Below are 48,321 nucleotides of genomic sequence, written 5' to 3' on the forward strand. Positions count from 1 at the left end.
GGGCTTGACGTCGCGGTCCACGAACTCCAGCCGTGGGGTGCGCAGGTAGACCCGGTCGCCTTCTTCCAGCCCGTGGTTGGCCACAGTCAGCGTGCCATTGCCGATGTCCGAGCCCTTGAACGTCGAGAAACGGGCGGTGTCATCGACGTTGGGTTTGGCGGCCTGCCGGGTCATCCCGATCTCGTTCTTCGCGACCGAGCCGCCGAAGGCCAGGGCGCCGGCCCCACCCTTGGGGTCGAGCGCCACCGAGACCGCGACCGAGAAGCCCCCGCTTTCGGCGTAAAGCGCGGACATGTCGTCGGCCCGGACCGTGACATCGCCATCGACGGCATGAAGCGCCGCCTCGCCAGCCGGGATGCCGGAATGGCTGCCCTGCACCTGCGCCACGGTCGATACGTCCATCAGGTTGCGCGAATCCGACCCCGCCCCCGAGGCCGCGAGCGAGAAGCCGCCCGCCACCGCGACCGAGCCTGCGATACCCAGCCCGTAGGTGCGCATCTTCTGAACCTTCACCAGGCTCCAATCCCCCTCGAAGCCCGCGCCCAGGTCGATCGGTTCGGCCGAACGAAACAGGTCGGCACGAAGGGTGGTCCGCGCCGCGTCGGAGGCTTCGTCGGCCAGCAGGGTGGTCCTGGCCAACCGGATCACGAAATCGCGTTCCTTGACCTCCTCGGACCGAAGCCCCTCCTGGTCCTCCGGCAGCAGGATCTCGGAAATGGTATAGGCTTGGGTGAAGCCGCTCTCGTTGAGGAAGATGCGGTCCCCGGCCTGGAGCGCCCGCCGCCCGCCGGCCCCGGTCTGCAACAACCTCAGGGCGGCCGAAAGCTCGGCGTTGGTGTCCGTGCGGATCCGCAGCGTGTTGGTGTCGCGCTCGATCATGACGACCGCCTCGTCGTCGGACATCGCGTCGGACTGCTGGAAGGTCTGGCCGCCCCCCCCGGGGTCGCTGCGCAGAAGGTAGAAGCTGTCGCTGGAGATCAGATCGACGACGTAGAGCTGATCCTCCTTCAGCCCGGCGACCCCGTCGGTCTCGCCGGTGCTCGTGCGCCGCAGCTGGACCCGGTCGCCGTCGGCGAAGCCGTGATCGGTGATCGTGATGATGTCGGTCCCGGCGTCGACCTGGTCCGAGGTCAGGGTCTTCGTTGCCAGGTCGAGGCCCCTGGTCAGCGCCTCGACGGTCACGTCGTTCTTCGCCTCGATCTGCGACGAGAGCACGTCGGCATGCACCGTCCCGTCCATGTCGTTGGTCGAGAACGCGGCACCGAGGGACCCCGCCCCGGCGTTGCCTTTGACGGAGACGGACAATGCCACTGCGGTGCCGCCGGCGTCGGAATCGAGCGCACTTTCATCGAGCGCCCGCACGGTTGCATTCCCGGTGCGGCTTTCGATCAGGGCATCTTCGACGGTCGCGACGGTTTCCTGGTTCAACTCGTTGATCGAGACCACGACAGACGCCGCCAGCGCGATGCTGAGGCCGCTGCCGGAGAAGGCGCCCGACCCCGCCCCGCCGAGGGCCATGGCGTCCATCCGGATGCCCGGCTTCTGGTTGTCCGGCCCGGTCCCGGATTGCTCGGCCGGCGGCACCCCGCCCGAGATCGCCTCGACCGTGACATCGCCCGACGCGGTCACGTCCACCGACCGGATCGTGGCGAGCGCCGCGCTGGTCAGCCGGTTCTCGGCCCGCCCGGCGCCGAAGCTGCCGGCGCCGGTGACACCGCCGCCGCCCAGGCCCGCCGCGATCGCCACCGCCACGCCGCCCGCATCCGCAAGCCATTCGGACCGGTCAATGGCCCGGACGATGACGTCGCCGCCGGCCACCGCCGTCTCGGCCGTGTTTTCGGAGGTGATCCCGGCCGAGACATGGGTGGCGCCGTAGTTGACGGCGCTCGCCCCTGCCCCTGCCAGGGCGATCGTGGCCGAACCGCTGCCAAAGCCCGCCGCCACGCTACCCGCCCCGCCGATGGAGACGGATTCGAACTCGGTGATCGCTGTCGCCCTGACCGTGACAGCCTCGCCCGCATCGACCGAGCTGTTCCGGATGTAGGCCTCGGTCAGGTAATTCGCGGGGTCGTCACCCTCGATCTCTCCCAGCCCGATGCGGTTGTCTGCGATTGACAGACCGACCGAGCCGGCCACGGCGGCGTCCTTGCCGACCGCAAGGGACAGGGCCACGCCGCCGGCATCGGCCCGCGTCGAGGTCCGGTCCGTGGCCTCGACGGTGACCGACCCGCCGGCGTTGACGCCGACGGTCGCGACAGGGGTCCCCACGTCGTACTTGCGCGGGGCGTCGGCGATATAGGCCCGCGTGCGCAGATCGACCCGGTTCACCGCCACGGAGCCGGCAAGTGCCAGCGATCCGGTCAGCCCGCTCCCGGTAGAGACGCCGGCGGACAGCGCCCCCGAGAAGGCGACCGTGTCGATCTTGGCGCGGGGGCCGTTGCCGCTCTGGTCCGCGATGCCGGGATCCACAATGCCGTAGGCGAGGAAATCGCCCTCGGCCAGAAGCGGCGGCGCCTCCAGCACATGCGCCTCGACAGTGATGTCGCGACCGGCCTTGATCGAAACCCCGTCGGTATGAGCCGAGAGGCCGACGTCGAAATCCGTGCGGGCGACACCGACGCCGGCCCCCAGGGCGCCCGTGCTGGAACTGCTCGACCACGCCACCGCGAGCGCCAGCCCCCCGGCGTCGGCGTCCGACACCGACGCCTCGATCGCGGTCAGCCGGATGTCGCCATTGCTTCCCCCGGCCTCCAGCACGGTGCCCGTGGTCGAGGTTGCCTTGGCCGAGACGTCGCTTTCGACCGTGTTGAAGGTGAAGGCGCCGGCCCCGCTGAGGCCGATGGCCGGCCCGTTCGAGGACACCGCGCCGGAGGCGGCGATGCCGACGGCGACCCCGGCGATGGTCAGCGCCTGCACGGCCTCGACGCTGATGCCTTTGCTGGCCTTCACCGAGACATCGTCGATAAACGCGCTGACCTCGTTGAGGTCGTCGAAGACCCCGGCCTCGTTGATCGCGACCGAAACCCCTGCGGCGAGCCCCACCGTCAGCTTGTCGCCGCTGGCGAGCGACAATCCGATGGCCGCAGCCGCGGAGACCATGCGGGTGGTGTCGATCGCCCGCACGCTCAGCGCGCCGGAGGTCTCGAACACCGGATCGCCCAAGGCGTTGCCCCGCTCGATCCCGGCCCGGACATTAGTGCGCAGGATGTTGCCGGCGCCGGACCCGGCGACCGAAAAGGCCCCCGCCCTCTCTGAGCCGACCGCAGCCGAGACCGCGATTCCGACGCCGACAGCCAGGACATAGCCATCGACCACGGCATGGACCCGCGCCGTCCCGTCGCCGGCGCCGCCTTCCGACGTCACCGTGCTGGCCCGGACCTTCGCCTCGACCTCGCGGCGGACTTCGTTGCGGCCGAGGCCGACGCCCACGGCGACCGCCACGGTGTTGGGTCCGTTGGCCTTGGAAAACTGCCGGCGATGCCAAAGCCGAGGGCGCCGATCGTGCCCGGGCTGTCCTGGGCGACCACATCGACATCCCCGGCCGTCACCGGCGCACGGTCCAGCCGCGCCTCGACACCGCGGTCGATGGTGTTGAAAGCCAGCCCGCCCGCCGCCGCGATCGCATAGCCGGAGCCGGCCCCGCCGGCAGAAGTTACCCCCGCGCCGGCCCCGGCCACGGCCACGGCCCAGTAATCAGCGGTGCCGTCCCGCTCCAGCTTGGCGGCCTCGCGCGCCAGCACCGCGTCGCCGCTGGAGGCCGCGACCACACGGGCGTCGATCTTGACCACCCCGGAAGCGGCCACCAGCTCGGTGCCCTCGACATAGGCGGCGACGCGGTGCCCGCGCAGCGCGTCAACGCCCGAGGTCGTGTCGTCCCGATCGCCGAAAAGGCCGACCAGGTTGACCGACAGGGAGAGGCCCACCGACACCGACAGGCGGGTGCCGGCTTGCGAGTTGGATCCACCCGACGCGACGGCCAGAGAGATGCCGCCCCCCGCCGCGTAGGCCGAGGAATGGTCGTAGGCCAGCACGTTGATGTCGCCGACCGTGGCGGTGACGCTGTCGGCATTCTCGATGAACGACAGCACCTGCGCGTTGATCTGGTTGTAGGCCAGCGCCCCCGCGATCCCCACCGTCTTGGCCGTGCCCTTGGCGACACTGGTGCCCAGCGAGCCCGAGATCAGCCGGCTGTCGAACACGCTGACCACGTCGAGCGCCCCGACCGTCATCGGCACGTCGCGCACGTATGCGCGCACGTTGTCGGCCAGGCTGTTCACCGCCAGCGCGGCGGCGATGGAGATCTGGAACTTGTCCTCCTGACCATCCGTCGTATCGTTGATCCCTGGAACAACCGGGGTCGCGCCGGCGACCGCGATCGCGCTGACATCGCCGAGGCTGGCCGCGATCACCGAGACGTCGCCGGTCGTCCGGAAAGCGGGGGGGGCCCCGGCGACCGGATCCGCATAGATCCGGCTGCCGATCCGGGCTTCCGCGTCGCGCTCCACGAAATTGGTGACCAGGGTCCCGGCGATCCCGATCTTCTGCGTCGTCGCGAAGGACCCGCCGACGTTGACGACGGTCTTGTCGTCGACGGCCCGAATCACCGCTGTCCCGGTCCCCTCGACCGTGACGCCGTCGCCGATGACGACATCCGCGCCACGGTCCACCGTGGCATTTGTCGTGTTCCTGACGGAATAGATGTTGACCACCCCGTTCAAGGCCACCGATTTCGCGGACCCGCCCGACCCGCTGAGCAGGATGTCGCGGCCGGTGTTGAGCGCGTCGACCTCCAGCGCCTCGGCCCGGACGATGGCGCCCGAGGCGATGACCGCCCGGGCGGCGCTTTCGATGTCGGTGACGAAGACGGCGATGCCCGCCGCGTTCTCGGTATCCTCGCCGCCGACACCCAGAAGCGAGGCGGAATCGGCCGCGTTCTTCAGCGTGAAACTGCCCTTGTTGATCGGCGACCAGCTGTTGAACGTCTTGCCGCTGCCGGTCACCCCGCCGATCGGGTCGGGCACCGAGAAATTGCCGCCCAGGGTGATCATGTCGTTGATCGCCGTGGCCTTGACCGTCACCCGGCGGTTCGGGTCCGCCGGCGGCGCCTTGACCTTGAGGTTGCCGTCGGCGTCGCGCTGTTCCGCGCCCGTCCCATCCAGCAGCGGCACCACGTTGATGCGGGCGTCGCCGGTCAGCAGGGCGTCGGCCGAATGCCGCATCACCATGATGCCGGCCGACACCGCGATGGCCAGCTTCTCCTGACCCTGCGCCGTCGCCTGCGACCAGGCGTCGATCAGGTTGTTGTCGAGGCCGAGGTTGTCGTCGAGGTAGGTGAAGATCTGCGCGATGCCCGACTTGGCCGCATCGCCGGCGGCCACGGCTTCGGGATCCGGCATCAGCTTCCAGTAGCGGGCGTCGTCATAATCGGCGTCGCGGCTGTCGAACACCTTGTTCTCGGGGCCTGTGTATTCATACCAGCGGCCGCGCTTTTCCACTTCGCTGAATCGCTCCGAGATCCTGACCGTCTCGCCCGCCGAGAAGGCGCGGACGTAGTCGACCGGCTCCCAGCGCTCGGTATCGGTGAAATCCTCCTCGCTGAGGTCGACGTCGTTCTTGTCCGCGTCGACCGCGAAATAGGGCAGCTTGAACGCATAGGCCTGGCCGACCTCGCCGCCCGAGCTGTGGCCGGGGGCAACCTCGGCGATGAACCCGGCATCGAGCTGGCCCACCGGATCGCCGTCGCTGAGGTATCCGTGCGAACTCAGGGTCGGCGAGGTCGAGACGGCTCCGCGGAAATTGCGCCCGTACAGGCCCAGGTCGTCGATGTCGTTGAAGGCCGTCGCCTCGACGGCGACATCGCCCCCGGCCTCGACATCCGCGGCATTGATCAGGGCATCAACGTCGTTGTTCTGCGACCCGACATAGACCGCGACGGATATGCCCGTCTCGATCGTCGCACTGTTCGGATTCAGGACCTTTCCCGACAAGGTCCGCGGCGCGAAGGTCTTCAGTTTCTTGCCGCTCTTTGCGACATCGTCGTCCTCCACGTTGTTGGCATCGGCCCCGGCGCCCGCGGTCACGTCCGGCCGTGAATTCGCGCTCGCCGTGACGCGCACGTCCCCTTCCGCGTCGACCACACTGCGCGCAGTTCCGTTGTAGTCCTCCGCGAAACCGATGCGCGCATCTACCCGGTTGCTGTCGATCTCGAGCGAAAGCGAGGCCGCCACCTGTAGTTTCGAACCGTTGGAGTCGGCTTTCGACTGGCGGGCCTGATCGGCCTTGGAGACATTTCCCGAGTTCTTCTTGTTGAGGGCGTAGGTCTTGATCGCGTTGACCAAACCTGCGTTGCTGCCGGTCACGAACGAGACGGCAGAGCCCCGGGCATCCGCCTCGAATTCACCGGTGGAGTTCGTCCCGACGCGGGCATCCGCCGTCGTGCCGTTGTCGATCCCGGGGATCGCGAAGAAGTTCTTCTTGGCGATCGGCTGGCGCTCCTGCTTGGCGGTCACCAGAACGTCGCCGCCCGCCGTCACGTCGCCGTCGAGCCAGGCACTGGTCTCGCCATCCTCGATATTGATGGCAATGGAGACGCCGACCTCTCCGTCTTCGCCCGTCGTGGAGCGGGCAAGGGTGCGGGCCTGGTCGATGGTGATCGCCTGGAGCGATACGGTGCCCCCGGCATTGACGACGGTCCCGGCGCCGAGGATCGTGGAATTGGTCGAATCCGTCACGCTCAGGCCCACCGCGAAGGCCCGGCGTTCGAAGAAATCGCCGCCGCCATTCGCCTTCAGGACCTGCTCGATCCTGTTGCCCACGGTTTTCGGATCCGCGAAGCTCTTGGGGGCCGCGTCGATGTAGACGTCGAGGATGTTCTTGATGTCGGAACGGATCGCGACATCGCCGGCCGTGGTGATGTCGACATTGCCGGTATGCACCTTCGCGGTCGTCACCGCGGCGCCGACCTTGAGACCGAAGCCGAAGGCGAAGGGCGAGGTCGCGGCCTTTGCCTCGGCCGTGGCGGACACGTCCAGATTCCGCGCGTCGATGATCAGCCGGCCGTTCGGGGTGTCGCCTTCGGGGTTGCCCTCGGCGTTGAGGAACACCTGCGCCGAGGATTTCGCGACGGAGACGCCGATATTGACCGAGATGTTCTCGAAAAACCGCGCCAACCCTCCCCAGCCAGGCTGCTTGCCCGTCTCGTAGAACAGCGAGCTCGCCTCTGCCTGGATGTCGACGTTGCCGCCGGTGATCTCGGCGTCGCCGATGGTGACGTTGGCGACGTTGTAGTCGACGTTGATGAAGCCCAGCGCACTGAAGTCCGCCACCGCGTCGGCCGCGCGGATGGTGATGTCGCCCCGCAGGTCCGGATCCGCGCCCGTTCCGACGGAGCTGATGACCGTGCCGTCGGCGATGTTGATGCGGCGGACATTGTAGGCGGAGATTTCGTTCTCGGCGATGATCGAGATGTTCACCGGCACGTCCCCGTCGCCGATGATGTCAAAGCCCTTGCTGTCGAAATCCAGCACCTTGAGCTCAAGATCGGTGCCGTTGGCGCGCAGATCGCCGGACAGGGCGAAGATCCCTCCGCCATCGCTGTCGCTATACATCCGCTGATTGATCCGCACCCTGTCGAGCGGAGCCGCGCCTGTCGATGTCGGGGCCGCCGGGGCCGAGCCGGCGGCGGCGGCCTCCGTCACCAGCGTGAAGTATTCATCGGGATTGGCGATGGTGGAGCCGGTCACCAGGATCTCGACGACATCCCGCGACGCCGGGTCGCCGTCCCAGGCGGTGTTGTCGATCTCGACCGTTCTGAGGACGACGGTCTCGTTTCCGGCCGCGACGAGGCCCCGGGGGTCGATGACATAGGTGTCCTTTCCCAGGCCGCCGGTCAGGGTGTCGGCCCCTCCGGCGGTCTCGACCGTGACCGGCAGGCTGATCGAGGACCAGCCGATCCGGTCGGCCTCGGGCGTCCCGTATATGGTCATGGTCTCGACGCCCGCGATCTCGTCGATCCCAAGGGACGACCCCGACAGCAGGGCCGCTGTCATGCGGTGGCCGGTGGCGGTCTCGGTGACCGAGAACTGGACCCCCTCCGGGCTGTCGGCAAAGCTCTCCTCCAGCCGGTCGATCCCGCCGCCGCCGTCGATGGAATCCGACCCCGCCCCGCCAATCAGCACGTCCGCCCCGCCCGCGGCCCGCAGCGTGTCGTCGCCCGCGCCGCCCTCCAGCCGAACCGAGGGCGCATAGAGCGTGTTGCCGACGATGGTATCGCCCGTCGCGGCGACCAGCAGGCCCAGGTCCTCGGCCGCGCGCACCCCGTCCACCGGCACGACCTCGAATGTGCGGCCCGCGACCGGCGTGCTGGTGTCGGTCAGCACGATGCCGCCCGCCTCCGACAGCTCGGCCGAGACCTTGGGGCTGACGCTGTCCAGCACCTCGACGATGTCGGCGACGGTCGTCCGGGCCGTGATCGCGCCGAGGTCGACGCTGACGACGCTGCCATCGCGCAGGTGCAGCCGGAAATCCGTGGCTGTATCCACCAGCGGCAGGCCGGTCAGCACAGAGCCGACCGCAAGGATGCCGTCAACGCCAAGCCCCCTCGCCAGGACGGCGTTGGGGCTGAGCACCCGCAAGGTGCCGGAGTCCGCGTCCGGCGCGGTATCCGTCCAGCGCAGCGCGGTGCCGTCGGGGGTGAAATCAACGGTGATCCGGTGGCTGGCGAGGGCGTCGTTCAGCGCGTCGATCAGGGCGCCGAGCGTCTGCAGCACCGGCAGCTCGACGGTGATGACCTCGGCGACCCCGTCGCGCGAGACCTGAAGCCTCAGCTCTCTGCCGTCTTCCAGCGACAGGCCCGCGCCGCCGTTGAGCTGCGCAAGGTCCTGCCGGTCCCGGGTATTGTCCAGCCGCAGCAGGACGCCGTCCCGGTCGCGCACGCCGAGGAAGCGGGTCCGGTCGTCGGCCCCGATCTCGGGGTTGAGCAGGATCAGCTCCTTGTCGCCGCTGTTGCTGACGAAGCCGCTGGCATCCAGCAGGTTGCCGAACTCTCCGCCGATCAGGGTCGCGGATTCGATGCTGATCAGCAGGTCGGTCTCTTCGGTGTCGGCAACGGGGCGGCGCAGCTGGGCGGTCGCCAGGGCAACCTCGTCCGCGGTCACCAGCTCGGGCGGGATCGATTCCAGGATCAGGTCGGTCTCGGTCCGTTCCAGCAGCCGGTCGGGCCCGGCCCCGCCAAAGAGCGTGTCGGACCCCAGGCCGCCGCCCAGGGTGTCGATGCCGTCCCCGCCATAAAGCACGTCGTTGGCGGTCGAGCCGATCAGCCGGTCATTGCCGCCGCTGCCCTTGAGCACGACCCCCAACGCCCCGGTGAAGGCGGAGGCATCCATCACCGTGTCGCCGGAGCCGCCCAACAGCACCGCGCCCTCGATCCCGGCCAACAGGTTCAGCCGCTTCGCCCCGGGGGTGAAGTCCAGGGTGACGCTGTCCGGGGCCACCGCCGCGCCGCCGCCGGTCAGGCGCAGGACGTCGGCCGCGAAGGCATTGGCGTCGACGCCGATCTCCAGCCCGCCGAGGGCGTCGACGAATTGCACTCGGATCGTCCGCGTGCCGTCCGCGGCGACGGTTTCGTCCAGCAAGAGCCCGTCGACCTGCAAGGGCCCCAAGTCGCCCAGGGCGGCGCGGATCTCGGAAAGCTCCGCGTCATGGGCGATCGGCGCGGTCCTCTCGGTCAGCTCCGCGCCCGGCGCGCCATGGGTGTAGCGCAGGAAAAGCTCGCCACCGTCCACCTCGGGGCCGATGGTGATGGTCAGGTCGGCGTTCGTGCCCTCGCCCAGGTCCAGCGAGACGTCGGTCAGGATGTGCCGCGCATTGCGCTGCTCGAAGATCAGATCGTCCCCGGCGCCGCCGTCGATGCTGTCGATCCCGAAACCGCCGCTGAAGACGTCATTCCCCGCCCCGCCCAGCAGGGTGTCGTCGCCGGCCCGGCCCGCGACCGTCACCGACCCGCCGAAGCCGGTAGCGTCGATCCGGTTGGCGCTGGCCCCGCCGGTGATCTCGGCCGCCTCGATGCTGACGATGTAATCCGTCTCGTAGGCGTCGGTCGCGCCCGCCAGGAAATACCGCACCTGTTCGGTGGGAGAGGGCAGCCCCTCGGCCGTCAGGTCCACGGTGCCGGGGGCCAACGCCTCCAGCACCACGTCGGCGTCGCGCAGGATGTTGACCTTGTCGATCCCGGCGCCGCCCACGATCGTATCGTTCCCGCCGCCGCCGAAAAACTGGTTGGGCGCGGTGCGGCTGCCGATCAGCAGGTCGCCGTCGGTGCCCAGAAGCGCGCCCGCGCCGAGGCCCAGGTCGCTGCCCGCGGCGAGGCCGAGGTTCTCCGCCGCCGTGCCGCCGTTGAGCGATGTGACGGTGACGGTCGTGGTGTCCCCTGTGGACAGATCCTCCAGCTCGAACCCGTCGCCTGTGGCGTTGACGCGCAGCTCCACCAGCCCGTCAGCCACCGCGTTGACCGTGGCCAGAAGGTCGCGCAGGGTGCGCAGGCCGCTCAGGTCCACATCCACCGACGCGCCGTCGGACCGCGTGATGCGGATATCGTCCAGGACCAGGCTGACCGCCTCGCCGGTCAGGTCGGTGTCATAGCCGAAGATCGCACGGTCCAGCTCTTCCGGCAGGGGCTCGAAGGTCGGCGCGTTGGCCGCCTGCACCAGGCCGAGGTCGTTGCCCGCCGTCGATCCGGGAAGGTTCTCGACCGAGATGTCCCGCATCGGCGCGACGTCGCGGGCGTCGATGATGACGAACGCCCGGCCGCCGACGGTGAGCGCGGCGGAGACCCCTTCGGGCGCTGCGGCCTCGATGGCGTCGATCACGTCCTGCACCGTGGTCAGCCCCGCGGTGCTGACCCCGAAGTCACTCGCGGCGCCGTCGGCCAGAAGAACCCGGAACCCGGCCCCCGCGGAGGTGTCGATCCCGTCGCCGTTGTTCAGCCGGGCAAGCTCCGTCTGCGGCTGCGTGGCGAGGTCGATCCAGGTGCCGTCGGTCAGGCCGACCTCGCCGCCCGGCGCGATCTCGGCGAGGGCGATGTCGAAGCCGCCGTCCAGGGTCAGACCGCCCTCGCCGGTGAAGGCGCGGGCATCGAGCGTGTTGGCGCTGATCCCGCCGATCAGCTCGGCGCCGGTGAACCCGGTGATGTCCAGCACCCGTGTCACACCCGGCGCGGTGCGGATGTTCGACAGCGTGAGGCGCGTGTCGGTCAGCACCATGTCGGCGTCGGCGCGTACGCTCAGCGTGTCCGCGCCCCCGCCGCCGACCAGCTTGCGGATGGCGGCGCCGGCTTGCACGGCGTCGTCGGCCTCTCCGGTCTCTATGAACAGCGTATTGTCGGCGGCCAGGATCGTGTTCGCCGCGGTGGCGGAACCCCGGACCAGGTTGAAATTGCGGATCGTGCCGATGGCGGTGCTGGCCTCGTTGCGCAGATCCACGGTCAACTCGCCGGTCACATCCCGGAAATCCAGCACCTGCCACTTGGGCGCCGCCGCGTCGATCCCGGGCGCGATGAAGCTCTCGACCCGCCCCGAGGTCACCGACAGCAGCGGGGTCAGGGCCCGAAGATAGCCAAGGTTGTCCGGGTCTGTCCGGGCCAGCAGATGCACCTGTGCGCGTCCGTCATCGTCGGTGGACAGGACGAAATCCTTGTCCAGCGCCGACAGGTCGATCTCGTCGATCTCGCCCTGCAGGGCATTGCCGTTCTCGCGGACGACCACGCCGTCCGACGTGGCCGACAGGACATAGCGGTCGTCGCCGGCCCCGCCGCTGAGGATGTCGGCGCCGCCCATCCCGTGCAGGATGTTGTCGGTCTCGTCGCCGATCAGCTCGTCGGCCCGGGCAGTGCCGAACACCTCCGAGATGCCGACGACCTCGATCTTTTCGCCGAGGTCCAGCAAGACCCGTTCGCCCATCTCGCCGGCGTCCAGGTTGACCTTGACCGCCCGGTCGATGGTCCGAAGATCCAGCGAGACCTCGCCGATGCCGGCCTCGAGCCTGCCGACGCCGGTCGCGGTCGCAAGCCGGACCGGCCCGTCGGTCTCGCGGACGGCGAACAGCCAGTTGTCGACGCCGTCGTCGCTGCCCGGGCGCGCGACGAAGGTGGTCGCCACGTCCAGCCCGACCAGCCTGTCCTTGCCGTCCCTGCCGTCGAACCGGTCGAGGCTGCCGTCGCCCTCGAATCGCAGCACGTCGTCCGCGCCGCCGCCAATGATGCGGCTGACACCGGCGAAGGCGATGTCGTCCTCGGCCGATTCGCTGCCGCGGTAATCCGCCGCCCCTTCGCCGTCGCCGGTCAGGGTGATCCCCAGGGTCGAGCGCGTGTCGGCGACTTCGCCCCCGTCGTCGTTGATGTCGAGGTTGAACGACAGCGTGTCCCCGGCCTCGCCGCCGAGGTCCAAATCCACGGTCGGCGCGAAAAGCGCACCGCCCATCAGAAGCAGGCTCTTGCCGCTGATCTGCACCGCGTCGGTGCCGGAGCCGGTCCGGATCGTCAGATCGAGAGACATGCTGTCATCGGCGGTGAATTCGTCGGCGAAGATCCGGACGATGTCGTTGCCGGCCCCGGTGTCGACGACCAGCGCCGTGCCGTTCAGCACGCTTTCGGAATAGACCGGCGTCGCCTCCCCGGGCGGCGAGCCGTCTTCGGAAAGGTAGACCTGGACCAGGTGATCGAAATTGCCGTTCTCGTCGTCGTCGACATTGGCGAGGCGGATCACGACCTGCTGATTCTGGGCCGCATCGCCCAGCGCGATGGCCAGCGGCACGTCCGCGGCGAGCAGGAGCCGGGGCTCGAACGCCTCCAGACCGGGACGCTCTGCCGCCTTGGGGCGGGGCCGGGTCCGCCGCCCGAGACCGCGCCGCAACCTCTGGAACAGGCCGCGGGACGGTCCTGATTGCCCTCGCGGCGAGGCGGTCATCGTTGGGCCGAACGGATAAGACATCGGCCCCCCAAGATCGACGCTCAAAGCCTGAAACGCCAAGGGTCCGTCGCAAAAGCAGAATATCGGCGCCGTATCGCTAAGCCAAGAATAGCGAAGGCTTTTCCGGCTGTCACCGAAAATTTAGATTTTCATTTGATAAGCGGCTGACAGGGCGGGCGGGCGATCGGGTCCGCGCGCCCTGTCAGCCGCGCACGGCCGCGTCCCGGACTAGCGCCGCGTAGCGGTAGGCGCCGTGCGCCATCTTGGAATAGGGGATCAGCAGGAACAGCGTCAGCACGGTCCCCAGGTGCAGCACCAGAAGGCTTTCCACCAGCGCCGTGCCGGTGGCCGCATAGAGTGCGAGCCCGGTCAGCCCCGTGGCGCCCAGCAGCAGGACGAAGGCCATCTCTCCGCCCCAGCGGCCGCTGGCGCCCAGCGCCGGATCGGCCTTGGTCTTCAGCCAGGCCAGCCAGAACGCACCGACGGTCAGCAGGATGCCACCGGGAACGCCCAGCAGTTTCGGCAGGCTGAAGAAGCCGTAGGGGGCTTTCATGTCAAAGAGATAGTGTAGAACGGTTCCCGATGAGGTCGAGGCGAAGCACAGCAGGAACCCCAGCAGGGTCGCCTGGTGCGCATAGCGCCGGGCCCCGGTGAACCGGTCGCCCTCCTCGAAGTTGCAGCCGTCGCCGCCGCCGGCGAGGTTGCGCATGTTGGCGGTGCGCCGCCCCGCCTCGCGCAGGTCGCGCCAGCGGACCGGGCCGCCGCCCACGTCCCGCCAGTAGCGCCGGACCCCCATCGCCAGGGCCATCACCGGAAACAAAAAGGCGGGCGCGAAGATCGCGACCATGACGGCGTGTGACAGATAGGCATAGAAGCCATCGCCAACGGTCGGGCCCATGCCGCGCACGAACAGCAGCAACAGCGCGATACCGACGACCAGCGCGGCCGCGACCGCCACGCCGCTGCGGTGGAACAGGCCCCCTGCGGGGGCGGGCCAGGCATACCGCTCCCAGCTTTCGGCGCGGACCTCGGCCAGCGCGGCCGGCAGGTTCAGGGCGAAGTGGTGCGGCTCGGTATATTGGCAGGCGTAGTAGCAGCCCCGGCAATTGTGGCAGAGGTTGGCGAGCTGGGTGATGTCGGCGTCCGAGAACGCCCGCTCGCGGAACATCGCCGGGAAGACGTCGCAATAGCCTTCGCAATAGCGGCAGGCATTGCAGATGTCGGCCTGTCGGCGGGCCTCGTCCACGGCGTTGAGGATGGGGGGTGTATCAAGCGACATGGGCTGCGGCCTCCTGTCCCGCGATCCGGCCGAAAACAGTGCCGATGGTCATACCGAAACCGGCCAGATAACCTTCGCCGAGGATCGACCCGGCCATGATTTCGCCCGCGGCCCAGACATTGGGCAGCTGGCGGTTTCCCATCGAGACCACCGCGCGGTGATCCACCTTGAGACCCAGATAGGTGAAGGTGACCCCGGTCCGCAGGGTGTAGCCGTGGAACGGCGGCTCGACGATCGGGCGCGCCCAGTTCGTCTTGGGCGGATCCAGCCCTTCGGTGGCGAGGCCGTCGAGCTCGTTCGAGCTGAAGGTACCCTCCCGGCAGGCGGCGTTGTAGGTCTCTATCGTTCTGCGCAGCCGGTCGCCGGGGATCCCGAGCTTGTCGGCGAGTTCCTCGATCGTGTCAGCCTTTTCGGGCGGAAACACGGAAGGCATGAAATCGCGCACGGCCTTGGAGTCGATGATGGAATAGGCCACCTGGTCGGGCTGACCTGCCACCAGCCGGCCCCAGATCGCGTAGCGCTTCGGCCAGACATCCTCGCCCTCGTCATAGAACCGCTCCCCGTCGCGATTGACCACGACCGAGAACGGCACGCAGTCTAGGCGAGTCACGATGCCATCGTCGAACTGCGCCGCCCGCCCGTCGATCGCGACCGCGTGGCATTGTGTCGGATCGCCGATGCTGTCGGCGCCCTGGTCCAGCATGTCGCGCAGGACGCGGCCCCGGTTGTAGCGCGTGCCGCGGATGAGAAAGTTGCGCGCCGACGGCCCCCAGGCCTCGGCCAGCCAGTCGATATTGGCTTGGAACCCGCCCGAGGCCAGCACCAGCGACCGCCCGGATATGGCCACCGGTTCGCCGCCGCGCATCAGCTCCAGCCCGGTGAAATCGCCGTCCTCGAACGTGACATGGGTGACCTCGGCATCATACCACGCGGTCACGCCCAGGTCCTCGGCGGTATTGAAATAGGCGTTCACCAGCGCCTTGCCCCCGCCGAGGAAGAACGCATTGGTCCGCGACAGCGACAGCGTGCCCGACAGCGAGGGCTGGAACCGCACGCCATGCGCCTCCATCCAGGGCAGGCATTCCTCGGACTTGCGGATCGCGAGCCGGGCGAGATCCTCGTCGGTGTTGCCCTTCGTCACCCGCAGCAGGTCGTCGAAATACTCTTCCTCGCCGTAGGTGCCGGTCAGAACCGACAGCGGCCCGGAGTGCATGCACCGGAAATTGCGGGTGTGGCGGGAATTGCCGCCGCGATAGGCCTTGGGGGCGGCATCGACGATCAGGACTTTGGCGCCGGTCTCGGCCGCCTCGATCGCCGCGCAGAGGCCGGCGTTGCCGCCGCCGACGACGATCACGTCCCAGTCGCTTTCGGGCTTTGTCATGCGACATCCTCCAACCGGATCTGGCGCAGACGGGCGCGCTGCGCATTCTGGATGTGAACCCGCATCGCGGCCTCGGCGGCGGCCGGGTCGCGCGCCTCCAGCGCCGCGATGATGCGGTCGTGCTCTTCGATGGCCGTCGAGGCGCGCCCGGCCTCTTCCATGGTCGAGGGCCCGAGAATCAGCAGCGTCTTCTGGATCGCCTCGACCGACCGGACCAGGAACCGGTTGCGCGCGGCGTTCAGCAGGACGGCGTGAAACTGGCGGTTCGCGGTCAGCAGCACGCCGATATCCGTGGAGGCCCGCATCTCTTCGTTGATCGACCTGATTTCCCCAAGGTCGATCTCGGACGCGGCCCGCGCCGCGAACCGCGCGGCCGTCCCCTCCAGCACGGTGCGCATCTCGTAGAGCTCGGTGATTTCGCTGTAGTCCAGCGTCCGGATCACGGCGCCGATGCGCGGCACGTGGGTGACCATGCCGTCCGCCTCGAGCTGGCGGATCGCCTCGCGGATCGGCGTGCGCGAGCGTCCCAGACGCGCGGCCAGTTCCGTCTCGACCAGCCGGTCGCCCGGCTTCAGCGCACCGCTGTCGATCTCGGCGATCAGGGTCCTGTAGGCGTCGGCGCCCTGCTGCGGCCGCCCCGGATCATCGGTTCTGGACATCACGATTCCCTTGCGTTCCATCTTGGATACATTTGGATACACCCGGATGCAACCGACTTGCCGGACGTGGGCGGTGGCGGGCCATTAATCTCTCTGGCCGCTTAATGTGGCGCAATTATTTGTTTGTTGCGATGTCGCGCCGCTGTTAACCTGATCGCGATTTTCGACGCAATGCTGGACGCGCCGCCGATGGACGATGCGGCGACCCGGCGTATTTATTGCGGCAGAGGCCGGCCGTGCCCGGATCCGGTCCGGCCTTGAGGCCTTCCACTGGAGAGACGATGAAGCCACCTCCGTTCGAATACATACGGCCGTCCACCGTCGCAGAGGCGGTCACGGCCATGGCGCAATCCGAGGAGCCGCGGATCCTGGCCGGCGGCCAGTCCCTGATGGCGATGATGAACCTGCGCTATGTCTTTCCCGCGACGCTGGTCGACATCAACGACCTGCACGACCTTGTCGGGATAGACGCCGCGCGCGACCGCATCCGCATCGGCGCGATGACGCGCCAGCGGCGGATCGAGGTCGACCCCGACATCGCCGCGCTCGCGCCGATCTTTCCCGCGGCGTTGCGGCACGTCGGCCACCGGCAGACCCGGAACCGCGGAACCATCGGCGGCAGCCTGTGCCACCTCGACCCGGCCGCCGAACTGGCCGCGCTGGTCCTGCTGATGGACGCCACGCTGGAGGTGACGGGCCCCGCCGGCACGCGGGAGGTCGCGGCCAGCGACTTCGTCGTGGGCTACATGACGCCCGGCATCGCGCCCGAAGAGATCGTGACCGCGATCAGCTTCGCGCCCTGGGCGGCGGGGCATGGCAGCAGCTTTCAGGAATATTCCCGGCGTCACGGCGACTTTGCCATCGCCTCTGCCGGCGTCATGCTGGAGACCGATCCCGAGGGCACCATCACCCGCGCGTCGATCTGCATCGGGGGGCTGGGCTCCACCCCGCAGCGGCACCCGGAGGGCGAGGCCGCGCTGGTCGGCACCCGTGGCGAGGCGGACGGGATCGCCACGGCGCTGGACGCATGCGACGCGCTGGAATGCATCGCCGATTTCCACGGCGGACCGGCCTACCGCATGAACGTGGCGCGGACGATGCTGCGCCGTGCGCTGTCCGAGGCCAGGTCCGGAATGAACAACGGCAGGGGGCAGGCATGACGGTCGAGATCGAACTCCTGGTCAACGGAAAGCCCTATTCGGGCACCGCGGACCCGCGCACCACGCTGGCCGATTTCCTGCGGCACGGGCTGGGGCTGCGCGGCACCCACCTGGGGTGCGAGCATGGCGCCTGCGGCGTCTGCACCGTTCTGGTCGACGGCGCGAGCGTGCGGGGCTGCCTGATGTTGGCGGTCCAGGCCGACGGCGCCATCGTCGAGACCGTGGAGGGGCTGGCCGCGCCGGACGGCACGCTCAGTCCGCTGCAGGAAGCCTTCAGCCGCGAACACGGGCTGCAATGCGGCTATTGCACACCGGGCATGCTGATGACCCTGGTCGAGCTTCTGCGCGAGGTGCCGTCGCCGACCGAGGCCGAGGTCCGCGAGGCGATCTCCGGCAACCTCTGCCGTTGCACCGGCTACCAGAGCATCGTCCGCGCGGCCCTCAGCGTCGCCGGAAAGCCGTTCGAATCCCCGGAGGCGCACAATGTCGAAGACTGACACCGCGCCGCCGCGCCCCGCCACCGGCAGCTATCGCTCCATCGGCACGCCGGTCACCCGGCTTGAGGACCGGCCGCTGCTGACCGGCACCGCCGAATTTCTCGACGACATCGTGCTGCCGGACCTGCTCAGCTGCGCCTTCGTGCGCAGCTCGCTCGCCCATGCGCGGATCGACGGGATCGACTGCACCGCCGCGCGGCAGATGCCCGGGGTGCACGCGGTCCTGACCCTCGAGGATCTGGCACCCGTCCTGCGGTCGGACCGGATGCCGCTGGGGGCGAGCCCGGTGGGCGGGCAGACCCGCAGCACGCCGTTCGTGCTGGCGAACCGCGAGGTCGCCTATGTGGGCGAGCCGATCGCCATCGTCATCGCCGACAGCCGCTATCTCGCCGAGGACGCGGCGGCGGCGGTCGAGGTCCGCACCACGACGCTGCCCGTGGTCGCCGATGCCCGGCGGGCGCTGGACGAGGGCGCCCCCCTTTGCCGGACAGAGCTGGACGACAACCGCATGAGCCAGTTCGACGTGGGCTACGGCGACGTGGACGCGGCCTTTGCCAAGGCCGCCCATGTCTTCACCGACGATCTGTGGATCCACCGGGGCTGCGGCCATTCGCTGGAGGGCCGGGGCGTGGTCGCGGAATGCCGGCCCGGGCAGGCGCTCTGTGTCTGGTCCTCGACGCAGATGCCCAACGACGTCTTCTACATGCTGGCCGGGATGCTGCGGATCGAGCAGGACGACCTGCGCGTCATCACCCCGGACGTGGGCGGCGGTTTCGGGCCGAAATACTGTTTCTATCCCGAAGAGGCCGCGATCTCGGCGGCGGCGCTGGTGCTGCGGCGCAACCTGAAGTGGGTCGAGGACCGGCGCGAGACCTTCGTGTCGTCGATCCAGGAGCGCGACCAGTACTGGTCGATGCAGATCGCGGTGGACGAGGACGGCACGCTGCGGGGCCTGCGCGGGCACATGATCCACGACCAGGGCGCCTATGCGCCGAAGCCCGTGAACCTGCCCTACAACTCGGTCACCGCGGTGACGGGGCCCTATATCCTGCCCGCCTATCACATGGATGTGGACGTGGTGCACACCAACAAGGTGCCGGTCTCGTCGGTGCGCGGGGCGGGCTATCCGCAGGCGGCCTTCGTGATGGAGCGGATGCTGGACCTCGTGGCGACGCGGCTGGACATCGACCGGGCGGAACTGCGGACCCGCAACCTGATCCCCGCCGATGCGATGCCCTATACCAAGAAGCTCAAGGCCCGATCCGGCAAGGACCTCGTCTACGACAGCGGGGACTACCCCGCCGCCCAGGCCGAGGTTCTGGCCGCCGCCGGGTGGCACGATTTTCCCGAACGGCAACGCGCGGCACTGGCCGAGGGGCGCTATATCGGGATCGGCCTCGCCAACGCGCTCAAGGGCACCGGCCGGGGGCCGTTCGAGACGGGCGCCGTGCGGATCAACCAGGACGGCAGCGTCAGCATCTTCACCGGCGCGACGGCCATGGGCCAGGGCATCGCCACCTCCCTCGCCCAGATCTGCGCCGATGCGCTGGCCATCGACCCCGATGCCATCCAGGTCACCGCCGGCGACACCGCCCGCACCGAAATCGGCATCGGCGGCTTTGCCAGCCGGCAGTTGGTCACGGCCGGATCGTCGGTCCACCTCGCGGCCGCTGCCGTCGCGGAAAAGGCGCTTGCCGCGGCCAGCGTGATCCTCGGCCAGCCGCTGGACGATCTGACGCTGGACGGCGGGCTCGTGCGGTCCAAGAGCTCCAACAAGACCATCGAGTTCGGCGAGCTGGCCCGCGTCCTGCGAGGCGCCCCCGGCTACGCCTTTCCCGAGGGCATGGAGCCGGGACTGGAGGCCACGATCCAGTGGCGGACCGATGCGCTGACCTATGCCAACGCCTGTCACGTGGTCGAGGTCGAGGTCGACCCGGACCTCGGCGACGTCTCGGTGACGCGCTACGTCGCGCTCAACGATTCCGGCCGGATCATCCATCCCCTGATCGTCGAGGGCCAGGTCCTGGGCGGCATCGTGCACGGGCTGGGCAACGCGCTTTACGAATACATGGGCTACGACGACGAGGCGCAGCCCCTGACCACGAGCTTTCAGGAATACCTGATGGTCACCGCGACGGAATTGCCGAACATGGAGGCGATCTACCGCGAGACCCATTCGCCCGGAAACCCGATCGGGGCGAAAGGCGTGGGAGAGACGGGCACGATCCCGGCGGCCGCGGCCATCGTCTCGGCGATCGAGAACGCGCTTTCACCCTTCGGCTTGCGCATCTCCCAGGCCCCGATACGGCCCGAAACGATCTATTCGATGATCGCGGACGCGGCCGGGCAGCAGGCCGCCCCGCCGCCCCAGACACCAGATCAAGGACCGACGACATGAGCGCCAAACTAAACCTGACCCTGGCCGCTGGGGATTACGAGATCCTGCGCCCCCTCAAGGAGGGGCTGGTGAAAGCCGACGGCATAGAGCTAAACGTCCTGACCGGCGCGGATTCGGCGACCCGGCACTGGCGGTTCCTCCGCAACGAGGAATACGACATGGCCGAGTGTTCGGGCTCCTCCTACATCGTCGCCAAGGACCGCGACATGCCGTTTCACGCGCTGCCGGTCTTTCCGCACCGCCGGTTCCGCCACGGCTTCATCTTCACCAACACCGCCGCCGGGATCACCGAGCCCAAGGACCTCATCGGCAAGAAGGTCGGCGTGAAATTCTACATGGCCACGGCGACGCTCTGGCTGCGCGGGATCCTCGAGAACGTCTACGGCGTGCCGCACAAGTCGATCGAATGGTTCGCGGAACTGGACGAGGACATCGCCTTCACCCCGCCCGAAGGCCTGACCCTGCACCGGCTGCCCGACGACAAGTCGGTCGAGACGATGCTGGCCGAGGGCGAACTGGACGCGGTGCTGCATCCCGACATCATCGACCCGATCGTGAAGAAGGATCCGCGCGTCGGCCGGCTGTTTCCCGACTACAAGGCCGAGGAACAGCGCTACTACGCCGAAACCGGGATCTTTCCGATCATGCACGTCCTCGGCCTGAAGGCCGAGCTGGTGGAGAAACACCCCTGGGTCGTTCCCAACCTCTACAAGGCGTTCGACGAGTCCAAGAACATGGCGATGGCCAAGATGCGCAATCCGCGGCTCGTCCCGCTGGCCTGGTATCAGGAAGCCTGGGAAGAGCAGGAGCGTATCCTCGGCCCCGACCCCTGGGAATACGGCCTGACAGAGGCCAACCGCCACAACCTCGAGACCGTGGTGGGCTATTCCCACCAGCAAGGTCTCATCAGCCGGAAGATCCCGCTGGACGACCTGTTCCTGCCCGTCTCGCAGGGGCGCAAACGCGGAAAATTCCGGACCTAATCCCCCTTCGACGAAGGAAACCTACCCATGCAGATCAAGAACAGCTTCGAAGTCCCCCTGCCGCCCGACGAAGCCTGGGCGATCCTGATGGACGTGCCCCGGATCGCGCCCTGCGTGCCGGGCGCGGAACTGACCGGCCGCACCGACGACGGCGGCTACAAGGGCAAGGTGTCCGTGCGGCTCGGCCCGGTGGCGCTGTCGTTCAACGGCGTGGCGCATATCGTCGAACAGGACGACACCGCCAAACAGGCAAAGATCGAGGCGGCCGGCGACGATCAGAAGGGCCGGGGCGCGGCGAGCGCCGTCCTGACGTTCGACCTCTCGGCCACCGACACCGGATCGCGCGCCGACATCGTGACGGACGTGACGCTGACGGGCCCCGTGGCCCAGTACGGTCGTGGCACCGGCGTGATCCAGACCGTCGCGGCGCAGATCATCAACCAGTTCTCGGCCAACCTGCGCCAGCAGATCGACAAGGGCGAGGCCGCGCCATCGGGCACCACCGCGTCCGCCTCCGGGGGCCCCGCGGGCAAGTCCGAAGGTCAGGGTCAGGCGTCGTCGGACAATGCGATCGGGGGCTTCTCGCTGATCTTCGCGATCCTGAAAGGAAAGCTGCGGGGCCTGTTCTCGGGGCGGAAATAGGGCGGGCCCCGGAGGGCCGTCAAAGCCGCCGCACCCCCCGGGCCGTTATGCTGTCATTCGACAGGGTGTCGATGATCGCCTCCAGCAGCCTCTGGGTGGTCGGCGACTGGGTCCGCTTTTTCTGCGTGATCAGACAGATTTCGCGCTCGATTTCCGGGTCGTACATCTCGCGGAATTCGAACTCGTTGACCGGTTCGCTGGAGGCCGCGAGCGCCGGCAGCAGGGAATACTTGCCGCCCAGCTTCAGAATCGCGAAGAGCGAGGTCGTGCTGGAGGCATAGTCGTTCGACTCGCCCTTGCCGGTCGCGAATTCCAGCTCCGTATGGGAACTGATGCCGGCGCCGATCCCGGTGCTGGTCGTCAGGCCGATGTATTCGTAGGGCTCAAGATCGCGGCCGCTGACCTTGCCCTCATGGGCTGCGAGGGGATGATCCTTCGGGAATACCGCGCCAAACTTGTCCGCGAGGATTGGCCGGTAATTCAGGTCCGGGAAATTGTTCAGCCGGCTCGACAGGCCGAAATCATACTTGCCCTCGATCAGGTGCCGCTCGATCCGGTCGGCGCCCTCGTCGAAGACCGAGAACGAGATGCCCGGGTGGCGCTTGCGGAACGCGACGAGGGTCGGGCCAAGCACATGGACGATCATCGAGGACGCCGCGGCGATCCGCACATGGCCCTTGCGGCCTTCGGACGAGGCCCGAAGATCCGATATCGCGTTGTCGAAGTCGCGGATCACGTCCTCCGCCACCTTCTTGAACCAGATCGCATCCTGGGTCAGCTCGACCCGCCGGGTGCTCCGGTCGAAAAGCCGGATCCCGGCGAGCTCCTCAAGCTGCTTGATCGTCGCGGTCAGCGAGGACTGCGTCTGAAACAGCCGGTTCGCGGCCAGGGTAAAGGAGCGGGTCTCGGCAACGGCGATGAAACACCGAAAGTGCCTGATCGAAATCTGTGCCCCCATCCCGCTCCTCCCTTTGTGGTCGCCGCTGCGGCCGAGCATAAGCATATGCCGGCATAAGGAAAGGCGGGCAGTGCGCGGCGGCGCTACTGTCCGCCGACGGCGGCGATCACCTGGATCTCGATCCGGCAGTCGGGGTTGTTCATGGGAACGTAGCCGCAGATCCGCGCCGGAGTGTGGTCCGGCACGACCCAAGCGTCCCAGAGCGCGTTGAACGCCGCCAGATCGTCCCGCGTCCTGAGCCAGACCTGCGCCGAAAGCACCTTCGACTTGTCGGTGCCCGCCTCGGCCAGAAGCGCGTCGATCTTGTCGAGCACCTGCTGGCCCTGCCCGGTCACATCAAGGCTCATGTCCGAGGGAACCTGGCCGGCGGTGTAGACCGTCCCGCCATGGACCACCGCGCGGCTGCGCCGGTGGTTCTGATCGATGCGTCGGATATCAGTGTCAGTGGTCATGTTTCTTGCTCTCTGTTGGAATCCTGTCCGGATCCGGGGGCGCCGAAGCCGCCGCCGCCGGCCGTTTCCATCCGGACGACATCGCCGGCGGCCAGGACGCGCGGCATGGTCGGGTCGATGGCCTCGCCGTTCAGCAGAAGCTGGCCGGGTTTTCCGTCGCCGCCGCCTTTCAGGCCCTTGGTCGGGGACTTCATCTGGGTCATCAGGAACGACGTCATGATGTCGGACGCGTCGGGAAGCACTTCGAATTCGAAGCAGATCCCGCTGCCGCCATTGTGGCGCCCGATGCCGCCGCTCTCGCGACGCAATTCACGGCGCAGGACCTTGATCGGCGCGAGCCGCTCGATCATCTCGACCGGCGTGTTGCCGAGGTTCGCCGGGAAGCTGAGCGCGGAAAAGCCGTCGCGGCCGGAGGTCGCGCCCTGCCCGGCGTTGACGAAGTTCACGACCGCGAACCGCTCGCCGTGATAGCTGCCCGACATGGTCACCGAGGAATTCGGTGACCCGGCCGCCCAGATCTTGTCGGGCAGCACATCGGCCAGCGCCGTGAACACGGCAAGCGGCAGAAGGTGACCGATGGCGCTACGGCCGCCCGAGGCCGCGGGATATTCGGGGTTGAGCAGCGACCCCGCGGGGGCGCCGGTGGAAATCGGCAGGAAGCTGCCCTCGTTGTTCGGCACATCGGGGCAGAGCAGCGCCTTCAGCGCATAGACCGTGTAGGCGAAGGTGTAGATCGGCACGACGTTCAGCGCATAGGGCAGCTGCTCGCTGGTGCCGGAGTAGTCGATGTCGATCGTGTCGCCCGAGACGGTCAGCGCACATTCGATGACGATGGGCTTGTCGAAGCCGTCATGCTGCACGGTGGAGCGATAGACCCCGTCGGGCAGCCGGCTGATGGCGTCCCGCATCGCCTGCTCCGAGCGTTTCTGCACTTCGGTGCCCAGCGCTTCGAGGTCGGTGACCGCCAGAAGCCCCTGCAGACGCTCGCCCATGGTGCGGCAGCCCGAGACCTGCGCCCAGATGTCGCCCAGACCCTGTTCGGGCACCCGGATGTTCTGCCGGATCATGTCGATCAGCACGGTGTTGGGCTCTCCGCCGTCGAGCAGTTTCATCAACGGGATCTGCAGGCCTTCCTCGTAGATCTCCCGGCTGGAATTGCTGCGCAGCCGGCCGCCGATGTCGGGCAGGTGCGAGACTACGGCGGCGAAGGCCACCAGCCGGCCGTCGTGAAAGATCGGCGTGGCGGTCGTGACGTCGTGCACATGCCCCGATCCCTTCCAGGGGTCATTGGTGATAAACACGTCGCCGGGCTTGATCTCGTCGGGCGGGAACGCCTCTAGAAAGTGGCCCACGGTCGCGGGCAGGCACCCGATGAAGCCCGGCAGGCTCATGGTGGACTGGGCCAGCGAGCGGCCCTTGGCATCCGTCAGAACGATGGCGAAATCGTTGCCGTCGCGGACCAGGGTCGAGAAACAGGTCCGCACGAAGGCGGCAGAGGCCTCGTCCACGACGCTGATGAGCCGCTTCCAGAGGATTTCCAGCTCGATCGGATCAAACCCGGCGGCCTTGGCCTCGGTGGCGGCTGTCTTGCGGATCACATCTGTGTCTTGCTGGGGCATGTTACTCGAATTCCTTGATGGCGATCGAGACGGTCAGGTCGGGCAGGATCGTCACATCCGCCTCCACACCGACAACGATGGTTGATTCGCGTTCTTCGAGGATCAGCGGTCCGTTCAGGACGGTGCCTGGCGGCAGGGAATAGCGGTCGTAGACGCCGACACTCTCGAAATCGCCGCGCAGGGGCAGGTAGATCTCGCGCCGCTCGTCCGGGGTGACCTTGCCCTCGGTCCGGTCGTCGCCCCATTCGAAATGGTGCGCCTGGCTCGGCTCTTGTCCGACGAGGCGCCAGGTGATGATCTGGGGCGAGGCGTCGGGCACGAGCCGGCCGTAGAGCAGCTTGTACTGTTTCTCGAATTCCGCGATCAGCGCGTCGCCGGTGGACGGCCCGACCTCGTGGAACGGAATCACGACCGGCAATTCGGCACCCTGGCCGACATAGCGCATCTCGGCGCCGATGGTCCAGGTGACCTCGGAGGCACCGGCGGCCTCGAGCTCCTGCCGCGCGTCGTCCTGAAGCGCGCCGAGCTGGTCGGCGACTTCGCTCCAGTCGACATCCGCCACCAGCTGCGGCTTGGACCAGGACCGGTCGATCCGCGCCGGCGCGGCCAGCATCCCCAGGCAGGACCCGGCACCGGCGGCGATGGGAACGAGAACGCGCGGGATGCGCAGCTTGCGGGCCACGTCCACCGCATGGACCGGGCCGGCCCCGCCGGTGGCGACCATGGTGAAATCGCGCGGGTCAAAGCCGTTCTCGGCGATATGGATCCGCGCCGCGCTCGCCATGTTCTCGTTGACGATGTTGCAGATGCCCCAGGCGGTCTCGATCGTTGTGACCCCCAGGTCGTCGGCCAGCCGGTCGGTCGCGCCGGTCGCGGCGTCCTTGTCCAGCTTCATGGTCCCGCCAAGGAACCGGTCGGCGTTGAGATACCCCAGCAGCAGGTCGGCATCGGTCACCGTCGGGTCCGCGCCGCCTTTGCCGTAGCAGGCCGGGCCCGGCACCGAACCGGACGATTCCGGGCCGATGTTCAACAGGCCAAGGCGATTGCGATGGGCGATGGAGCCGCCCCCCGCGCCGATCTCGATCAGCTCGATGCTGGGGATCAGGATCGGCAGGCCGGAGCCGCGCTTGAACCGTTCCACCCGGGCGCATTCGAAGCTGTGCGCGACCGGTGGCGTCCCGCCGGCGGACACGCAGGCCTTGGCGGTCGTCCCGCCCATGTCGAAGGCCAGCACCTGGTCGACACCGTGTTGTCGCGCGGTGTTCAGCGCCGAGAGGACGCCGGCGGCCGGGCCGGATTCCAGCAGCAGGATCGGCGAGCGGGCGCCGGATTCGGCAGAGCTGAAGCCGCCGCTCGACACCATGACGCGTAGCGGCACGTTGTCCCGGATGTCCGACAGCCGCGCGTCGAGCTGCTCCAGATAGGCCGCGACGATGGGCTGGACATAGGCGTTGGCCACGGCGGTCGATGTCCGCTCGTATTCATTGATCTCGCGCGCCAGATCCGACGAGATGGAAACCGCCGTGCCGGGCAGCTTCTTCTCGATATGGGCCCGCGCCCTCTGTTCGTGCTCGGGGTTCACATAGGAATGCAGAAGCGAGATCGCCACGGATTCGGCGCCCAGCGCCTTGATCCCGGCGACCATGGCATCCAGCGACTCCTCGGTCAGCTCCTCGAGCACCGCCCCCCGCGCATCGAGCCGGCCGCCGATCTCAAGCCGCGCATCGGACGGGACCAGGGGCCGCGGCAGCTGGATTTCGAGATCATAGATGTCGTAGCGCCACTCGCGCCCGATATCGAGCATGTCGCGCATGCCCTCGGTGGTCACCAGAGCGGTGTGAGAGCCCTTTCGCTCGATCAGCGTGTTGGTGATCAGCGTGGTGCCGTGCACGACCTCGCGCACCGGAAGGGTCTCGATCCCGAGCGCCTCGGAGGCATGGGAGAGCAGATCCAGGATGACCTCGGACACGGCGCGGCCGGGATCGTCTGGCGTGGTCGGCGACTTCGACACCCAGATCCGGCCTTCGGGCGCCAGCGTCGCAACACCGTCCGTGAAGGTGCCGCCGATATCGACCGCGATCCGCAAGTTCTCGTCTGTCAGATGCTTGTTCATGATGTCTGGCCTGTCTCGGTATTCAGTATGAAATCGTAATCGGGCGTTCTTCGGTCATCTCGCGCACGGCATAGGCCGGGCCCTCGCGGCCATAGCCACTGTCCTTGACCCCGCCGAACGGCATCGCGTCGATCCGGGCACTGGAGGCCTCGTTGACATGGACGCCGCCAAACCGCAGCCTGGGTGCCGTGCGCAACGCCGTGCCCAGGTCGGAGGTGAAGAGCCCCGCCGCCAGCCCGAAGTCCGAGGCGTTCGCCCGCGTGACCGCCTCGTCCAGCGTGTCGAACGGGATCAGGCACATGACTGGCGCGAAGATCTCGTCGGCATAGACCTTCATCTCGGGTGTCACGCCCTCCAGCACCGTGGGTTCGACCACGCTGCCCTCGCGCTTGCCGCCCACGGCGATCCGCGCCCCGGCGGCCATGGCCTCGGCGATCCAGGCCTCGGCACGCTCGGCGTCCGCGCGGCTGATCATCGGGCCGACGCGGGTTTCGGGATCGGAGGGATCGCCCGCGGGAAACGCGCCGATGGCCGTCAGCAGGCGACCGCGCAGGTCGTCGAGGATCCGCGCGTCCACGTGCAGGCGCTGAACCGAGGTGCAGACCTGCCCCGCCTTGCGGAACCCGGCGTTCACGATCTTCGGCACCGCCTTGTCCAGATCGGCATCATGGCAGACGATGGTGCTGGCGATGCTGCCAAGTTCAAGCTGAACGCCCCGCAGCCCCGCGGCAGACTGGATCTCGCGCCCGACCGAGGTGCTGCCGGTGAAGGCGTAGTAGGCGATGCGCTGGTCGTCGAGCAGCTGGCGCCCGATGACGCTGCCCCGCCCATGGACAAGCGCCAGCAGCTTCGGCGGCAAGCCCGCCTCCAGCAGGATGCGGCAGAGTTCCACAGCGGAGAGGGGCGTGACGTTCGACGGTTTGACCACCACCGAATTGCCGCCCGCCAGCGCCGGCCCGACCTTGTGCGCCAGCGTGTTGAGCGGAGAGTTGAACGGCGTGATCGCGCAGATCACCCCGCGCGGCGCCCGCTGGGTAAAGCCCATCCGGTCCTTCGCGCCATCGGCCGAGAGCATCGGCACCAGGTCGCCGGTCAGCATCTTGGCCTCTTCGGCCGAAAGCTCCAGCGTCTGGGCGCAGCGGCGGACCTCGTTCTCGCCGTCGGCGCGGGTAAAGCCCGCTTCGTCGCGCATCAGCTCGACGAAGGTCTCCTGCCGGTCGCGGACGATCCGCGACGCGGCCATCAGGATCCGGTAGCGGTCGTAGGGCGACAGGCTGTCCTGCTGCTGGCCCTCGACGGCGCCCGCGACGGCCCGGTCTACCTGGTCCGCGCTGGCCACGTCCATCTCGCCAAAGGGCGCGTCGTGAAACTTGTCCCGCAGGACATCCGAGGTGGCGCCGGCTTCCCAGTCGCCCGCTATCAGTAGCTTGGCCATGGGATCAGCCCTCTTTGTCCGGCGGGGCGATACCGCTCATGAAGTTGAGGCGGATCTTGACCGGGTCGCGGTCGGTGGTGCCCGCCGGCTTGGTCATGTCGATGCGCGCCGCGATCAGACGCGGGCCCGTGGTGCCTCCCAGCGCCTCGTCGACCAGGCTTTCGAAATGCGCCTCGTCCGCCGCCCAGGTGCTGTTGGTCAGGCCGGCCCCGCGGGCCATCGCGACGATATCCGCGCCGGTGGCGGTCAGCGATTTCTGCCCGCCGGTGATGTGGAAGGCCTCGTTGTCCCAGACGATCACGCAGAGGTTCGCAGGCTCGACGGTGGCGATGGTCGCCAGCGCGCCCACCTGCATCAGCAGAGAGCCGTCGCCCTCGAGCGCGAAGACCATGCGGTCCGGCTGCGCCACCGCGACGCCCAGCGCGATGGGCGCGGCAAGCCCCATACTGCCCAGCATGTAGAAGTTCTGCGGCCGCTGGCCGCTGGCCCAGAGATCCCAGTTCGTATGGCCGATCCCGCCGACAACGGCTTCGTCCTTGTGAAGCCGCGCGACCAGCCGCTGGGTGAGGTCGGTGCGGTTCATGACCTTGGCGGCGCCGCGCTCGGTGTTGCTGATCGTGGTCATTGGGCTGCTCCCGCCCGGGGCCGCTTGGTCAGCAGCGGCGACAGGATGATCGCGGCGGGCGATCTCGTGGCGAAGGCCTGGCGGATCATGCTGTCCACGACGAAGGGGACGTGGTCATGCTCTTCGATGGTGTGGTGCTCGATCCCGATGGATTGCAGCACCGGGCGCATGGTCTTGCAGACGATGGCCTGCCCGATCTGGAATTCGCCCAGGATACCGCGCTCCGAGATCATCATCACCACCGGGATCTGGAACGGGACCACCAGCGAGGCGAGCGCGTTCGGCAGGGTCGCAAAGCCGCTGGTCTGCATCAGCACGATGCCGCGGCGCCCGGCCATGTAGGCGCCCGCCACGATGGCAACGGCCTCTTCCTCGCGGGCCGGGCAGATCACGGTGAAATAGGGGTCCGCGTGAAGGGCGTCGATCAGCTCGCGCAGCACGTTGTCGGGAATGTAGGTCACGAGATCGACCTCGTTCTCCTTGAGAACGCGGATCACAGTCTCATGCCAAGGCTCGGCTCCATCATCGCGTGACACGTTGTTTCTGCCCTTTCTGCCGATTGACCTGTTCAAGGCTCCATCGTCTTGTTCGTTTTTAGGTCACTAAATTTGCTGCAACAAATTCTTAATTTTGACTCATTGATTGATCGTTCCGATAGATAGCCCCTCCGGCCTGTGTGTCATGGCCGCCGCCCGGCGCGCGGGCGGCACCTGGTGCGCCGGTGGCCCTCCGCTCAGGTGAGCTGGGTGACCACGTCGACCAGCGCGGGCCGGCCGGTTTCCAAAACATGCGCCGCGGCCCGCGCGACTGCGTCGCGGACGGCCTCCGGATCGGTGATCGGCCCTTCCGCCCACCAACCCTGCGCCTTGGCGATGGTGGCGAAATCCGGCGCGGGGCCGTCGATCTCCATCCCGATATAGGCGTTCTCGACGGGCCGGTCGCGCTGGATAGCCACGTGTTCCTGGTGCGCCCAGTCGTTGTAATAGGCGCGGTTGTTGACCATCACGACCAGCATAGGGATCTCGTAATAGGCCGCGACCCAGAGCGTGCCGAGGTCGAACATCAGATCACCGTCGGGCTGCAGGTCCACGACCAGTTTCCCCGACCCCTTGTGGGCAAGCGCGACACCCAGCGAGATGCCGATCTGCGTCGCGGTGCCGAGGCTGTCGCCGGGGTGGCGGTAGGGTTTGTCGAAATCCCAGATCTTGCGGGCCCAGCCGCGGCAGGTGCCGGCGGTCAGCACCCAGTCGTGGTCCTTGACGGCCTCCCAGACGTCGCGGGCCAGCCGCCCGGTGGAGACCGGAGAGATCCCGTCGTCCTTCGCCGCCTCGTCCTGCCAGGATTGCCAGCGGGCGGCGTGCGTGTCCGCAAGCTCGGCCCGGCGCGTGGTGCGCCTGTCGGCGTCGTCGGCGCTCGCCCCGGCCGCCAGCGTCCGGCACCGGGCGACCAGCTCCGGCAGGGCGGAGGACGTATCGCAGGTGACGTCGAGCGCCAGTTGCTTCAACCGGCCGAAATCATGCGACCAGCCACGGATGCCGATGTCGCCGAAGCCCATGGCCATGCACCGCGCCTCGGGCGCGAGTTTCGACGTCAACGCCCGGGTCGCCGTATCGACGCCGGTGATCGCGGGCTCTCCGTCCTTGCAGTCGAGGAACAGGACCAGGTCGGCCTCCGAGACCGCGTCGGTGCCGGTGACGTTCAGCGGATGCCGGTTGGGCATGTTCAGGCGGTTGCCCATGTCGATGACCCCGGCGGCACAAAGCCCGGCCAGTTCCGGGATCAGGTCGAACGCCTTCGGGTCGCGCCCGGCGAAGCCCGCGACGACGACCGGCCGTTTCGCCGACATCAGCGCCGCGGCAAGCTGGTCCAGGGCGGCGGGGTCGGCGCCCGCGGGCGTCGGTACAGAATAGAGGCCCGGCGCCGGCGCCGAGACGGGGCTGTCGAGCGTCTGCTCCTGCAGGTCGGCGTCGAGCGAGACATAGACCGGCCCCTCCGGCCCCGATTGCGCGATGTTCCAGGCGCGGGTGAGTGATTCGATGACCGCCTCGGGCGAGCGCGGCTCGTCATCCCATTTGACGTAGTCGCGGACGGCGTTCCCCTGCACGTTCGCGCTGTGGAACCAGTCGATCGAAGGGCGCCGCCGCGCGGTATCCGCCGGCCCCGATCCGCCGAGGATCAGCATCGGCACCCGGTCGTGGAAGGCGTAATAGACCCCCATCGTGGATTGCAGCAGCCCCACGAGGTCGTGCACCGCGACGGCCATCGGCCGGCCGGTGACCTTGGCATAGCCATGCGCCACGCCGATCGCCGTCTTCTCGTGCTGGCAGCAGATCAGCGGCGGTCCCCCGCCGTCCCAGTTGACCAGGGAATCGTGAAGCCCCCGGAACGACGCCCCGGGGTTGAGGCTGATATAGGGCACGCCGAAGCCGCGAATGACCTCGACCATCAGGTCCGAGCCGTACTTTTCGGCGGTCATCGGATGAATTCCTCTGGCGTGCCCGCCGCGCGCATGATCGGCTTGACCTGCTCGCGCAGAAGCGCGGCGAGCGGCAGGGTCATCCCGGCGCGGTCGCCCATTTCGAGGACGATCTGCATGTCCTTGTGGGCCCAGGGGATCTTGTTCATGTCCGCCCAGTTCTCCAGCGGCCAGTTCTTGCCGCTCGATTTCAGCAGGGCGGGGATCAGCCGCTCGTGGCTGACGCCGTGTTTCTCGGCGATGGCCAGCGCCTCGTGGTCGGCCGCGAGCGCGGCCCAGAGCAGCATGTTGTTGATCGCCTTGCCGACCATGCCGGTGCCGATCTTGCCCAGGTGATGGATGTCCGTGCCGCAGGCCTCCATCACCGGGCGGACACGCTCCAGATCCGCCTCGTCGCCACCGACGAGCCACAGCAGATAGCCGCCCTGGGCGCCGATTTCGCCCTGACAGACCGGCGCGTCGAGAAAGGCGACGTTGCGCTCCTGACAGCGGGCGGCGAGGGTCTCCGCCTCGGTCGGCTTGATCGTGCTGGAGACGACGATGACAGCGCCCGCGCGGGCGCTGGACAGGATGCCGTCGTCGCCGCAGATCGCCGCCTCGACCTCCTCGAAGAAACCGGGGATGACGAAGATGACGTCGGAATTGGCGGCAACCTCGGCGGGCGAGGCGCGGCCGGTCCCGCCGTGGGATTCGACCTCGCGGACCCCGACCTCGACCGGATCGTAGACCGAGACGTCGTATCCCGCGGCGAGGATGTGGCGGCACATGGGGCGGCCCATGCGCCCCGCGCCGATGAAGCCAACCTTGATGTCGCTCATGATGTCACTCCGATTGTCGTCTGGGCCAGCGCCCTCAGGAATTGTCTTGCGGGGCAGATGCACTCAGGGAAACAGGATGCCCTCGGGCAATGGCAGGCTGAGTAGCTGCACGAAGAGAAGATGCACCGCCCCCATCAGCACGCCGACATAGATCACCCCGAAGATCAGCGAGCGGTGCCCGACAATCTTGAGGTAGCCGATGCCGAAGACCACGAGGGTCACGACGATGCCGAACAGGGACAGCACCGTGAAGAAGATCACGAGGCACAGCAGCGCCTCGCCCCAGGCGCGTCCGTTCGCGGTCGCGAAGGCGCCGGGTGGGGGCTCGTCCAGGTCGCCGCCGCCGTCGGCCTCGTCTGCGGCGGGGGTCTCCTCCGTGGTGGCGGGCGGCGGAACCAGCGCCGCCATGACCATGAAGACGAGCTTCAGGATCAGCAGCCCGATGGCGAGCCCGCTGAGGACCATGGGGAACATCGCCGCGTCCGGGGGCCAGCTGCGGGCGGCGAGGAACGCCGTCGACATGATGCCCAGCACCGCCAGGGTGATGATCCATTCGGCGTAGGCGTCGACCCGCCCGCCGGTGGAGTCCGTATCCGAGGTCATTGCACCGCCCTCTTGTTCTTGAATGTCTTCCAGCTTTGCAGGCCCGCGCGGAAGAAGATCAGCGCCATGAGCGCCCCGAAGCCCATCACGATCGGCCGCGTTACCCAGTCCCAGCCGAACAGCGCCTGCGACAGGAAGAAGTAGCGTTCGCAGATGTCGCCCAGCACGAGCCCCAGCAGAAGCGGGACGACCGGCCAGCGGAAGCGCTGGCAGATAACCCCGACGGCGGCGGCGACAAGCATCACCCAGACGTCGAACAGGCTGTTGCTGTTGGCATAGGACCCGAGCACGACCAGCGCCAACAGGAACGGCGCAAGCAGCGGCCCGCTGACCATGGTCAGGCGCGACAGCGGCGCGATGATCGGGATGGTGATCAGCAGAACGATCACGTTGGCGATGATTGTCACCCAAATCATCGAGAAGGTGACGTCGAGGTGCTCGGTCAGCATCGCTGGGCCGGGGTCGATCCCGACGATCAGGAAGGCGGTCAGCACGATGGTGGTGCTGACGCTGCCCGGCAGCCCGAACGAGATCATCGGGATCAGCGATCCGCCGTCCTTGGCATTGTTGTTGCCGCTGGCGGCGAGCAGGCCCTCGATGCTGCCCTTGCCGAACTTCTCGGGCTCGCGCGAGCTTTGCTTGGCATGACCGTAGGCGATGAACTGGGCGACAGACCCGCCGACGCCCGGCACCACGCCGACACCCGCGCCGATCAGGCCGGCCTGCACCACGGTTTTCCAGTGGATGAAGGCGTCGGCAAAGCCCTTCAGAATCCCGGATGTGCTGCCGGCCGCCTTGCGGGTCGAGATGCTCTTCTTGCTGAGCATCAGCTCCAGGATCTGCGGGCCGCCGAACAGGCCGATGACGATCGGCACGATCCCGATGCCGTCCCACATCTCGAGCATCCCGAAGGTATAGCGCGGGACCGATGTCTGCGGGTCGAGGCCGACCAGAGAGATCAGGATCCCCGCCGAGGCCATGATGAGCCCCTTCAGCATCGAGCCGTCGGACAGGATCGCGATGAAGGTCAGGCCCACCAGGGCCAGCATCAGGAATTCGGGGGGACCGAAGGCCAGCACCACCGGTCGGATGATCGGGATGGCGAGCACGATCAGGACGGCGCCGATCAACGCACCCATCAGGGACGCCATGAGCATCGCGCCGATCGCGCGCCCGGCCTCACCGGCCTTTGCCATGGGGTGGCCGTCAAGGACGATTGCCGCGGCCGTCGCCTCCCCTGGTATCCCGAATAATATGGAGGTGATCCCGCCGGCGGTCGTCGTCACCACCAGCGTGCTGAGCAGGAAGCAGAAGGTCTCGATCGGGGTCATGCCGAAGGTGAACGGCAACATCAGCGCAAGGGCCACGGGCCCGCCAAGCCCCGGAAGGATCCCGACCACCATGCCGATTATGATGCCGATCATCATCAGGCCGAAGGCGCCGGGGCTCATGATCTGAACCAACCCGGATATCGCTGCTTCCAACATTTAATCTGGCCCTTTGTCGCGTGCGAGGCATGTCGCGTGTGAGACGTGGCCGGGTCGCCGCTTCGGGCGACCCGGTTCAGGTGTCCTCGGGCAATCGAACCGGGATCAGTTCGAGTAGGACTCGATCAGCAGATCGGCGTAGTCCTGCGGGACGTTCCCCGTCAGGCTGACGATCGTCTCCTGGAGATCGGCACCGCTGATCGGGGCCACGGGCCGGTTGATCTCGGCGGATTCGGCCAGGAAGGCCTCGTCCACCACGGTCGCATCGAAGGCGTCCCGCAGGCAGGTCAGGCGATCCTCAGGGATGCCCGGAGGCCCGGCGATGGCCCGGCCACCGGCCACGAGGTCCGCATGGGCCTTGACCAGGGCAAGGTTGTCGCCCTCGAGATACTCGCCGATCGGCGTCAGATCCGGGAAGTCGGGATCGGCATTGTCGTCGAACAGCCAGAGGATGCTGGCGGATTCGGCTGCAGCCGCCTGGCGGGCGCCGCTGTAGGACGAGGTGAAGAGGTCGAGCTCACCCCGGGCCAGCGACGAATAGACCTCGGGCGCACCCGAGAAGCCGACCACGATATTGGAATCCAGATCGAAGACCTTGGTCAGAATCTGCGCCTCGATGTAGTCGATGTCGCCGACACCCGAAGACCCGATCCGCACCGGACGCTCGGCCGAGATGGCCTGGATCGCCTCGGGCGACGCGATGTCGCTGCCGAAACCGACGGCGACCACGTCCGGCTCGCCGGAAACGCGGCCGATCCATGAGAACTCCGCACTTTCGAAGCCCACACCGGCGGCGCCGCCCAGCTCTGCGGTCAGCATGCCGCTGGTGGACATGACCTGCAGCATCAGGCCATCGGGATCGGCGGCCCAGGTCTGGTTGGTGGCGAGCATGCCACCCGCGCCGGGCTGGTTGCGGACGATCATGCTATCGGCGCCGAGGATCGGGCCCATGTATTTGGCCACGAGGCGACCGTAGGCGTCAAAGCCGCCGCCCGGGTTGAAGGGCACCACCAGCTCGACCGTCTGGCCCGAAAAGAAAGAACAATCGGTCTGCGCCGAGACTGCCCCCGGCAGAATGGCCACGGCGCTGAGAATCGCCGCCGCGCAAGCCGAAGATTGGAATTTGCCGCTGCCGGCTGCGTCATTGTACTGGAACATCGCTTTTTCCCCGTGGGTATCCTGTTGCAATTTGACCGAAGCTCGCCCCGCATATCGCTTGCGTTATCGGTCAGGTCAGGTCGTCGTTCTGCGGGACCAGCCGTAGGATCGTATTTTCAATATGCGCGCAGTTTCTCACCACACAAATAAATAATTTAGTATGATTATGCCGGATTTTGTTATCAATCGGTTTTGGAGGGTGGCCTGCCGGGCGGGCTGAACCGGGCCCGCCTGGTCTCGCGGGCCCACCCCTAAATCTCTGTTTATTAAATGCTTTTACCGCTCTCCCGGCCCACGGCGGAAACGCCGACCGGGCGGGCTCAGGTCACCGGGAGCGCCGCCCGATCACCCCGGCCAACGGGGGCACGAAAGCCAGGACCAGCAGGAACCGAAGCATCTGCATCGTCATCACGAAGCCCATATCCGCGCCACCCGAGGCGGAAAGGACGGCGACCATGTCCACGCCCCCGGGGCTGGTCGCGAGGTAGGCCGTCAGCGGGTCCACGCCGTGGAACACCACCAGCCAGGCGGCCACGCCCGCGCAGGCGCCCAGCAGCAGCAGGGAACTGAGAAGGATCGCGGGCATCACCGACAGCGCGTGCATCACAAGCGGCCGGGTGAACCGCAGACCGATTCGCCAGCCCAGAAGGGTGTAGACCCCGAACAACAGCGGCGCCGGCAGCCGAAGGTCCAGCCACCCCAGATGGCTGAGCAGCAGGCCGCCCGCGAGCGGAAAGACCAGGGCCATGGACTTGATGCCGGTGATGCGGGCCACCGCCGGGCCGGCAAGCGCCAGCACCAGCGTCTCGCAGACCGCGATCCAGTCCAGCGGGGCGGCCACCGCCTGCGCGGTGGCCGTGGCCGCGGGCTCGTGACCGATGGCCCAGGTGACGGCGGTCGCGATGATCGCGATCAGGACCAGCCGGAGATACTGCATGAAGGCCACGGTCTGCGCATCGGCGCCGGCATTTTCCGCCATGAAGGTCATCATCGTGGCGGCACCGGGGCTCAGCCCCCAGACCACGGTCGTTCCGGGCAGGATTTTCGCGGCAGTCAGGATCCAGCCAAGCGCCAGCGCGGTCACGAAAAGGCAGATCGCCGAGATCAGGAAAACCGGCCATTGCGAGACGAGGCCCACCGAGGTGTCCAGCGGCATCGCGTTCGCGATCAGGGTGCCCAGCACGCCTTGGCCGATGAGCGACCAGGTGTTCGTGATCCGCAGCGTCCCGCCGAAGACCGTGAAGAAGATGCCGGCGATCATCGCGCCGATCAGCCAAGCGGCCGGGAACGACACCAGCAGCAGCGCCGAGATCATGACGGAGGACATCGCCCCCAGGATCAGCCATTGCCAGGGCCGCGCGAGAGGCTGCCGCCCGGCGGGGTCGGGCCGGGTCATCGCGGAACCGCCCCTTCCCGCAGACCAGGCAGCCCGGTCATCCCGGCGGCCGCGGCGCCATGAAGGTCCCCCGGGCACTGGCCAGCAGCTTGTCGTCGAGGTCGTGGACGGTCGCCTCGGAGGTCGAGATCTGGCGACCCGCCTTGATGACACGGCCCTTGGCGATCAGGTCGCCCTTCTTGGCAAGCCGGTGGTAGTCGACGCGCAGGTCCACGGTCGGCGCGGGGCCGCCGTGATGCTCCACCAGGGCGAAATTCGCGGCGAAATCCAGCAGTGCGGCCAGGATGCCCCCCTGGGTCTGGCCGATCTTGGGGTTGGCCACCCATTCCGGCCGCCACGTGGCGCGCAGCGTGATTTCTCCGTCCTTCAGGTCGAGGATCTCGAGCCCGAGCCAGGACAGGAAGGCGCTCTTTTCGACGATCGCCTGGACATCGGCGGCCGTCATCGGGTTTGCGGCATCGCTCATACTGTCTTCCTTTCGGGCTAGCTCCGATTTTCCTTCAGGCGCACGGCCTCGGATTCAAGCCGGCGGCGGTCGATCTTGCCGACGCCAGTCATCGGCAGCTCCGGCAGGAAAATGACCTTGCGCGGATGCTGATAGGGCGGAGCGTTCTCGAGGACGTATTGCTTGATCGCCGCCTCGTCCAGGTCGGACCCGGCCTGGCGCACGACGAAGGCATAGGGCACGGTGTGCTTGATCTCGTCCGGGGCGGGGACGACCACGGCCTGGTCCACCTCCGGCAGCCGCTCAATCACCAGCTCCACCTCGGCGGGATAGATGTTGTGGCCGCTGGAGGTGAACATGTCGTCGGACCGGCCGACGAAGAAATACCAGCCCTCCGCGTCGCGCCGCAGGATGTCGCCGGTGTTGAACCAGCCGTCGGCATCCATGCGCTTGTTGTATTCCGCGTCGTTCTTGGCGTAGCCGCTCATCATGCCGGGGCCGCGGACGTGCAGCACGCCGAAATCTTCGCTTTCACCGTCCACCAGCCGGAACTCGTTGCCCGGCATTGGGTATCCGACGGAATGGCGCGGCCGCTTGCCGCTCTCGGGATGGCTGCCGAAAAGCGCGGCGCTGGTCTCGGTGATGCCGAAGATCAGGTTGATGCTGGCATTGGGAAAGAGCTCGGCGACATTGTCGATCAGCTCGTCCGACGCCGGGGCGCCGCCGATGGTCGCCAGCCGCACGAAGGAATAATCCTGCCCCGCGATCAGGTCGCGTTGGCGCAGGATCAACGCGAAGATCGTGGGCACGCCGCCCAGGATCGTCGTCTTGAAGGTGTTGATCGCCTGCACGAAGCTCCGCGCCTCGAACTTGCGCATCAGCACGACGGTCGAGCCGCCGTGCAGGACGCATTTGATCGAGTTCATCGCGTGCTTGTGATAGAGCGGCGCGGCCACGAGCATCCGGTCTTCGGGCGAGAAATGCCGATCCTCGGAAATGGTCCTGGCCACCCAGGTATGCGCCCGGTGCGAAAGCAGGACGCCCTTGGGCCGACCCGTCGAGCCCGAGGTATAGGCGTGGAAAGCGACGGAGTCCGCGTCGGGCTGGAACGGCTCGAACGGCCCGAAATCCTTGAACGTCGAAAGCCCGTCGTCGCCGTCGTCATCCACCAGGACGCCGGGCACGTCCGCGGGCAGATTGCCGGCCAGCCCGGTTTCACAGAACACAATGGAGACGTCGGAATTGTCGATGATCCAGTGGATCGTGTCGGCCGAGTTGAGGATGCCCATCATCACCGGCACCACGCCCGCGCGCATCGCGCCGTAGAACACCTCCAGGAATTCGACCCGGTTGGAACAATACACCCCGACGGTGTCGCCGGGCCCGAGCCCCCGCGCCACAAGGCCCCGTGCGACGGCATCGCAGGAGGCGTGGAAGGTCGGGTAGTCGATCTGCCGCGGGTTGTCCGGGTCCGACAGGTCGACGACCGCGATATGGCCCGGCTCGGTGAACTTGGCGCCGAGACAGCCGAGGTTCTGGACAGGGCCGGTCATGGCGTCACGATCACCTTGCCGAACACCTGCCGGTTCTCCATCAGGCCGATCCCTTCGACCGCGCGTTCCAGCGGCAGCAAGGTCTCGATCACCGGCTCCAGCCGCCCGGACGCCACATGATCGAGGCAGGCGCGGATGTCGTCGGGCACATAGGCGCGGCTGCCGATGATCTCGGTCTCGCGGTGCCACAGGAAGCGCACGTCGATCTCGCACTCATGGCCCGCGGTGGAGCCGCAGGTCAGGATCCGGCCGCCTTTCGCCATGCTGCGCTGGGTTTCGATCCAGGTGTCGCCGCCGGTGAAGTTCACCGCCACGTCGACGCCGGTCTTGCCGGTCGCCGCCCAGACCGCCTTGGAGAACTTCGGCTCGTCGGAATAGTTGATGATGTGGTCCGCGCCGAGCGCCTGAAGCTTGCGGCCCTTCTCTTCGGTCGAGGTGCAGGCGAAGACCTCCATCCCGACCATCTTGGCGAACTGGATGCAGGACACGCCGACACCGCCGCTGGCGCCGAGGATGAGGATCTTCTCGCCCTTCTGGACATGGCCGCGGGTGAACAGCATCCGGTGGCTCGTGCCATAGGCGATCGGCAGCGCCGCCGCCTGCTCGAAGCTCACGCCCTCGGGGATCTCGATCAGCTGCTCTTCGTCGACAGAGATGTATTCGCAGAGACCGCCGTTGCCGTTCTCGCCCAGCACGCCGCCCTTCGGGAAGCGCGGAAACAGGGCGACCTTCTTGCCGACCCAGGACGGGTCTGTGCCGGCGCCCACGCTGCGGACGATGCCGGCGATGTCGCCGCCCGGAATCCGGGGCATCTTGGTGGGCATGCCCGGCATGCCGTGCATGACGAAGACATCCATGTAGTTCAGGCCGCAAGCCTTGACCTCGACCAGGGCGTGACCGTCCTCGGCTTCGGGACGGGGCCAGGTATCGAGCTTGAACTGATCGAGACCGCCGTGAGCCTGCAAAGCGACGACACGCATCGTGGGGCTGTTGGACATGAAGGCCTCCCGAATTCGATTGCGGATTGAGTTCACCCTGCGATAGGCGATCGCTGCCACCTAGGCAAATTGATAAATTTCGATCATTATTACTATTTATTGATAAGTCCGCCGGGCGGTCCGGGGCCGGAAAGCCCTGGCAACGCGCTTGCCGGGGCCTGATTCATCGGGCCGGATGTGGTGGGAATCGCTCCGAGGAAGCTACCAGCGCAGGACGGCCGCGCCCCAGGCAAGCCCGCCGCCGATGGCGACGGAAACCACCAGGTCGCCCGGCTTGATCTGGCCGCGCTCGACCCCGACCGACAGGGCCAGCGGGATGGACGCGGCCGAGGTGTTGCCGTGTTCCTGGATGGTGACGACGACCTTGTCCATCGACACGCCCAGCTTTTCCGCGAGGGGCTGGATGATGCGGATGTTGGCCTGGTGCGGCACGACCCAGTCGATGTCCTCCGGCGCCAGCCCGGCCTTGGCCAGCGCCGTGCCGGCGGTCGCCGAGAGCTTTTCCACCGCGTGACGGAAGACTTCCTTGCCCTGCATCCGCAGCACGCCGGACGAGCCCGTGGAAATGCCCCCGTCGACATAAAGCAGGTCGCGGTAGCGCCCGTCGGAATGCAGGTCGGTGGACAGGATGCCGCGGTCCTCGGGGGTACCCTCGCCCTCGGCCGCTTCCAGCAGGACTGCGCCGGCGCCGTCGCCGAACAGCACGCAGGTGGAGCGGTCGGTCCAGTCCATGATCCGGCTGAAGGTCTCGGCCCCGATCACCAGGATCCGGTCGGCCTGGCCAGACAGGATGATCGCGTTGGCGTTGGCCATCGCATAGACAAAACCCGCGCAGACCGCCTGGACGTCGAAAGCGAAGCCGTTGGTCATTCCCAGGGCATTTTGCACCATGGTCGCCGCCGAGGGAAACGTCAGGTCCGCCGTCGAGGTCGCGAGCACGATCACGTCGACCTCCGAGGCATCCACACCGGCCATGGCAAGCGCACGGCGCGCGGCCTCGGTGGCCAGCATCGACGTCGTCTCGCCCTCGGCCGCGAAGTGCCGCCGCTCGATCCCCGAGCGGGAGCGGATCCAGGCGTCCGACGTCTCCAGCGTGTTTTCGAATTCCGCGTTCGGAACCACGCGCTCCGGCAGGTAATGCCCGACCCCCTTGATGACAGCCCGTCTCACTTTGTGTCGTCCTTGACCTGCCCCAATCCGCCGTTGTCCGGGTACGGTCGCGCTGCGCCGCCGAGGGTACCCTGGCCGAAGTCCGTTAACGAAATCCCGCTTGGGTGACGCGATAGGTCAGATTCCCGCGATCTGCAACTCTGGCGACCGCCCAACTGCGCTGGAATCCCCGGGGCTCGCCGCGCTGCTGGCCCGGGACACCGGCCGCGAATGTGAGGGCGCACCTTGCCCGAGGCGCTTGCCGGTTGGGCTCGCGCTACTGAACGGCCGGTCAGGACAGACCCATATGGCGGGCCAGCGCCTGGTCGAGATGGGCCTTGAGCGCGGCATCGGCCCGCTCCAGGTCGCGGTCGGCGCAGGCGACGAGCACGGCGATATGCTCGTCCACCGAATGCAGCGCCAGCGGCGGTGTCATCCGACGGTCGAGCCGCACCAGCCGCAGATAGTGCCGGATCCGACGGTGGCTCGAATCGATCAGCGGGTTCTGAAAGCTGCCGACGATGAGCTCGTGCAGCTTCTCGGCCTCTTCCAGCCCCGCAAGCTCTGCCGCGCCCAGTCCGTTGTCGCGAATCCGCCCAGCCAACGCGCGCTGACGGTCAAGCTCTTCCGCTATGGTCTCGTCCTGGGCGGTTTCGGCGAAGAATCGCACCGCCGGCCGTTCGATGATGCTGCGGAACTGGTAGGTGGAGCGGGTAAGCTCCAGCCCCGGCCGCACGAACTCGATGCCCGAGCGGGGATGGATCTTCAGCATGCCCTCGGTTTCCAGCACCCGCAGCGCGTCGCGCAAGGGCGCAACCGGAATGTCCAGCAGATCCACGAGCTTGGACTGCGAGACGAAGGCGCCCGCCGGCAGTTTCCGCGCGAAAAGCCCCTCCAGGATCCGCTCGTAGGCGACATCGCTCAGGCGTTTCTGCGGGGCCTGTCCGTCACCCCGGCGCGACGTTGGTGCTTGCGCCTCTTCGTAATCTGTCAAACTAACATCTTCATCTGATATATCAGTTGGGCCAAGTAGACCATCAATCAATGACACTGGCAGATTTTCAAATCACGCGCTACCAGTTCCGAGGCGACCGCCCCATCGGCGACAGCCAGGTCCGGTCAGAGGTCGTCCATGTCGCGGCGCTCGAGCTGATCGACGATGCGGGGCGCAGCGGCCTGGCCTTCATCCAGTCGCTGTTCGTGACCCTGCCGTCGCAGACGGAGCTGGAGCGTCTGTTCGCCGCCGAATGGTGGCCGGCGCTGCAGGGGCGGCCCGCCGCCGGGCTGGTGCACAAGGTCGGCAAGCCGCGCGGCGGCCGGAACCGGCCCGCGATGCTGCCCGCCGGCGAGGCGGTGCAGGTCGCGCTCTGGGATCTCTTCGGCAAGCAGATGGACATGCCGCTCTGGCGGCTGCTGGGCGGGGAGGAAGACCGTGCTTCTGTGCCCTGCTACGCCTCGGGCCTCGATTTCCACCTGGACGACGATGCCTTCTGCGAGCTTTTCGGCACTGCCGACGCGCTGGGCTACAGCGCCTTCAAGATCAAGGTCGGCCACGCCGATTTCGACCGCGACCTGCACCGGCTCGACCTCTTGCGCCGCAGCGTGCGCAAGGGCGCGACTGTCATGATCGACGCCAACGAGGCGTGGGGCGCGAAAGAGGCCCTGATGAAGATCTAGGCGATCCAGGCGGCGGGCCACGACCTGCTGTGGGTCGAGGACCCGATCTGCCGCGACGATTTCGAGGGGCTGCACATGCTGCGCGCCGCGACGCCGCGCACCATGATCAACTCCCGCGAATACCTTGGCGCCAGCGGCAAGCGGGCGCTGATGATGGCCGGTGGCACCGACATCCTGAACGTGCATGGCCAGGTCACCGACGTCATGCGCGTGGGGTGGCTCGCGGCCGAGATGTCGATCCCGGTCACCGTCGGCAACACCTTCCTCGAGGTCGGCGTGCATGCCGCCTGCGCCCTGCCCGAGGTGGGCTGGCTCGAATACTCGTTCCAGAACTTCGACCACCTCGTCGACGAACCGATGCGCATCTCAGAGGGCCGCATTCACGCCCCCGAACGGCCCGGTCACGGGCTGGTGCTGAACGAGGCCACCCGAACCCGCGACGCGATGCCCGAGATCCTGCCCGATGCGCAGCTTGGTCCCGCGCCGCCGAACCCGAGGCTCACCCCGCCGCCCCACGCGGCGCATTCACGAACGGCCTGACCGGCCGCACATATCTGGGAGGATACCTATGACACGCAACATGTTGACCGCTTCGGCGATCGCCCTCGCCACGGCCCTTCCGGCCGCCGCGCAGGAGCTGACGATCTGGGATTGGAAGTCGGGCGATCCGGTCGCCTCCAGCTACTACGACGCGGTGCGCGCGCCCTTGCCGTCAGCCACCCGGCCGTCGAGCTGAATTTCGTCATGCAGCCCAATGACCAGTACTACACGCTGCTGGGCACCGCGCTCAGCTCCGGTCAGGGGCCCGACCTGTTCCTGCTGAACGGCGGTGCGCAGGCCCGTGCGCGGATGGACGCGCTGACCGATGTGACCGCCAGCGCCGACGGCCTGGTCGGCCTTGCCGAGTTCGAAAGCCCCGAGGGCGCCGTCATGGCCCTGCCGATCACGATCCAGGGCTTCGTCGTCTACTACAACAAGGCCCGCTACGAAGAGGCCGGCCTCGACCCCGACGCCCCGCCGCAGACCTGGGAAGAGCTCGTCTCCGTCTGCGAGGCGATCACCGCAGCGGGTGAGGTGCCCTGCTTCTCGCTGGGCAACAAGGAAGGCTTTGCGGCGGAATTCTTCCTGTCGGCCATCGCCGCCTCGACCCTGACGGACGAACAGCACTCGGCCTTCGCCGCGGGCGATCTTGCGTGGTCGAGCCCCGAGATCTCCGAAATCCTGTCGCTCTGGGTCGAGACCAACGACATGGGCTGGTATCCGCGCGGTGCCAATTCAACCGCCAAGTTCATGGATGAATACGAGCAGTTCATGCGCGGTGACGCGGCCAACACCATCGGCCTTCTGTCCGACGTGGCCCACTGGAAGCAGTTCGAGGATTTCCTCGGCGCCGAGGGCCTGGGCGTCTACCGCCACCCGGCGCCCGACATGGTCTCCGACCACCCGATGATGCCCGTGGCGGGCGGCATCGGCTACGGCGTGAACGCGGCCTCGGCGAAAGCCGATCTCGCGCTGGAGCTGGCGCAGACGCTGGCCGCGGCCGGGCCGATCCAGACCTTCGTCAACGACGCGGGCGTGGTGCCGGCCAACACGATGGTCGACACCTCGGGCCTGTCGAGCCCCGCCGCCGGCACCATCCTCGGCTGGCTCGACGGGTCCAGCGCCCAGATGGCCCATGCCAACGTCACCGCCGAGGAACTGGCCGAGTGGCACCGCCAGTCGCAGCTTCTGCTGAACGGCGAGACCACCGTCGCGGACGCCGCCGCGCGGATGGACGAGGTTCAGGCCGCGGCCCATGGCGGCTGATCCGGCCCGGACGACCGCCCGGCCGGGCGCGGCGCCCCGTCGCCGCCGCGTCCGGCCCGGCGCACGGGAGGAGCGTCGCTTTGCGGCGCTCTTCCTGCTGCCAGCCGTGTTGCTGGTGGTGGTCTTCCGCATCTGGCCGCTGGCCTGGGGCTTCTGGCTGTCGCTGACCGACGCCGAGGGCCTGGCAGAACCGAATTTCATCGGGCTCGAAAACTACGTCGAGATGGCGGGCGACCCGAATTTCCTCGCCTCGATGAAGAACACCGGCATCCTGCTGCTGACGCTGCCTGTGTGGATCATGCTGCCGATGATCCTGGCCACGCTCATCCACCTCGGCGTTCCGGGCGGCAAGCTCTACCGGTCGGTCTATTTCTTTCCCGCCGTGCTGTCGTCGGTCATCGTGGGCTCCATCTTCAACGTGGTGCTGCGCTATGACGGGGCACTGAACGCGGGGCTCGAGTTCTTCGGCATCCCCGCTCTGGACTGGCTGGGCAACGGGTCGACGGCGCTCTTGTCGCTTATCACCGTGCAGCTTTGGGCCACCTTCGGGATGAGCCTTCTGATCTTCCTCGCCGGTCTCGCCACAGTCTCGCAAGAGATGATCGAGGCGGCGCGGCTCGACGGCGCGAAGCTCTGGGCGCTCTGGGCCTTCATCATCCTGCCGTCGCTGCGGCCGATCATCGAATTCGTGGCGGTGGTCACCACCATCGGCGTTCTGACCAACATGTTCGGCCTCATTTATGTGCTGACGGCGGGCGGGCCCGGCACCGCGACCACGCTGCCCGAATTCCTGATCTGGCTCGAACAGGGGCAGATGAACCGCCCCGGCTATGCCGCGGCACTCTCCATGGTGCTGTTCGTGCTGATGGCCGGGATCGCCTGGATCCAGATCCGCATCATGTCGCGCAACTCGGGGATATAGCACCATGGCCCGCACCAGCCACCGCGAGCGCAGGTTGCTCCGGATCCTGTCGATCCCGATGTTCCTGCTGGCGCTCACCTGCGTCTACCCGATCTTCTTTTCGGTGAACAACGCGCTGAAGACCAACCGCAACTACATCCTCGACCGGTTCGGCGTGGTGTCAGATTTCACCTTCGACAACTTCGTGCAGGCCTGGACCCGGTCGAACCTCGACAGCTACTTCTGGAACTCGGTGATCGTCACCGTGGGCGCTGTGGCGCTCCTGCTGCTGGTGTCGTCGCTGGCGGGCTTCGCACTCGCCGTGCTGCGGTTTCCCATGCGCAAGCTGGTGTTCATCGTGATCCTCGCGTCGCTGATGATCCCGGTGCAGGTGGTGCTGGTGCCGTTCTACCAGACCATCATCGGGCTGGGGCTGCTCAACACCCGCATCGGCCTGATCCTGAGCTACACGGCGTTCTTCCTGCCCTTCTCGGTCTACCTGATGACGGCCTTCTACGCCGGCTTGCCCCGCGAACTGGTCGAGGCCGCGCGGATCGACGGGGCCAGGCTGTTGCAGGTCTGGTGGACCATCATGCTGCCGCTGGGCAAGCCCGCGCTTATCACGCTGGGCATCCTCAACACGCTTTATTGCTGGAACGACGTGCTGATTTCGCTGCTGGTGCTGCAGGACGAACGCACGCTGATGGTCGGCATCGCCGCGCTGCGCGGGGAATACACCACCAACGTGCCGCTTCTGTCGGCGGGCATCGTGCTGGCCGCGGCCCCCATCGTCATCCTCTACGTCGTCTTCCAGCGCCGCATCGTCAACGGCATCGCCGTCGGCGCTGTCAAAGGATAGGACCAGATGTCCCAGATCGAACTTCATTCCGTCAGCAAGGCCTTCGCGGGCGTTCAGGTGATCCACGACGTGGACCTCAAGGTGAACACCGGCGAGCTGGTGGTTTTCGTCGGCCCCTCGGGCTGTGGCAAGTCCACGCTGTTGCGGATGATCGCCGGGCTGGAGGAGATCACCGCCGGCGAGCTGGAAATCGGCGGCAGGAACATGACCGAGGCAGAGCCCTCGGACCGCGGCATCGCCATGGTGTTCCAGTCCTACGCGCTTTATCCGCACATGTCCGTGGCCGACAACATGGGCTTCAACCTGCGCATGTCGCGTCGGCCCAGGGCCGAGATCGCCGAGAAGGTCGCGAAGGCCGCCGAGATCCTGCAGCTGACCGAGCTTCTGGACCGCAAGCCCGCGGCTCTGTCGGGCGGCCAGCGCCAGCGTGTCGCCATCGGTCGGGCCATCGTGCGCGTTCCGCAGGTGTTCCTGTTCGACGAGCCGTTGTCGAACCTCGACGCCGAACTGCGGGTGCAGACCCGGGTGGAGATCGCCAAGCTGCACGCGCAGCTCGGCAACACGATGATCTATGTCACCCATGACCAGACCGAGGCCATGACCCCCGCGAACCGCATCGTCGTGCTGCGCGCCGGGCGGGTAGAGCAGGTTGGCAAGCCCGTCGACCTCTACGAGGACCCCGACAACGCCTTCGTCGCCGGTTTCATCGGCTCGCCACGGATGAATTTCCTCGACGCCCGCGTCACCGGCCCCGCCGAGGTGGAGGTTGCCGGCGTCACCGTTCCCCTGTCGCTCGCTTCGACGCTGACGGTCGGGGACCGGCTCTCCTTCGGCATCCGGCCCGAGCATCTGGGCGAGGGCGGCTCCGTCGCGCTGCCCTGCGAGGTCGACCTGGCCCAGCGCCTTGGCGCCACGACCTACATCCACGGCGCATTGTCGAGCGGCGAGCGTGTGGTGGCGGAACAACGCAAGGGTCTGGCCGAGGGGGCAAGCCAGATCGACCTGCAGTTCGATCCGACCTTCGGGCGGCTCTTCGGGGCGGACGGCCTGCGCATCCGCTGACCCCCCCCGGTCCGAAGACCCACGGATGACGGTGTCGGCGGGCACGCCCTTTCACAGGTCGGTCGGCTGCGTCCTAGGCTCATTGCGACTGGCGTGGGCCAGACTGGAACGTGCCGGACCTCAGCCAGCATTGACATCGCCAGTCCTTGCCCTGGTGGAGCGGGGCCCCGGAACCCCATGGCCGATGCCACCGGGATCAAGGACGAGGACGAGGACGAAGCCGGGAGGAGCGCCCGACGGCGGAAACCAGTGTTGGACGGGGCGGTCGCGCAGAAACGAAGTGGGACCGCGTCAAACTGCTTGGCCAGGGCCTCACCGCCCGGGACTTCGACCGGCAGGTGGCGAAGCTGCAGGTCCGGATCGCGGCGCTCAACCGATACGCCGGTCTCGGATTACCTGTCGGATAGGTCCGCCCGGGGAACCGGGAGGCACGATCACATCCCAGTTTGCGCAAGGAACCCGCCGGAAGCCTCGAAAACGGCCCACCGCCCCGTTCATGGGCCAGGCAAGCAATCCGGCGACACGGACGGGCAGCGTTCACATATGCCTTTCGGCTCGGATCATCCGATGCCTGGAAGGTCGGTCTGCTGTTGATGTCAATCGCCCCGACAGGCAGGTGAACTGCACTATCCCGACCGAGGTAGTCGCCCGTGAATTCCTCGATTATGCGGCTACGCGGCGATCAGCTGTTGCGCTGTACGGCGTCGTCGGATTGCCGACGTTGTAGAGACGGCAGAGGATCCAGACGAAAAGCAACCTGATCCAGGCTG

Annotated in this window: 33 protein-coding genes and 2 pseudogenes (1 of these 35 cut by a window edge); 12 read left to right on the forward strand and 23 right to left on the reverse strand. The window is 67.6% G+C overall.

Annotated elements, in window-relative coordinates; genetic code table 11:
* From ROA7023_RS12665 to ROA7023_RS12685, 5 genes are all read right to left on the reverse strand, one after another.
* A protein-coding gene (locus ROA7023_RS12665; RefSeq protein ID WP_085879410.1) for a zinc metalloprotease crosses the window boundary here: on the reverse strand, positions 1-3,441 show its beginning. 14,187 nt of this gene lie to the left of the window's left edge; the window shows 3,441 of its 17,628 coding nt (coding positions 1-3,441); its start codon is at positions 3,439-3,441; its stop codon lies off the left edge, out of view.
* Entirely contained in the window at positions 3,360-12,983 is a 9,624-nt protein-coding gene (locus ROA7023_RS12670; protein WP_143535546.1) for a calcium-binding protein, read from the reverse strand. The genes ROA7023_RS12665 and ROA7023_RS12670 overlap by 82 nt, the downstream gene beginning before the upstream one ends.
* Positions 12,984-13,164: 181 nt before the next feature.
* Positions 13,165-14,241 (reverse strand): tricarballylate utilization 4Fe-4S protein TcuB, encoded by a 1,077-nt coding sequence (tcuB, locus tag ROA7023_RS12675; protein WP_085879412.1) that lies wholly within the window; start codon positions 14,239-14,241, stop codon positions 13,165-13,167.
* Positions 14,231-15,622, reverse strand: coding sequence for an FAD-dependent tricarballylate dehydrogenase TcuA (gene tcuA / locus ROA7023_RS12680; protein WP_085879413.1), 1,392 nt, complete (start codon positions 15,620-15,622; stop codon positions 14,231-14,233). Before tcuA ends, tcuB begins: the two co-directional genes overlap by 11 nt.
* The gene (locus tag ROA7023_RS12685) at positions 15,619-16,281 is read right to left on the reverse strand and encodes a GntR family transcriptional regulator (protein ID WP_085879441.1); all 663 of its coding nucleotides are present in this window, start codon (positions 16,279-16,281) and stop codon (positions 15,619-15,621) included. The genes tcuA and ROA7023_RS12685 overlap by 4 nt, the downstream gene beginning before the upstream one ends.
* A gap of 281 nt (positions 16,282-16,562) precedes the next feature.
* Here ROA7023_RS12685 and ROA7023_RS12690 point away from each other — a divergent pair, with 281 nt between their 5' ends.
* Genes ROA7023_RS12690 through ROA7023_RS12710 form a run of 5 tightly spaced genes read left to right on the forward strand, consistent with a single transcriptional unit; the run spans position 16,563 to position 21,961 of the window.
* Positions 16,563-17,441, forward strand: a complete 879-nt coding sequence (locus tag ROA7023_RS12690; RefSeq protein ID WP_085879414.1) for an FAD binding domain-containing protein — start codon at positions 16,563-16,565, stop codon at positions 17,439-17,441.
* The gene (locus tag ROA7023_RS12695) at positions 17,438-17,938 is read left to right on the forward strand and encodes a (2Fe-2S)-binding protein (RefSeq protein ID WP_085879415.1); all 501 of its coding nucleotides are present in this window, start codon (positions 17,438-17,440) and stop codon (positions 17,936-17,938) included. Before ROA7023_RS12690 ends, ROA7023_RS12695 begins: the two co-directional genes overlap by 4 nt.
* Positions 17,925-20,336, forward strand: a complete 2,412-nt coding sequence (locus tag ROA7023_RS12700) for a xanthine dehydrogenase family protein molybdopterin-binding subunit (RefSeq protein WP_085879416.1) — start codon at positions 17,925-17,927, stop codon at positions 20,334-20,336. Before ROA7023_RS12695 ends, ROA7023_RS12700 begins: the two co-directional genes overlap by 14 nt.
* Positions 20,333-21,319 (forward strand): PhnD/SsuA/transferrin family substrate-binding protein, encoded by a 987-nt coding sequence (locus ROA7023_RS12705; protein WP_085879417.1) that lies wholly within the window; start codon positions 20,333-20,335, stop codon positions 21,317-21,319. Before ROA7023_RS12700 ends, ROA7023_RS12705 begins: the two co-directional genes overlap by 4 nt.
* 27 nt (positions 21,320-21,346) lie before the next feature.
* Entirely contained in the window at positions 21,347-21,961 is a 615-nt protein-coding gene (locus ROA7023_RS12710; protein WP_085879418.1) for an SRPBCC family protein, read from the forward strand.
* 19 nt (positions 21,962-21,980) lie between these two features.
* Here the strand turns inward: ROA7023_RS12710 and ROA7023_RS12715 are convergent, their stop codons facing one another.
* From ROA7023_RS12715 to ROA7023_RS12800, 18 genes are all read right to left on the reverse strand, one after another.
* Complete coding sequence (locus tag ROA7023_RS12715) at positions 21,981-22,919, reverse strand: LysR family transcriptional regulator (RefSeq protein ID WP_159458502.1); 939 nt, start codon at positions 22,917-22,919, stop codon at positions 21,981-21,983.
* An 83-nt stretch (positions 22,920-23,002) separates the two neighbouring features.
* Positions 23,003-23,371 (reverse strand): RidA family protein, encoded by a 369-nt coding sequence (locus tag ROA7023_RS12720; RefSeq protein ID WP_085879420.1) that lies wholly within the window; start codon positions 23,369-23,371, stop codon positions 23,003-23,005.
* Positions 23,368-24,990: a hydantoinase B/oxoprolinase family protein gene (locus ROA7023_RS12725; RefSeq protein ID WP_085879421.1), complete on the reverse strand. Its 1,623-nt coding sequence runs from the start codon at positions 24,988-24,990 to the stop codon at positions 23,368-23,370. Before ROA7023_RS12725 ends, ROA7023_RS12720 begins: the two co-directional genes overlap by 4 nt.
* Before the next feature lies 1 nt (position 24,991).
* Positions 24,992-27,103: a hydantoinase/oxoprolinase family protein gene (locus ROA7023_RS12730; RefSeq protein WP_085879422.1), complete on the reverse strand. Its 2,112-nt coding sequence runs from the start codon at positions 27,101-27,103 to the stop codon at positions 24,992-24,994.
* 22 nt (positions 27,104-27,125) lie between these two features.
* The gene (locus ROA7023_RS12735) at positions 27,126-28,538 is read right to left on the reverse strand and encodes an aldehyde dehydrogenase family protein (protein ID WP_085879423.1); all 1,413 of its coding nucleotides are present in this window, start codon (positions 28,536-28,538) and stop codon (positions 27,126-27,128) included.
* 4 nt (positions 28,539-28,542) lie between these two features.
* Positions 28,543-29,163, reverse strand: coding sequence for a thiamine pyrophosphate-dependent enzyme (locus ROA7023_RS12740; RefSeq protein WP_085879424.1), 621 nt, complete (start codon positions 29,161-29,163; stop codon positions 28,543-28,545).
* Positions 29,160-29,699: a thiamine pyrophosphate-binding protein gene (locus ROA7023_RS12745; RefSeq protein WP_085879442.1), complete on the reverse strand. Its 540-nt coding sequence runs from the start codon at positions 29,697-29,699 to the stop codon at positions 29,160-29,162. Before ROA7023_RS12745 ends, ROA7023_RS12740 begins: the two co-directional genes overlap by 4 nt.
* Positions 29,700-29,896: 197 nt before the next feature.
* Positions 29,897-31,639, reverse strand: a complete 1,743-nt coding sequence (locus tag ROA7023_RS12750; protein ID WP_085879425.1) for a thiamine pyrophosphate-binding protein — start codon at positions 31,637-31,639, stop codon at positions 29,897-29,899.
* Positions 31,636-32,457, reverse strand: coding sequence for an NAD(P)-dependent oxidoreductase (locus ROA7023_RS12755; protein WP_085879426.1), 822 nt, complete (start codon positions 32,455-32,457; stop codon positions 31,636-31,638). The genes ROA7023_RS12750 and ROA7023_RS12755 overlap by 4 nt, the downstream gene beginning before the upstream one ends.
* A gap of 63 nt (positions 32,458-32,520) precedes the next feature.
* Positions 32,521-33,060: a tripartite tricarboxylate transporter TctB family protein gene (locus ROA7023_RS12760; RefSeq protein WP_085879427.1), complete on the reverse strand. Its 540-nt coding sequence runs from the start codon at positions 33,058-33,060 to the stop codon at positions 32,521-32,523.
* Positions 33,057-34,511 (reverse strand): tripartite tricarboxylate transporter permease, encoded by a 1,455-nt coding sequence (locus ROA7023_RS12765; RefSeq protein ID WP_159458503.1) that lies wholly within the window; start codon positions 34,509-34,511, stop codon positions 33,057-33,059. Before ROA7023_RS12765 ends, ROA7023_RS12760 begins: the two co-directional genes overlap by 4 nt.
* Positions 34,512-34,652: 141 nt before the next feature.
* On the reverse strand, positions 34,653-35,705 hold the full coding sequence (locus ROA7023_RS12770; RefSeq protein WP_085879429.1) for a Bug family tripartite tricarboxylate transporter substrate binding protein: 1,053 nt from the start codon (positions 35,703-35,705) through the stop codon (positions 34,653-34,655).
* 325 nt (positions 35,706-36,030) lie between these two features.
* Complete coding sequence (locus ROA7023_RS12775) at positions 36,031-37,101, reverse strand: AbrB family transcriptional regulator (protein WP_085879430.1); 1,071 nt, start codon at positions 37,099-37,101, stop codon at positions 36,031-36,033.
* A gap of 37 nt (positions 37,102-37,138) precedes the next feature.
* Complete coding sequence (locus tag ROA7023_RS12780) at positions 37,139-37,567, reverse strand: PaaI family thioesterase (RefSeq protein WP_085879431.1); 429 nt, start codon at positions 37,565-37,567, stop codon at positions 37,139-37,141.
* A gap of 17 nt (positions 37,568-37,584) precedes the next feature.
* Positions 37,585-39,099 carry a class I adenylate-forming enzyme family protein gene (locus tag ROA7023_RS12785; RefSeq protein ID WP_085879432.1) on the reverse strand — a complete coding sequence of 505 codons (1,515 nt, stop codon included), beginning with the start codon at positions 39,097-39,099 and terminating at the stop codon, positions 37,585-37,587.
* Positions 39,096-40,097: a quinone oxidoreductase family protein gene (locus ROA7023_RS12790; RefSeq protein WP_085879433.1), complete on the reverse strand. Its 1,002-nt coding sequence runs from the start codon at positions 40,095-40,097 to the stop codon at positions 39,096-39,098. The genes ROA7023_RS12785 and ROA7023_RS12790 overlap by 4 nt, the downstream gene beginning before the upstream one ends.
* A 201-nt stretch (positions 40,098-40,298) precedes the next feature.
* On the reverse strand, positions 40,299-41,267 hold the full coding sequence (locus ROA7023_RS12795) for a beta-ketoacyl-ACP synthase III (RefSeq protein WP_085879434.1): 969 nt from the start codon (positions 41,265-41,267) through the stop codon (positions 40,299-40,301).
* Between the two features lie 271 nt (positions 41,268-41,538).
* On the reverse strand, positions 41,539-42,240 hold the full coding sequence (locus ROA7023_RS12800) for a GntR family transcriptional regulator (protein WP_200812507.1): 702 nt from the start codon (positions 42,238-42,240) through the stop codon (positions 41,539-41,541).
* Between the two features lie 338 nt (positions 42,241-42,578).
* On the opposite strand from ROA7023_RS12800, the pseudogene ROA7023_RS25100 reads away from it, so the two are divergent.
* From ROA7023_RS25100 to ROA7023_RS23845, 7 genes and pseudogenes are all read left to right on the forward strand, one after another.
* Positions 42,579-43,463 (forward strand): annotated as a pseudogene (locus ROA7023_RS25100) (mandelate racemase/muconate lactonizing enzyme family protein).
* Between the two features lie 28 nt (positions 43,464-43,491).
* Entirely contained in the window at positions 43,492-43,659 is a 168-nt protein-coding gene (locus tag ROA7023_RS24820) for a hypothetical protein (RefSeq protein WP_200812509.1), read from the forward strand.
* An 8-nt stretch (positions 43,660-43,667) separates the two neighbouring features.
* Positions 43,668-44,729, forward strand: a complete 1,062-nt coding sequence (locus ROA7023_RS12810; RefSeq protein WP_200812510.1) for an ABC transporter substrate-binding protein — start codon at positions 43,668-43,670, stop codon at positions 44,727-44,729.
* The gene (locus ROA7023_RS12815) at positions 44,719-45,651 is read left to right on the forward strand and encodes a carbohydrate ABC transporter permease (RefSeq protein WP_085879435.1); all 933 of its coding nucleotides are present in this window, start codon (positions 44,719-44,721) and stop codon (positions 45,649-45,651) included. Before ROA7023_RS12810 ends, ROA7023_RS12815 begins: the two co-directional genes overlap by 11 nt.
* 4 nt (positions 45,652-45,655) lie before the next feature.
* Complete coding sequence (locus tag ROA7023_RS12820; protein ID WP_085879436.1) at positions 45,656-46,489, forward strand: carbohydrate ABC transporter permease; 834 nt, start codon at positions 45,656-45,658, stop codon at positions 46,487-46,489.
* Between the two features lie 6 nt (positions 46,490-46,495).
* Complete coding sequence (locus ROA7023_RS12825; protein WP_085879437.1) at positions 46,496-47,551, forward strand: ABC transporter ATP-binding protein; 1,056 nt, start codon at positions 46,496-46,498, stop codon at positions 47,549-47,551.
* A 257-nt stretch (positions 47,552-47,808) separates the two neighbouring features.
* Positions 47,809-47,958 (forward strand): annotated as a pseudogene (locus ROA7023_RS23845) (IS5/IS1182 family transposase); the annotation flags it as partial.
* Positions 47,959-48,321 lie beyond the last annotated feature (363 nt).

Source organism: Roseisalinus antarcticus (assembly GCF_900172355.1).
Taxonomy (GTDB): domain Bacteria; phylum Pseudomonadota; class Alphaproteobacteria; order Rhodobacterales; family Rhodobacteraceae; genus Oceanicola; species Oceanicola antarcticus_A.

Coding starts and splice junctions, on each gene's coding strand:
- ROA7023_RS12670 (WP_143535546.1), bottom strand. CDS start 12,983: ATGTCTTATCCGTTCGGCCCAACGATGACCGCCTCGCCGCGAGGGCAA.
- tcuB (WP_085879412.1), bottom strand. CDS start 14,241: ATGTCGCTTGATACACCCCCCATCCTCAACGCCGTGGACGAGGCCCGC.
- tcuA (WP_085879413.1), bottom strand. CDS start 15,622: ATGACAAAGCCCGAAAGCGACTGGGACGTGATCGTCGTCGGCGGCGGC.
- ROA7023_RS12685 (WP_085879441.1), bottom strand. CDS start 16,281: ATGTCCAGAACCGATGATCCGGGGCGGCCGCAGCAGGGCGCCGACGCC.
- ROA7023_RS12690 (WP_085879414.1), top strand. CDS start 16,563: ATGAAGCCACCTCCGTTCGAATACATACGGCCGTCCACCGTCGCAGAG.
- ROA7023_RS12695 (WP_085879415.1), top strand. CDS start 17,438: ATGACGGTCGAGATCGAACTCCTGGTCAACGGAAAGCCCTATTCGGGC.
- ROA7023_RS12700 (WP_085879416.1), top strand. CDS start 17,925: ATGTCGAAGACTGACACCGCGCCGCCGCGCCCCGCCACCGGCAGCTAT.
- ROA7023_RS12705 (WP_085879417.1), top strand. CDS start 20,333: ATGAGCGCCAAACTAAACCTGACCCTGGCCGCTGGGGATTACGAGATC.
- ROA7023_RS12710 (WP_085879418.1), top strand. CDS start 21,347: ATGCAGATCAAGAACAGCTTCGAAGTCCCCCTGCCGCCCGACGAAGCC.
- ROA7023_RS12715 (WP_159458502.1), bottom strand. CDS start 22,919: ATGGGGGCACAGATTTCGATCAGGCACTTTCGGTGTTTCATCGCCGTT.
- ROA7023_RS12720 (WP_085879420.1), bottom strand. CDS start 23,371: ATGACCACTGACACTGATATCCGACGCATCGATCAGAACCACCGGCGC.
- ROA7023_RS12725 (WP_085879421.1), bottom strand. CDS start 24,990: ATGCCCCAGCAAGACACAGATGTGATCCGCAAGACAGCCGCCACCGAG.
- ROA7023_RS12730 (WP_085879422.1), bottom strand. CDS start 27,103: ATGAACAAGCATCTGACAGACGAGAACTTGCGGATCGCGGTCGATATC.
- ROA7023_RS12735 (WP_085879423.1), bottom strand. CDS start 28,538: ATGGCCAAGCTACTGATAGCGGGCGACTGGGAAGCCGGCGCCACCTCG.
- ROA7023_RS12740 (WP_085879424.1), bottom strand. CDS start 29,163: ATGACCACGATCAGCAACACCGAGCGCGGCGCCGCCAAGGTCATGAAC.
- ROA7023_RS12750 (WP_085879425.1), bottom strand. CDS start 31,639: ATGACCGCCGAAAAGTACGGCTCGGACCTGATGGTCGAGGTCATTCGC.
- ROA7023_RS12755 (WP_085879426.1), bottom strand. CDS start 32,457: ATGAGCGACATCAAGGTTGGCTTCATCGGCGCGGGGCGCATGGGCCGC.
- ROA7023_RS12760 (WP_085879427.1), bottom strand. CDS start 33,060: ATGACCTCGGATACGGACTCCACCGGCGGGCGGGTCGACGCCTACGCC.
- ROA7023_RS12765 (WP_159458503.1), bottom strand. CDS start 34,511: ATGAGCCCCGGCGCCTTCGGCCTGATGATGATCGGCATCATAATCGGC.
- ROA7023_RS12770 (WP_085879429.1), bottom strand. CDS start 35,705: ATGTTCCAGTACAATGACGCAGCCGGCAGCGGCAAATTCCAATCTTCG.
- ROA7023_RS12775 (WP_085879430.1), bottom strand. CDS start 37,101: ATGACCCGGCCCGACCCCGCCGGGCGGCAGCCTCTCGCGCGGCCCTGG.
- ROA7023_RS12780 (WP_085879431.1), bottom strand. CDS start 37,567: ATGAGCGATGCCGCAAACCCGATGACGGCCGCCGATGTCCAGGCGATC.
- ROA7023_RS12785 (WP_085879432.1), bottom strand. CDS start 39,099: ATGACCGGCCCTGTCCAGAACCTCGGCTGTCTCGGCGCCAAGTTCACC.
- ROA7023_RS12790 (WP_085879433.1), bottom strand. CDS start 40,097: ATGTCCAACAGCCCCACGATGCGTGTCGTCGCTTTGCAGGCTCACGGC.
- ROA7023_RS24820 (WP_200812509.1), top strand. CDS start 43,492: ATGACACGCAACATGTTGACCGCTTCGGCGATCGCCCTCGCCACGGCC.
- ROA7023_RS12810 (WP_200812510.1), top strand. CDS start 43,668: ATGCAGCCCAATGACCAGTACTACACGCTGCTGGGCACCGCGCTCAGC.
- ROA7023_RS12815 (WP_085879435.1), top strand. CDS start 44,719: ATGGCGGCTGATCCGGCCCGGACGACCGCCCGGCCGGGCGCGGCGCCC.
- ROA7023_RS12820 (WP_085879436.1), top strand. CDS start 45,656: ATGGCCCGCACCAGCCACCGCGAGCGCAGGTTGCTCCGGATCCTGTCG.
- ROA7023_RS12825 (WP_085879437.1), top strand. CDS start 46,496: ATGTCCCAGATCGAACTTCATTCCGTCAGCAAGGCCTTCGCGGGCGTT.